We start from the raw sequence: 53711 nt of genomic DNA on the forward strand, positions 1-53711 counted from the left end.
TAGCGATTAACCCGGTGATAAAAATTAAAATCGACAGCACCGCGGCGAAAATCGGCCTGTCGATAAAAAAGCGGGAAAAGTCCATGGGTTGAATTCTCTGATTAGGGATCAGTTGAGGGTGGCGCTGGAGGTCATGGCAACGGTTTTGGCATTCACCGGCATACCCGGCATAAACACTTTTTGTAAGCCGTCGACGATGACGCTATCCCCAGGATTCAGCCCCTTCTGAACGATGCGTAAACCGTCTGCCAGCCGCCCCGGGGTAATATCGCGTCGCTGCGCTTTACCATCTTTATCAACGATATAGACGTATTTACGATCCTGATCGGTCAGTACCGCTTTGTCGTCGATCAGCGTGGCTTTGAACTCGGCGCTGCCCGGCAGACGCACGCGGGCAAACAGCCCCGGCGTGAACAGACGCTGCGAGTTATCCAGCAGCGCGCGCATGCGGATGGTGCCGGTACTCGGCGTTAACTGATTATCGAGAAAATCCACTTTGCCCTGGTGGGGGTAACCTTCCTCGCCAACCAGGCCAATCTCCACCGGGAGCGCCTGATTATCGCTGGACGCCCCTTGCCCGCGACGGGCGAGGTTTTGATAGTGAAGGTAGGTTGACTCGTCGACATCAAAGTAAACGTATACCGTCTTCTGCGAGACCAGAGTGGTGAGCACGCTGGCGGTGTCGCCCGCGGTGACCAGGTTACCGCTGGTGATCAGCGCCCGGCTGGCGCGGCCGTCAATAGGGGCGGTCACTTTGGTGAAGTCGAGGTTAAGCTGCGCGGCATCCACTGCCGCCTGCGCGGCGCGAATATCAGCCTGCGCCTGAACCGCGGCTGACCGGCGCTGCTCCCACTCTTCACGGGAGACAAGATTGGTATGGACTAATTTATCGGTGCGGTTCGCCTCGCTTTGCGCCAGGCTGGCCTGCGTTTTGGCTCTCGCCAGCGTTGCCTGCGCCTGCTCCAGCGCGGCGCGATAGGTTCTGTCATCTATCGTGAACAGCACCTGGCCCTTTTTCACCTCCTGACCGTCGGTGTAATTCACTTTATCAATATATCCCGAGACGCGAGGGCGAAGCTGAACGCTCTCCACCGCTTCAATGCGACCGTTAAAACTATCCCACTGACTGATCGACTTCACCAGCACCTTAGCGGCGCTGACCGCCGGGGCGGGTGGCGCAGCATTCTGCGCGACACTGTCGTCGCAGCCGACGAGCAGAAAGGAGAGCATCATCGCGCCGAGCGCGGTCAGGTGAATGTTTCCCCAGGTTTTTTGCAGGCTCATTATTTTTATTCCGGTAATTGTAGCCGCCGGGCAAGACGCAGCGTGAGAGACCGCGCCACTTCCTTTGTCCGGGCTGGCTTAAGGCCATTTGTGTCGATCATCGCCACAAAACTGTAACAATTTCGAATACACTATCGCGGCGATTGTAGGAAGGCGCTTAACTAAGTGCAAGAATAATTGTTGCACTTTATGTGCGGTCCAGGGGGGAGACAAAAACCGCGATCCTGGCGTGGATTTAAATGTAACAATAAAACTTGCATTTTGTGTAAAAACAGGCCACCTTTAAATGCAACTGACAAAGATGCTTTTAACCGGCCGCGAGGGGGAAATATGATGAACACTGGCGCCATCATTCAGGATCTGATCGACTGGATCGACAACCATCTTGATAGCCGTCTGGATATTGATACCGTTGCCCGGCGAGCCGGCTATTCGAAGTGGCACCTGCAGCGGATCTTCAAAGAACATACCGGGCACCCGCTCGGGGAGTATATCCGGGCGCGAAAGCTGCAAAAGTCGGTCGAACGCTTAGCCCACAGCAACGAGCCGATCCTCAACGTGGCGATCGCCCTCGGCTTTGACTCCCAGCAGTCCTTCAATCGCAGCTTCAAACGTCAGTATGGCCAGGCGCCCGGCGTCTGGCGCCGGAGTGTCAGCCGCTCTGCAGGGCAGGCATCTCATCATTGAGCTGCATGACCGGGGAGGGTTAGTCCTGACCCGGCCCATGATCGAATTTGCTGCCTTTGCCGATGGCATAGAACTGCCCGCCTGCGACATAGTGAACGGTCCGTAGCTCGTCCGGCGCATCATCAAAAATCCAGTGTCCGTTACGGAATACCCGGTCATCGCTCCAGGCGGCGACGATGTCGCCCAGAAACAGATTGTGTTGTTGCTGAACCGGACCACAAGGCGGGTGAGCCTTACCCCGGAAAGGATGCAGTATCTGGCGCGGTGCCGGGACATTTCCGCTCTGATTGAACATAGCGAATCCAGCCTGAGCGAGTCAGTTGCGCGGCCTCAGGTGTGCCTGCGGGTTGAAAGGCCGCAGGGATCGCGCATTTCATCATCATGCCGCATCTGGCTTCGACGGACTTCAGCACGGCGATGATCTTGTGTTAAGTGAATCGGATCTTGCGCATAGCGATCTCCTCAGGGGACATAATCAGTATGTCGGAAGATCTCTAAAAGTGAATGGTTCATTTTGCCGGGATACTTACAGTATTAATATCATCTAGCAGCCAGAGATCTTCTGCCTCGACTTTTTCTCCGGTACGTTTATCACGTGCAGATTCCATTACTTTCTCCTTAACAAAGGGTTTTCGTATAGGCTAGGGCTTATAGCCTTTATTCAAACCGCTGTTCCCGTTCACTATCTTCCCGTTGCTCACGTTCTATTTGGCGTTCGATCCAATGAATTATTTTTTCATGCACTATTCTGGCTGCTTTAGCAATATCTGGGCGTTCATGCTTGCTCAACATACTGAAAGCATCAGCTCTAAGTTGCATGATATTTGACAAACTTCCAGTCCAGGATGATGGGCTAATGCGTTCAGCGAAGGCCTCCAGCACAACCATTGGTTCAGGTGAGGCCTCTAATAGAGCTAAAGCTGCTTCCTGTATGGTGGTTACACTCTTTTCATCATCCTTCACCCAAAGTGTTACACCAGTTGCAATAGCAGGCCAAACATTGGGATCATTTCTGGCGCGGCACCATTGAATTAAAACGTCTACATCAATTTTAGAAAGAGGCAACCGACGTAAGCTTCCGTGACTGATAAAAAATAAACGTCGTTGTCGCTGTTTTTCGTTACCCTCAAAAACATGATCAAGAAATGCTTCTGGCATCAATGCGGCAGTCGTTTCAATGGTTCTTCCAAATGAATTAAAATACCCATAATGCTCATCTAAAACAGAAAAAATCGTGTTCAGCCACTCCTGTTTTTGTGACTCATAACCATCAAATCGCAGAGCAGCGCCAACGACACGTTCCATGCGATAATCTGTAGACCCACCAGAGTCACGGTGATCTCTTTGGACTCTAATGATTGCGGCTCTTAAACCAATCTGCCGCAGGTTAGCACCAAGTGTATCCTCAGCCTTCTCTTGACGAGGTAACCTCATACTTAAAGAATCCAACACTACATCGTCACCATTTATTTTACTCAGGAGACGATGAGCAAGTTCAATAACACGACCTGCAGACAAATTAACATATTGGTCCCGCCACAAAATTGGCCCATATATGTGCGGGCTTATTTCAGGATCATCCAGAACTGACATACAGCGATTTAAATCAGTTTCTGTAAACTCTCGCCGAGGGTGCAAACCAACTATAACCCGCCGAAGTTCTGGGTGTTGTGAACATTGTTCGAGAAATTCTTGAGCTAACGTCGGAGCCACAGCATCTGTTTGTTCGATGAAACCGGCAAAAACTGCAAAATCTTTGTTAATCCTTGGATATAGATCAAGTAGGTTAACAAGCTGCTGCCAGCCAATTTGCAGATCATATTCTCCGTCAGCTAACCCCTTTCCAAATGCAATGCGATAGGGCATCCAATCGGTAGAGAACAAATTTTGGCCCAATTCTTCAAGCTTATGATTTGATGCCGTAAAATCTCGTCCTAATAGGATAGCTTTGGTTTCAAGCCGCTTCTCAGCCGCGCTAAACTTTTCGGTTTCGTCATGCCCCAAATCAGCATCAAGCGCCCAATAGTCTCCCCCTCGGCTAAGTACGTAAGTCATTATTTCCGCTACTAAGTCGCTAGGCTCCAGCTCCTTCTCCAGTGCTGCAAGGCTTTCAGGTATCGGCTCAACCCCCTCGGCATCTGTAGGCCTTGTATAGTCGAAATAAATTATTGAACGGATGGCTTTCCAGCCATCTCCCCAAGGGGAGTAAGCATGCAATTTACGAGCTGCATCGGCGAGTTTTTCCCTCATCGCATCCTGGTCCCAAAGGCCTCGAAATGCGTCAGCCAGGTTTATACGAGCAGAGGCTTCAATTTCAGAATCGCCGGAGGTACCCAGTTGCACAGCAACATCGATGAAAGCACTTCGCCATTCAACAAGCTCATCATAGGAGGGGTCAAATCCATAATCTCTGGGGCGAGCACCAAACTCGTTCACCCCAACGCCTGTCCAGTGTGAGCCTTCCAAAGCAGTAGATAACATTTTGAACCCCAACGCTCTGCGGCTGGTTACGCCTGATGAGAAACATTCATTCATCAGCATGATTCGCTGGTTTAAAGAAGCATGAGTGCCAGACAAATACGCTTGGAAAAATCTCACGATCTTGCCTTGAGCTGAGTCGTGATTGTTACTCTCGTCTTCATAGTCTGCCATATGGATCAGAAGCCTGGCACATCTGTCAAAGGCGTTAGATTCATATGCCAACGATTGCAAGAGATTGAGAATGGCTAGTCGCCGCGGATCATAAGTCGGTTCAATGCCTTTAAAGTCAGGTGCGGTAAGTTCTGCTTCAATCCGATTTAACAAAGTTTCAGGGGCGACTGGACCGATATAATCCAGTATGCGCACCGACTCATCGTCCAAGTCTAAAATTTGCCCAATTAGTCCTTCAGGCTGAAGCCAGGCTTCAACAATTTCTTTTGCAATAGGGTGGTCATGCAACAACCCCAGTCGATGAGTAAATGAAAGTAATAAACGCGCCCTGTCAGGTGCTTCAAAGACAGCCCTGAGTTGATAAACCGGGATACTATCAAGTGCAGATGCAGCCAGTTTGTTAGCAATGGCATGGGGTAAGATTGCTCTCCAATTAGCCCTCTTCTGAACAACGTGACGACTCATTAGCTTCGTAACTGCTCTAAATAATTGTGCTTTGGAGTACCCCGACAGTGAACCTAATATTTCAAGCTCATTAGAATTCATACCAGTCGCAGAGACTGAGAATGAATACACCAGAGACAATATTTCCGCTTGTTCCCGTAAATCACCGTCTGGATGATTACGTTGTTCAAACAAGCGATTAAACAACTGCGCGTCAGAAAGTATGGCCAAACTCTCACCTTCTTCCCCCCTCTCAGCTATAGCCAAAGCAACCCTTGCATTCCCATCTGCGAACTCAGCAATACGACGGGCATTATTCTGACCAATAGAAGGGAAGCGACGGATAAGAAGTTGCTCTGCCACCTCCGGACCATCTGTCTCAATATGGATGACCTCAGTTGTCTGTGGTTTGTCATCCCTAATGTCGTACTCGATAGTGATGAGACTTACTTCTTTTCCTGCGGCTGATACCTTGCTGGCAAGCGAAGCATGGAGTTCTGATGGGCAATTATCAAGGATCATAATTGCTCGTCGGTCCTCAGCGATCAGCTTATCAAGCATTGCTGTAGCCGACGGTACTGGCTCAGAGCCAGTATCAACATAAATAGCTACTGTCCGGTCAAGCGCATCTGTTCCAACAGTTTCATCAAAGAGCGCCTGAACGATCCGAGTCTTCCCGACACCAGACAATCCTGTAATACGAACTGCCTTATTCGTCGAACGGATAAGTGCTCGCATTGGGCTAATTGCTTCATCAATTTTGAGTTTTTGCCCCTTTCCCGACGGTAAAGTAATGGTTACACCTGGGGCTGAGATTAAAGTGTCTGTAACACCTTGGGGCGGATTGCTCCAGGCTCCATAGGGTTGCCAACCGGAATACCCTTGTCCAAGTTTCCCTTTTACCCACAGCATGACTGATGGATGTTGGCGGAGCCATTGAATGAGTTTGGAACGGTCGTAGAAATCGAGATGAAGATTGCTTTTGTTAGGATCATCTTTTACTGCATCCCTCATCGCTTTGAGACGATCCGCCTTTCCTGACGGCGAGCAATCATCACCCAGGCTGACAATGATGTAGCTACCTTGCTTTCTGGCTTGTTCAGAGATTATGGGGGAAAGCGCTTTGCCGATGCCCATTTCCTTCTCAATTGTAGCCTTTGGCATTTTATGTTTCTTTGCCTGAAAGACCGTATTAGGCCTTATAAGAAAGCCTGGTTTCAGTTGATTAACTGGAACCTGCACATGGATATCAATTCCTCCGTCAGGGGCTGTAATTGAGCCAGACCAATTTACACATGCAGGGCTATGACCATGTATTGCCACTTCAGCTTCCGCTAGCCGAGCTATCAGCTCTTCTAGCTGAGTATCGGAGAGCCGAAGTAATTCATCCTTTTCAATGTCAAAAATTGCCACGCCTTCACCTTAGTAAAAAATTTCTGTCATGGTTCAAACACTATGGGTACTTATTAGTCTGTTCATAGATTTTAAGAGCAAGTAGTGTTGTTTGAGTTTTTTCGCATTGCTGGGATGGAACCAGGCGAATAAATGAGCTTGACCCAATGTTTGTGCATAAGGGGCTTTATCGAACGCAATTATTTCGCTCCTTTGAAAGTGCAACGCCGAGCGTAGCTGTATCACGGCATACTCACTACAACGGTGCAAGATAATCCCGAGAATTTATCCCGAGCTGAGTGTGCAATGTACTGTAAAAACACATAAAAGCAGCCATTAAAACGGAGCTTTTGTCACGTATGTTAAAGCCCACGTACGGTGTCACCCTCATCATGCTGACGGCTTAAATTTGGGCATGTAAGAAAACCTGGCCACGGTGCTTTTCCTCCAAACAAATGCTCCATTCGTTTGTTGCTAGGCTTCTGGAAACGGGAATTCAGCTTCGACAAAACAGTAGGCCAGTATTGCTGAAAAATATCTCTGTTATCAGTGTGTTCATACCCGATTGCCAAGAATCTTTCATCGACGACTTGCAAAAATATAACTGAAGCACACCAGAAAGATTCTGCGGAGGGCGCCTGCTGCATCAATTTGAACCAGTGACGCGTCCATAAATGACGCTGATAGGAGTCACTTGCACTTTTTAAGGACTTTTGGAGAAGGCCCGAATAGGTGTTTGCTTTGAGCGTGCCGTCCGAAAGCTCATTCTGACCTAAATACCCCGCCATCATGATGCCCCTAGCTTGGAGCACAGGCCAGGATGAGTTACAACACTTCCGAGTGTATTGCAGTAATTTTTCACTCTGCTGACAGAACAGGGCTGCCCAAACCTCATGGGCAAGCCGATTGTTATTTTCCGCTAGAGCTAATCGACGCCAGCGCAATGCCTCAATCTCAGGGCTGTCGAACGAAGACCAGACCGCAACAGCACACAGATCAAGCTCGGCCTCGGTAAACACAACGCGACAGAAAGGAACAATGTGGTCAAGTCGTTCAAAAAGACGAACTGACACTTCTGGATGCTGAGTCGAGATGGCCTGTGCAAGTGTTAGTCCTATATGTCTGACCTGGTGGAGAACATCCACATTTTTGTTATCAAGGAACAGGTTTGCCCATGCAAGTGAACGCTCAGGTTCAGCCCTCACCAGAGCTGCAATGTCGTCAGGATAATAATGGTTAGTCAGATCAGATAGATTTAGTTTGGTAAGTACATCTTTGATTTCATGGTAATTATGTTGAATGCGTTGCTGTTGCTTTTCGAAGTTATCCATCTCCTGAAGTGCCATTAGTGATCTCATGTCTTCACCATCCTCTCGCTTAGGAACGACAACCTCACTAAGATGGTGAAATGTATAAGCCCTGTCGTCTGTCGACCTCAGAAGCAGTTTAAGCTGCAGGGTCCCCACATCAATTGTCTGCTGAAAGGCATTATTCAAGAGTACGTCAAAATACTGCGCAGCATCTCTAGCGATTTCTCCGTTATAAATGCTTGCCAATTGAGCAATGTGGAAATAGGTTAAGTGCGTTTTCCCTTCTTTCCACCCGATGATGTTTTGATTAATTGCCTTGAGCAGCAAGGCTGAGAAGTGCCACTGCTCGTACTGATCGGATGTTGTGATTGATTCAGACATCACGATCTCGGCACCGCAACGTAACGCAATCGGGTCATTCACGTTTATCAGCATCTTCAGCGTAAGATGTCGGACGCTTTTCGATGCACTACTGAGCAATTGCGGAAGGGCATTTACTAGGCCCGCAGGTAACGGGCCAGTCTTAGGATGAAACAGTAACGATGTTAGCTGCTCATCCGTATCGCCATTAGCTAACGCCGCAAGTACGTTGTTTTCAGTATCCTGCCAGTTCAGTGTTTTTAAGCTGTCACTGAGCGACATAATCAGTTTATCTCCATAGCGGAGTGTCCTTAAAACGGAGATTTGTTCATTAACACTCAATTGATGAAAAGCCAGAATCAATTGGAACTGCTGCATCAGTTCCGATTCCTCGCCCAGAGATGACCATGCTGACCGGTCGTCTTTAGTGCTGCTGGTCACTCGTCTTACGAGTTTTCTTGCAATATCAGGAGTTATTAATGCCCTATGCGGTAAGAGCGCAAAAATACCCTGTCGTAGTGGGAGACCGCTTCGGCACAGAATGTCTTCAGCAAGTTTGAGGTGATTATCGATAGCTACCTGAGGTTGGTAACGGGCAAGAGAGGTGGTTGCCCCCGTAAAGAATCTTTCTTGATAACCGATGCCGAAGGAATTGAAGAGCTTGCTTACGTCCAATTTGCTATGTTTCTCTGCCGTTTGGCTGACATTGCTGGATTCTGGATTAGCCGGATTACAGGGGTCAGCTTCACACCATGATTCATTTATATGCCAACTTTTGATGTCCGAACTATTGTCACGTAACTGGTGTGCAAGCATCTCGGCGAGTTGCGCATCGTCAGAATTACCTGTCGCCATCAAAAGATTAATAGCCGTCCATTTACCTGTACGTGAACTTTTGTTATGTACAAAAAGCGTCCATTGATCCCGCAAGTGGGAACGGACGTTTTGCCAGTCAATTGAGTTAAACGCGATCAAGTCGCGGAATGTCTGCCAGGGAACGCCATAATCCTGGTTTATATTAGAAGCAAAATTCCATTTAACTAACGCATTAATATGCGGCATTAAAGCCTTTCCTGCAAAAAGCTTCATGGCTAGTGAATGAAGTGCCGATAAACTATCTGTGTCTTTTAAGACTAATGTTCTGAAAATTTCTGTTTCTTCAGGCGACAATAGGCCAATTTTATGCTCACGTTCTTTTTGCCGTTTTTCAATTTCAGTCTGTATGTCAGCATCACGCTGACCCCCCCCCACTGACCATAGAGGGGTAAGAGTTGGACTCCATACAAGCCAGTTATTAGCTGCTGTCAGAATTTTTTCCGCGGAGGATGTGTGTCGGGAGGCGTGCAGGAGCGCATCTTCAATCCAGTAATGCTGTGGGAGATTGATATCACGTAGTGCAAGATGTTCACAAGCATTGATGAATATTTCAGGCCGACGTCGCGCTAGAGCCATAAATGCAGGGGTAAGCAGCGCGTCGGGATTTTGCAGTCCGGCAAAACTAACTAGAATGGCAACGCCGCTTGCAACAGGATACTGCCTTTCTAGGCTGGCAATGGTGAGGGCTGCAAAGAGGGTATCCGACGTCTTATCAAGCGCGATGACGGGCTCGACGACGGAGGCCATTACCTCATCAAGATCTTTATGATTTCTGGCTGCTTTATTGACAATATCAAGGATAGCCATCCCCAGAGCCAGGCTAAGTCCTTCAGGATGAATACGATAGCTTGTTGGGTCTTCAGGCAAGGGGATAAAAAAACGCCCATCAATAACGGCTTGCAACCCTCCTTGAAAAATACCGTTAAGTTCTGCATTGAAAATATCAATATCTTCATTGTCTTTGATTTCGATCCGTTCAAGCACTTCCTGTCCGAACGAACGCAGCTTATTACTGAATAGCTCTGCAGAGAGTTCATAACTATCTCGTTGGCTGACTTTAATGTGCTCAAACAACATCAACGATACACTTAGCTCTGCTAAATCATGCAATTGTTCTGCACTAAACAGTTCTAATGCAATTCCAAGCATACGTGGATTAAGCAGGCTGGTTGCAACGCTCTCACTGAGTTTTCTTCCTGCGATGCTGATATAGCATAAAGCGAGTATTGAGTCCCGTTCTTCTGCGGACCATTCCGGGACAGGCCTTTTTATAACGGGTGTTGCCAGTCTGGATTCAACATTTTGAGTAAAATAATGCTTTCTGGACGTCACAATCAGTTTGCCACCCAGACACTGAAGGAATTCGCTCAGCCTGTCGATGAAATGTGCCCAGCGGATCGCTGGACGTTGATTTATACCGTCAAGTATGACAATCAATCCACATGCGGGGCGCTTTTCGCTATCGGACCACGTCCTGAATTGCTCATGCCAGAATTTGGTGTGAAGAGATAGATCTCCCTGACAACTACGACACAGGGCGTTGATGACGACAGCAGCGATATCATTACAAGGTTCCTCTATGTCTTCCGCTCTAATAAACGCTGTTAGTGGCTTTACAGGAACGGACAGCCAGTGTTGTGCTACTAGCCATGATTTACCATTACCCTCTGCTCCCGTTACGACGATTACTCCGCCTTCTGGTAAGGTTGATAGGTCGTCGGAAAATTGCTTTATGAGCGCAGTGCGTGTAAGCACGACCTGAGAGTCACCCGGGCATAGCACTTGCCCAAGTCTTGTTTTTGAGCGGATTTTATTTGACAGTGTTTCTTTCAACCATTGTTCATTAACAGAGCAAAGGTGCTGAACCGAGAACATTTGTTCTGGAAAAAGCCGTCGATTTAATTCTTCGAAACGTTCATGCATTGTTTGAGAATGAATTCTCATTAAGATGCCCAACTCTGGATCTTTAAGGCCGCTAAGAGTACCTTCGGTAATGGCATTAACCGATTGATATATAATGTCTTTTGCCCTGTGTTCAGTTTCCCCTGTTTTAGCTACGTAGATTTCAATTAATACCTGCTCACTCTCAAAGGGATTTATGCTGCCGGTTAATTTTTGTACTGCTAGGTTTTTGAGGTGTTCCTGAACCTCAGCGACATTAAGCCACTCCTTAACGTGAGGCATTGCAAATGTTTCCGTGCCAACAATCTTACTCTCTAGCAGTAAAACCCAACGCTTCCAGGTTGGCTGCAATGCCGATGGTTCTACGCCAAGATGCACTAACGTTTTTTCCATAACACTAGAGAGTGAATGTTTTTCTTGTTCAGGGTGCGTCAGAGCCTTCCGTTCTGCTAACGGTCGTTTAATCTGGGCCCAGATGCCTTTGCCCATTGACAAAAAGGGGCGAATTAAAACAGAAAACTCCACGTACTTATGCTCCTTAGATGAAAAAAATTCACCGAACAGATGGCGATACTGGATATTAAAGCGTATCGAATCTGTCTGGGTAAATGTGCACTTAATGACGCTTAAGCTGACGCGCCGTCCTGCCATTGCTATGTTGAACTTCTGAGTCTGACATCGGTTGTCGCAAAATCACATAAGACTTTAAACAAAAAATACATTAGCAAATGGGGCGTTGCACTATGCAGCGTTCATTCTTTTAATTACTCCTGCTTTTTAGGGTAACATTCGCTCCTGACTATTACCGGATGGAAATATAAAGTTTTACTTTATCAGCCCAAAAGCTTGAACTGATCTCAGTTTAATTAAGTCACACGACTAACCGCATTCCTTTTGTCCCACTATAAATGATACTTCCGCGATCAGAAGCATAACGAAGTCAGCCCACCACTGCATCATTGGCCGTCGCTGCTCAAGATAATCGCTGCGGTTATAAGCACGCCGAACCTCATTCTTATCCACGTGGGCTAGTACTGCCTCGATAACATCAGGCGGAAAGCCTTGTTCATTAAGGGCTGTACTGGCGATAGATCGCAGACCGTGTGAAACGAGCACCCCACCAAAACCTGCGCGTTTTAGCGAAGCGTTTACGGTCTGACTGTTCATCGGCTGGGTTGGTTTGATGCGGCTGGGAAAGATAAATCTCGATTTCAACTTAAAGGCTTCATCATCTCCAGTATTGCAATTGCTTCATCTGACAATGGAACAGTATGGTCGCGGTTCATTTTCATGCGTGCTGCAGGAATCTTCCACTCCCGCGCTTCTATGTCTACTTCTTCCCAGCGAGCTTCAGCCGCTTCGGCAGGGCGGGTAATAGTAAGAAGTTGCCACATGAACAGGCAGCGTGTGGAAAGGCTAATGCTGGCTGTTCGCATTGTCTGCATCAGTTGAGGTAGCTCATCCGGTCGAATGCTGGGCATGTTCTTTTTCTGAGGCTTCTCGAAGGCTTTACCGATATTAACGCTGGGAACAGCATCAATCAGCCCTGTGTTTTGTGCATAGATCATGACCTCATTAATGCGTTGGCACAGGCGACGAACGGTTTCCAGTGCTCCTCTGGCCTGAACCGGTTGGACGGCCCGAACCAGCGTGTGAGCTTTAATATCTGTAACGCTAACGTCGCCAATTGCAGGAAAGACATCTCTTTCAAGAGAGCGCCAGATATCGTCGGCATAGTCCTCTGTCACACTGGCTTTCTTCACATTCCACCAACGTTCAGCTACGAGTTGGAAAGTATTGGTTTTAGCTTCCAGTGAGCTGCGTAGTTGTTCTTGCTGATGTTCCTGAGGGTCGATTTGTTTCGCCAGAAGAGAACGAGACTCTGCGCGATAGTTTCTGGCATCGGCAAGCGTAACTGACGGGTAGGGGCCAATGCTCTTTTTCGCTCGTTTCTTGGTGACGGGGCGAATGTAGCGGAATTGCCAGATTTTACTCCCGCTGGATTTGATCAGTAGCTCAAGGCCATCGCCATCATAGAGAACGTAGTCCGCTTCCTTGGGTTTAGCAGATTCGATTTCTTTAACGGATAGGGGTTTGGTTTGTCTTGCCATTGCCGGGTTTCCATAGTCTTAGGCACCTCAAAAACAATAAAGCTTTATAAGGTGCCTAACAAGGTGCCTAAAAGGTTCGGATTTAATTAGTTGGCATCAGACCTCGCGGGACAAATTCAAGGCACAAAAAAGCCCGCAGGGCTTGCGCCGTGCGGGCTCTTAGGACTTCATCGGATGACTCTGGTAATCACCGATGGAGAATTTTGGTGGAGCTGGCGGGAGTTGAACCCGCGTCCGAAATTCCTACATCCTCGGCACTACATGCTTAGTCAGTCTTTACATTCGCTTGCCAGCTGCGGACAGACACGCCACTAACAAACTAGCCTGATTAGATTTAACGCTTCAACCCCAGGCAGGGCATCCACGCGATCTCTTTTGGGTTTGACCTCTCTTTGATCCCCGTCTTAAGAGCGGAAGCTAGGGAGAGAGGGCTCAGAGCAGGTTATTAAGCTGCTAAAGCGTAGTTTTCGTCGTTTGCGACTATTTTTTGCGGCTTTTTACGAGGCCAACCGCCCCTCGGCATGCACCTTGGGTTTCGCAAATCCCGTCGAATCCAGAATCAGCCCCAATGTGTAGGTCAAGTATAACAGATTTGTGAATGTCGTTACCAGCCCCATTACGCAGGATTGTTTCAACGGGGTGGACGAAAAAGCAGCATCAACAAGGATATAGCGTAAGGGCCAGCGAGAGCTGGCCCTCAGGGGAGGGGGTTAACGTCCGGCGTGCTTCATAATACGCGCCTTGTCCAGCGCCCATTCACGATCTTTCAGGTCGGTACGCTTGTCGTGCTGTTTCTTACCTTTGGCGACGCCGATTTTCACTTTGCACCAGGCGTTCTTCCAGTACAGCGACAGGGCGACGACGGTGTAACCTTCGCGGTTAATGCGGCCGTACAGCGTGTCGAGTTCGCGCTGGTTGAGCAGCAGCTTACGGGTACGCGTCGGGTCGCAGACATAGTGGGTGGAAGCCACGGCCATGGGCGTAAAGTTGGCGCCGAACAGGAAGGCTTCGCCATCCTTCAGGATGACATAGCTATCGCCGATGTTGGCTTTGCCTGCACGCAGGGATTTGACTTCCCAGCCCTGCAGGGCGAGACCAGCCTCGTATTCATCTTCGATAAAGTATTCGTGACGGGCGCGTTTATTCAGCGCAATGGTGGCTGATCCAGGTTTGTGGGCTTTTTTCTTAGTCATAATGTCCTGAAGTCATCGTCTTATACACAGTTACCTCGATCGCATCCTGCGAGGTGTACTGCGCATCTTAGCACGAGTTGCGGCACAGCGTTTTTTTTAGCAGCAGATAAATGATATTATTTGCACTGTGTTTAAATGTGGAACCTGCTATGCCTCAGATTAGCCGTACTGCGCTGGTGCCTTTCAGCGCGGAACAGATGTATCAACTGGTAAACGATGTGAAGTCCTATCCTGATTTTCTGCCAGGCTGCACCGGTAGCCGCGTGCTGGAATTCGGGCCGACGCAAATGACGGCGGCGGTTGATGTGTCCAAAGCCGGCATCAGTAAGACCTTCACGACCCGCAATACACTGACCAGCAACCAGAGCATTTTAATGAGCCTGGTGGATGGCCCGTTCAAGAAGCTGATTGGCGGCTGGAAGTTTATCCCGCTGAGCCCCGAGGCCTGCAAAATCGAATTCCATCTCGATTTTGAGTTTACCAATAAATTGATTGAGATGGCTTTTGGCCGGATCTTCAAAGAGCTGGCCGCTAACATGGTGCAAGCGTTCACTTCGCGCGCCAAAGAGGTTTACAGTGCCGGCTAATATTCGTGTTGAAGTCGCCTACGCGCTGCCTGAAAAGCAGTACCTGCAGCGGGTCACCCTGGACGAGGGGGCGACGGTCGAGCAGGCGATTATCGCCAGCGGTCTGCTGGCGCTGCGTGATGATATCGATCTGGCGAAGAACAAGCTGGGTATTTACAGCCGTCCGGTAAAACTGCATGACGAAGTTCACGACGGCGACCGGGTGGAAATCTATCGTCCGCTGATTGCTGACCCAAAAGAGCTGCGTCGCCAGCGGGCAGAGAAAAGCGCTGCGAAGTAACCTGCAGTAGCAGACCAGTTATCAGCCATAAAAAAAGCGCTCACCGAGCGCTTTTTGCTTTTCCGGGCCTTACTGACTGGTCAGCGCGGGCTTGTTATCAATGTTAGTCAACACACCGCCGCTATTGAAGGTCAGGGTCAGGGTCTGCTGAGTCACTTTCTGGTGGCCCGGCTCCTGACGGAATACATAGAACCAGGTATTGGTGCCGAACGGATCCGTCATCATTGGCGTCCCCAGAGCATAAGCAACCTGCTGTTGCGTCATACCGACACGAATTTTCGCTACATCGTTTGGTGCCAGATAGTTACCCTGGTTGATGTCAGGACGGTAAACCACTCGTTCCAGAGTGGAACAGCCTGCGGTCAACATAAGAAGAACCGCTGCGGCAGCAGTCAGCGTTTTACAGCGCATAGTGATTTGATTCCTTTTTGGGCCCGAGCAGTACGTGGCTCATCTGTAATATGCCGATAATAATAGACCTTCGCCCCGTTGGAAACCTCCGGCTGCAGGTCAGCAGGCAATTTGCTGTTCACTATGACCCTGTGAAAATCAAAAAGTTTACGCCGCAAGCAACTCTTTCGCGTTCGCCAGGGTGTTGCGCGTGACCTCGCTGCCGCCCAGCAGACGGGCCAGCTCCTGCAAGCGAGCACGTTTATCCAGCGGCTGCATATGGGTTTCGGTCATCTCGCCATCGGTCTCTTTGCAGACAAAGAAATGATGGTGGCCGCAGCCTGCGACCTGCGGCAGGTGGGTCACGCACATCACCTGCGTGGACTCGCCCAGCTGGCGCAGCAGCTTGCCGACCACGGCGGCAGTCGGGCCGCTGATGCCGACGTCCACTTCGTCGAAGATGAGCGCCGGGGTTTCCATTTTACGCGCGGTGATCACCTGAATCGCCAGCGCAATGCGCGACAGTTCTCCACCGGAGGCGACTTTGGCGATCGGCTGCAGCGGCTGACCCGGGTTAGTGGTGACACGGAACTCAATATGGTCGGCGCCGTCGGCGGTCAGATGGCGTTCATCGAATGCGACCTCAATCGCGAAGACCCCGTGCGGCATCGAAAGTGAGTGCATACTCTCGGTGATGAGCTGGGTCAGCTCGTCGGCGCTGGCCTGGCGCAGGGCGTGCAGCTGGCGCGCGGTCTCCAGCGCCAGCTGATGATGTTCAACCACCTGCTGGCTGAGGGATTCCAGCGAGCCGGCGCTGCCGTCCAGCAGGCGCTGCTCTTCCAGCATCGCCTGGTAAACTGCCGGCAGCTCTTCCGGCATCACCTGATGCTTACGCGCCAGCGCGATTTGCCGGGAAATCCGCTGCTCAAGTTCGAACAGACGGTTCGGATCGAGGTCCAGACGGTCGTGATAGTGGCGCAGCTCGTCGCTGGCCTCGCTGAGCTGTATGGTCGCTTCTTCCAGCATATCCAGAACGCCGGAAAGCTTGCTGTCCATACCCACCAGCTCGCTGACCAGCTGCTTCGCGGTATAAAGCTGGCTCTGCAGATTGGCCTCTTCGCCGTCGGCAAGCAATGTCAGGGCGTGCTGGCAGGTGCTGAGCAGCTGCCCGCTGTTGGCCAGGCGCTTGTACTCTTCGTCAATCTGCTCGAACTCTCCTGGCAACGGGTTAAATTCGTTCAGCTCTTTAAGCTGATACTGCAGCAGATCGGCACGGGCAGCGCGCTCCTGGCTTTGCTGCTGATGCTGGGCCAGCTCGCGGCAGCTTTGGTGCCACTGGCGATAGTGCTCGGCCATGCGCTGAGTGAGCACATACTCACCGGTATAGCCGTCGAGCAGGGTTTTCTGGTGTTCGGGTTTGGTCAGCAACTGGTGGGCATGCTGGCCATGGATCTGGATCAGCAGCTGGCCCAGCTCGCGCAGCTGCGAGAGCGGGACGGCGGTGCCGTTGATAAAGCCGCGCGAGCGGCCGTCGGCGCTGATCACGCGACGAAGTAAACACTCACGCCCGCTCTCCAGCTGGTTCTCTTCCAGCCAGCGCTGGGCGGCTGGGGTGTCTTTCAGCGCGAAGCGCGCGCACAGGTCGGCACGGGTGGCGCCGCGACGCACCATGTCGGCTTCTGCTCTGCCGCCGAGGCACAGCCCCAGCGCGTCGATGGCAATAGATTTCCCGGCGCCGGTTTCCCCGGTGATGGCGGTCATACCGCTGTGGAAATCAATTTCCAGTTCACGAACGATAGCAAAATTACTGATGGTGAGTTGCGCCAACATAGCTGCCTTCCTGTATGAAAAACCAATACTGTGTTTTCGTACAGTATAGACTGGTTTTTTATCCAGTAAAGAGGCAGCAATGAAAATCAGAATAATTTTTTCGACCAACCGAGCTTGGTGCTTAATGTATTGAAATAGCTGTAATCTTTAGGATGAATCAGATTGAGGTGATAATCGCAGCGGCGAATGAGGACGTCTTCGCCATCCTGGATCGGCAGAGCAATCTGGCTGTCGCAGCTGATCTCCAGATCGCTGCAGCGATGAGAGAAGCGCAGGCGAATGGTGCTGTCACCGTTGATCACCAGCGGTCGCGCTGAAAGGGTGTGCGGGAACATTGGTACCAGAGTGATAGCGTCCAGCGACGGCGTAAGGATCGGGCCGCCGGCCGACAGCGAATAGGCGGTGGAACCGGTCGGGGTGGAGATAATCAGGCCATCAGAGCGCTGAGAGAACGCGAAGACTTCATCGATATAGACTTCGAATTCAATCATATGCGCCACTTTGCCGGGGTGCAGCACCACTTCGTTGATGGCGGTGCTGATGCGTTTCTGGCAATCCTGCTGGCATACCTGGGCTTCCAGTAGAAAGCGTTTCTCGGCGATGTAGTGGCCTTCCAGCACGTCGGCGAGCTGCTGCAGGGCGTTGTCCGGGTCCAGGTCGGTGAGAAAGCCGAGGTTGCCGCGGTTAATGCCGATGACGTTAATGTCGTAACGGGCCAGGGTCCGCGCCGCGCCGAGCATATTGCCGTCGCCGCCCACCACCACCGCGAGGTCGGCCTGTTGGCCAATCTCCGCCAGCGTGCCGGTTTTCACGTTGCTGAGCTGAAGTTCATGGGCGATCTGCTGTTCAACCAGCACTTCATACCCTTTGCTGCACAGCCAGCGCCAGAGCATTTCATGTGTGGTCAGGGCGGTGGGGTGACGAGGATGTCCCACAATGCCGATACACTTGAAATGGTTCTTCATGATCTGGATGTCCTTGCGTTAAATGAAATAGTGACAATCTGTCCGCTTCCCTTGAAACCCGGAAACTGATCCCCATAATAAGCGAAGTTAGCGAGATGAATGCGAAAAAAAACGCGGAGAAATTCATGAGTAGTAAAGAACAGAAAACGCCTGAGGGGCAAGCCCCGGAAGAAATTATCACGGAGCAGCACGACGACGTTGAGGCGGTAGAGCCTGAAGTTTCGGCTGAGCAGGTGGATCCGCGCGATGAAAAAATTGCGAATCTGGAAGCCCAGCTGGCTGAAGCGCAGAAACGTGAACGTGAAGTGATGCTGCGTGCCAAAGCCGACGAAGATAACCTGCGTCGTCGTACCGAGCAGGATATCGAGAAAGCGCACAAGTTTGCGCTGGAAAAATTCGTCAATGAACTGCTGCCGGTAATCGACAGCCTGGACCGCGCGCTGGAAGTGGCCGACAAGGCTAACCCGGACCTGGCGCCGATGGTGGAAGGGATCGAACTGACCCTGAAATCCATGCTGGACGTGGTGCGTAAGTTCGGCGTGGAAGTGATCGCCGACACCAACGTTCCGCTGGATCCGAACGTCCACCAGGCCATTGCGATGGTCGAGTCTGAAGACGTGGCGGCGGGCAACGTGCTGGCCGTGATGCAGAAAGGTTATACCCTGAACGGCCGTACTATTCGCGCTGCGATGGTGACAGTAGCGAAAGCGAAATAACGCCTGCTGCTTTGCTGAACGGCTGCCCGCGGGCGGCCGTTTTTTATGCCACCGCTCCCGGCGCGAGATAAAAAAACGGCGGGCCGCAGCCCACCGTGATGTTAATTCCTTCGCTCGCGCTACTCCGCGACGCTCTCGCGTAATGATTTCACCGGCATCACTTTCACCTGTTTGATCATGTTGTCCTGCACGTCGAGGATATCAATATCATATTGCTCAATGCGCACGCGGGTGCCCGGGACCGGGATCTCTTCCAGCGCCTCGAGAATGATACCGTTGACGGTGCGCGCCTCATCTTCCGGCAGGTGCCAGTTAAAGGCTTTATTGATCTCGCGAACGTTGGCGCTGCCGTCGATAATCACCGTGCCGTCGTTGAGCGGGGTTACTTCCTCCGCCAGGGTGGGGGACATGGAGGTGGTGAAGTCGCCGACAATCTCTTCAAGAATATCTTCTACGGTGACCAGCCCCTGAATATCGCCGTATTCATCGACCACCAGACCGACTTTCTTTTTATTGCGCTGAAATTTCACCAGCTGGGTGCTGAGCGGCGTCCCTTCCGGAACAAAGTAGATCTCATCTGCCGCCCGCAGCATGATCTCTTTTGTGAACTCTTTCTTCTCCGTCATCAGGCGATAGGCTTCGCGGACGCGCAGCATGCTGATGGCATCGTCCAGCGAATCGCGGTAGAGCACGATGCGGCCGTGCGGGGAGTGGGTCAGCTGGCGGACGATCGATTTCCAGTCATCGTTGATGTCGATGCCGACAATCTCATTGCGCGGCACCATGATGTCGTTAACGCTGACCTTCTCCAGATCCAGCACCGACAGCAGCATATCCTGGTTGCGCCGTGAGATTTGTGAACGGGATTCATTCACAATCGTGCGCAGTTCATCTTTGCTCAAAGCGCTGCTGATGACGGTATCGGTGCGGATACCCATCATGCGCATCAACATGCGGGTGATGGTATTCAGCAGCCACACCAGCGGCATCATCAGCACCTGCAGCGGCGCCAGCAGGAAGCTGCTGGGGTAGGCGACCTTTTCCGGATAGAGCGCGGCGATGGTCTTCGGCAGCACCTCGGCAAATACCAGCACCACAAAGGTGAGCACGCCGGTGGCGATCGCGACGCCGGCGTCGCCGTAGAGACGCATACCGACGATAGTGCCCAGCGCCGAGGCGAGAATGTTGACGAGGTTGTTGCCGATGAGCACGAGGCTAATCAGGCGGTCCGGCTTGCGCAGCAGCTTCTCCACGCGCTTGGCGGGGCGGTTGCCTTGTTTCGCCATATGACGCAGCCGATAGCGGTTCAGCGTCATCATGCCGGTTTCGGAGCCGGAGAAATAGGCAGAGATAATCACCATGACGATCAGCGTTATGATCAGCGTGGTGGTGGAGATATGTTCCACGTAGGATTCCTTAAAAGACTTAGCTCACGAACTGCTGCAGCACACGGCTACCAAAATAGGCCAGCGTCAGCAGACCGGCGCCAGCGACGCTGAACCATACCACACGACGTCCGCGCCACCCTTCATGATAGTGGCCCCACAGCAGAACGATATAGACGAACCACGCAATAATCGACAGCACCGCTTTATCAATGTTTTCGCTGCTGAACAGATTGTGCATATAGAACAGGCCGCTGCACAGCGTCAGGGTCAGCAGCACCACGCCGACCTGGGTGATGTGGAACATTTTGCGCTCAATGCTCATCAGCGGCGGCATTTCGCTGCTGAAGGCCAGTTTTTTATTCTTGAGCTGGTAGTCGATCCACGCCAGCTGCAGCGCGTACAGCGCGGCAATGATCAGCGTGGCGTACGAGAAGAGCGACAGGCCGATATGCACCAGCATCCCCGGGGTGGTTTCCAGGTGGGTGATATATTCGTTAGGCACGAAAGTGGCGAAGGCCAGATTGATCAGCGCAAAGGCATAGACGATAGGCAACAGCAGCCAGCCGCGATTGCGCGAGGCCACGATGGTCATCACCGTGCAGATCATCAGGCTGACCAGCGACCCGACGTTCAGTAAGCTGAGGTTTTGCCCGCTCTCGCCGCCGGGGAATATCCGTGCTTCCAGTGCAAAAGCATGGCAGATCAACGCGATAGTCGCAGATAAAATCGCCATTCGCCGCCAGCTGCTGTTTTTTTGCAGCAAGCCGGGGATAATCAGCGCGAGACTGACGGAGTAGGCGACAAGGGCGAGTAGAGCAAAAACAGGCATAGGTGTCGGCTGTTGGCTAAATAAGAAAGAGAAGCAGTATAACGTCAGCAGGCCTCTGCTCCAACCGTTGCAGCACATTCAGATTGATGTCGTGTTATACTCCGCCACATTCGTTTTGTGTGTCGCTGCGGCGACCGACCGTTTCCACCTCAGGCGAGAGACAATGTTTGATAATTTAACCGATCGTTTGTCGCGTACGCTGCGCAACATTAGCGGCCGCGGACGCCTTACAGAAGACAATATTAAAGACACCCTGCGCGAAGTGCGCATGGCGCTGCTGGAAGCGGACGTTGCGCTTCCGGTGGTCCGTGATTTCATCAGCCGCGTCAAAGAGAGCGCGGTCGGCCATGAAGTCAATAAAAGCCTGACCCCGGGTCAGGAGTTCGTCAAAATCGTCCGCAACGAACTGGTGGCGGCGATGGGCGAAGAGAACCAGACCCTCGACCTGGCGGCGCAGCCGCCGGCGGTGGTGCTGATGGCGGGCCTGCAGGGTGCCGGTAAAACCACCAGCGTCGGTAAGCTGGGGAAATTCCTGCGCGAGAAGCACAAGAAAAAAGTGCTGGTCGTTTCCGCGGACGTTTACCGCCCGGCGGCGATCAAACAGCTGGAGACTCTGGCCGAGCAGGTTGGTGTCGATTTCTTCCCGTCTGACGTCGGCCAGAAGCCGGTTGATATCGTCAACGCGGCGCTGAAAGAAGCGAAGCTCAAATTCTACGACGTGCTGCTGGTGGATACCGCCGGTCGTCTGCACGTTGATGAAGCGATGATGGACGAAATTAAGCACGTCCACGCCGCCATTAACCCGGTTGAAACTCTGTTCGTCGTCGATGCGATGACCGGTCAGGATGCGGCGAATACCGCAAAGGCCTTTAACGAAGCGCTGCCGCTGACCGGCGTGGTACTGACCAAAGTGGACGGCGACGCCCGCGGCGGTGCGGCGCTGTCAATTCGTCATATTACCGGCAAGCCGATTAAATTCCTCGGCGTCGGTGAGAAAACCGAAGCGCTGGAGCCGTTCCATCCGGACCGTGTCGCTTCCCGCATTCTTGGCATGGGCGACGTGCTGTCGCTGATCGAAGATATCGAGAGCAAAGTTGACCGCGCGCAGGCCGAGAAGCTGGCCTCCAAACTGAAAAAAGGCGACGGTTTCGATCTCACCGACTTCCTTGAACAGCTGCGCCAGATGAAAAATATGGGCGGCATGGCCAGCCTGATGGGCAAGCTGCCGGGTATGGGCCAGATCCCGGACAACGTGAAAGCGCAGATGGACGACAAAGTGCTGGTGCGTATGGAAGCCATCATCAACTCGATGACCCTGAAAGAGCGCGCCAAGCCGGAAATCATCAAAGGTTCGCGTAAGCGCCGTATCGCCGCCGGCTGCGGGATGCAGGTGCAGGACGTGAACCGTCTGCTCAAGCAGTTCGACGACATGCAGCGCATGATGAAGAAGATGAAGTCGAAAGGCGGCATGATGAAAATGATGCGTGGGATGAAAGGGATGATGCCGCCTGGATTCCCTGGCCGCTAATACGCGTCATAATTCAAGCCGCAGGTGCGTTGGCTGCGTTCGTTCACCCCGGTCACGTACTTGTGTACGCTCCCGGGGATTTACTCATTTGCCGCGTGATTCGGCCATTCGGCCTCACCCCTTCGGGGCCAGCGCAAGCGCTGTTCAAAACGCTTTCGCGTTTTGTCCTGCAACTCGAATTATTTAGCGTATGTAGTTTTGAATTGATTTTTGCACAGAAATCAGTAAAATTTTCGGGCTTTTAATATGACACCGGGCTCCGTTCCTCGATGGGGCCCGGTTGTTTTATTCACACAAGAGGATGTTATGGTAACTATTCGTTTAGCACGTCACGGCGCTAAAAAGCGTCCGTTCTACCAGGTTGTTGTCACCGACAGCCGTAATGCACGCAACGGTCGCTTCATCGAGCGCGTTGGTTTCTTCAACCCGATCGCTAACGGCGCGGAAGAAGAAACTCGCCTGGATCTGGATCGTATCGCTCACTGGGTTGGCCAGGGCGCTACTGTTTCCGATCGCGTTGCCGCGCTGATCAAAGCCGCTAACAAAGCAGCTTAATCTGTCACGGTGGTCATGATGAGCAAGCAACACACCGCACAAGCACCTGTTGATCCGATCGTATTGGGGAAAATGGGTTCTTCCTACGGTATCCGTGGTTGGCTCAGAGTGTTTTCCTCCACCGAAGACGCCGAAAGCATTTTTGACTATCAGCCCTGGTTAATCCAGAAGGCGGGTCAGTGGCAGGTCGTTGAGCTGGAAAGCTGGCGCCACCACAATCAGGACATCATCATCAAGCTGAAAGGCGTTGACGATCGTGATGCCGCGAATCTACTGACTAATTGCGAAATTATTGTGGATTCATCGCAGTTGCCGGAGCTGGAAGAGGGTGACTACTACTGGAAAGACCTGATGGGCTGCCAGGTAGTGACAACGGAAGGCTATAGCCTCGGTAAAGTCATCGACATGATGGAAACCGGGTCTAATGACGTGCTCGTCATCAAGGCAAACCTGAAAGATGCATTTGGTATCAAGGAGCGGTTGGTTCCGTTCCTCGATGGGCAGGTTATCAAGAAAGTCGATCTCACTACGCGTACTATCGAAGTAGATTGGGATCCTGGTTTTTAAATTCTCCGGATAAACGGTAAAAGACGGCGCTATGTGGATTGGCATAATTAGCCTGTTTCCTGAAATGTTCCGCGCAATTACCGATTACGGGGTAACTGGCCGGGCAGTAAAAAATGGCCTGCTGAGCATCGAAAGCTGGAGTCCTCGCGACTTCACGCATGACCGGCACCGTACCGTGGACGATCGTCCTTACGGCGGCGGACCGGGGATGCTAATGATGGTGCAACCCTTACGGGATGCCATTCATGCAGCAAAAGCCGCGGCAGGTGAAGGCGCGAAGGTGATTTATCTGTCACCTCAGGGACGCAAGCTTGATCAAGCGGGCGTCAGCGAACTGGCAACGAATCAGAAACTGATTTTGGTGTGCGGTCGCTACGAAGGGATAGACGAGCGCGTAATCCAAACCGAAATTGACGAAGAATGGTCAATCGGCGATTACGTTCTCAGCGGCGGTGAGTTACCGGCAATGACGCTGATTGACTCCGTTTCCCGGTTCATTCCGGGAGTACTGGGCCATGAAGCTTCGGCAACGGAAGATTCCTTTGCTGATGGGTTGCTGGATTGCCCGCACTATACCCGTCCTGAAGTGTTAGAAGAGATGGAAGTACCGCCAGTATTGCTGTCGGGAAACCATGCTGAGATACGTCGCTGGCGTCTGAAGCAGTCGCTGGGCCGCACCTGGCTTAGAAGACCTGAACTTCTGGAAAACCTGGCTCTGACTGAAGAGCAAGCAAAGTTGCTGGCGGAGTTCAAAACTGAACACGCAAAACAGCAGCATAAACATGATGGGCAGGCGTGAGCCCCCAATATCAGTTTACCCAGGATAAGAGATTAAATTATGAGCAACATTATTAAGCAACTTGAACAAGAACAGATGAAGCAGGACGTACCTTCCTTCCGTCCGGGTGATACCGTGGAAGTGAAAGTATGGGTTGTTGAAGGTTCCAAAAAACGTCTGCAGGCATTCGAGGGCGTGGTTATCGCTATTCGTAACCGCGGTCTGCACTCTGCATTCACTGTTCGCAAAATTTCCAACGGCGAAGGCGTTGAGCGTGTCTTCCAGACTCACTCTCCGGTAGTTGACAGCATTGCTGTTAAACGTCGTGGTGCTGTACGTAAAGCTAAACTGTACTACCTGCGTGAGCGCACTGGTAAGTCTGCTCGTATCAAAGAGCGTCTTAACTGATAACGCATTCGCGCTACATCCAAAGCGTGTTATAAAACAAGGGGTTAGCTATTTGCTAGCCCCTTTTTTATTGGTGATGGCGGCAAATTGGCGACAGAGATTGGCACGATGGCGGCAGATATAAAAAAACCTGCCGAAGCAGGTTAAAGCCAAAGTTGCTGTTGCTGGTTTCTGACGGGATGAGGAGGGGCAGGGTCAACAGCGCCCGGCTTCACAATGAATCTAGATAGCGTCTCAAAAGTTATAAATGTACATCCGCAATTGATGTTTTGGCACTGGTGATAACGTTCTTTCGTTTCGGTGCTAAGGTACCGGCTAGTGCGAGCATGCGCGGCGTTTTGGCATAACGGGCAGTGCATCATAATTATTCCCCCTGCTGGCGTATCTGAGGGAATGATAAACCCTTAAATTGCATTTGCAAATCACGATTTGCTTTTTCAATTCTCACTTTCCTCTGAGCTGTACTCTACATCAGAGAGTTTAACCTCAAGCTCTAAGCCCGTCGTGAAGCCGCTATTATTCAGATTGTGAGTCACCTTACTGATTAACCAAGATTGCTCGTCTATGACGCGCTTAAAGCCCGACACGCGCACCGGTACCTCAGGGAATAAATCAGCCCTACCAAGCGCCAGCGTAATTGAAAACTCCGCAACGCCTCGCTGCAGCTTATCCCACTTAGCCTGAGCGGCGCGCATTGCCTGCGCCTTGGAAGCGTAGACAGTCGTCAGCGCCAGCACGTTATCGGCCTCACCGGCCATATACTCACCCTCGCGCGCCTCCGGCTCTTTTTTGGCCTTTGTCTTTTTGCTAACCGGCTTTGCTTTCGGGTGCTCCAGTGCGCGCAGGTGCTTCTCTTTTGGCTTACGTTTCAGTGTTACTTTCTGCTTTTGCGGCTTCGGGTCTTTGGTGTGCAACCATTTTGCAGTTACGCCGGTATAAGCCCCACGGTCAGCAATGGCGAACTGATGACGGTCGCCATCGCTGCGGGTCAGGGTCATTTGCGGGACGGGCTTGCCGCTGGCGGTCATTGCACTACCTGCTTTCAGAAACAGGAGCTTACCCGCTTTCACTGACACCGCCGCCCCGTTGCGGTCAGCCAGCCTGGTCAGAAATACGGCGTCGGACTCCTGCGACTGGTCGATATGCGGTACCGGTATTTTTTTCAGTGAATCCGCGACACTGGCCGTCAGTTTATTGCGCTTTGCAATGGTGCTGACCAGCTCACCGAGGGTGGTGTCGTGCCACGATTCTTCACGCCGTGAATTGAGCGTTCCCCGAAAGTCTGCACTACGCGCCCGGATGGTCAGGGTATCAGGCGCTCCCCGATGCTCAATCTCATCGACCGTGAAATCGCCCTTATTCAGAAGCGCGGAACCCTGCCACCCAAGCCACAGCGTCAGCACCGCCCCGCGCAGGGGTAACTCGACTTTGCCGTCGGTGTCGTCGAGCTCAATGTCGAGCTGGTCAGCCTCAAAACCCCGGTTGTCGGTCATGGTAAGAGAAATCAACCGGTCACTAAAATTGCTGGTAATGTCCTGGCTGTTCAGCGTCAGCATAAATGCCGGTGCAAGACTGGCACCGGCGTCAATGGTCATGCCCGTAATCATGCGGTCAGCCCCCCGAGCGCGCCCTGCAGTTTATCGGTCAGATTACCGGCAGAGCCGAGAAGCTCGCTGGCCTGTTTATTCAGGTCGCCAAACATTGCCGTCAGTGATTCGTCGACCCGTTTCAGCGAAAGGGTAAAATCAATCTTTCTGGCCGCGCCGTCACTGAAAAACTCGGTATGCGTGGTCGACACCGTCTCGACGATATACATCCCGAAGATATTGCCGGTTCCCTCAATCAGCGGCCAAGCTCTGCCCTCGTCGGCCATCAGCTCGACAGCCAGCAGGGATATACGACCGCCAGTAATGGCAGGGTAAAGCGTGCCGGCAAGCTGGATCGCGTTTTCGCCCTCGCCGAGAAACTGATACGCAGGCGGTTTGCCGACCCGGTCATTAGACGCCCAGCGGTAATTCTTCGAGTGCTGCATCGACTGATAAGGCAGGGTGCGACGTTCAAACACAAACATTCCAAGAGCAAGCATCATCATCAGCCTCCTTAATCGTGCATCATGCTAGCGCGGGCTTTGGCTCGCTTGTCGCGTTCATATTTTTCTAACGCATCCTGCAATTGGTTACCCAATTGACCACCCGGCGCGCCACCACCCGGCAGGTTGATTTGGTAGGTCGGGCTGCTCTGGTCAATATAGGTACGACCGGCGGGAGCCGTGACAGGCTGATAAGCCTGATACCCACCAAGCGAGCTGGTTGTCGGAATATACCCTCCACCCTGACCAACCGGCGGCGTTTTTGCCGTTTCCGTATCAATACTGCTCGATTCCTTTTTAACAAGGCCGAGCTTTTCGAGAATTACATCGAGACCACCACGCAGCTTATTGAAAATATTCAGAGGCAACATCAGCGCATCGGCCAGTGCCTGACCAAATATGACACCGACATTTTTGCAGCTATCAAGCGTCTCCTGCGTGGCCTTGACCGGTGCAATCAGGTCTTTAAACCATTGCCAGACGCCGCGCAGTTTCTCACCGAGTCCGTCAAAAATGGGTGCCAGTGGAGCGAACATTTCCCCGACTGGTGCAAAGGCGCTCATGATGCCCTCAATCACCCCCGAGAAAAACGCGCTGATGGGCTCCCAATATTTGCGGATGAGAAGTGCCCCGGCCACAATCGCCGCACCGACGGCCACAATCGGCCAGGTAATCGCACCGAGCGCGGTCACAATGGCGCTACCAGCGACAGTAAAGACCGTACCCAACACGCCAGCAGCGGCGATAATGGCGTTAATCCCCATGACAACCGGCCACGCAACGAGACCAATGCCGCCGATGATACCAATCAGCGCCAGCGCGCCACCGGCAATGATGCCGATAGTTTCTGCCAACTCCTTGTTATCTTTGATCCAGTTGTCGAGTTTTAAAACATACTGCGTGGCGGTTTGGGTAAGTTTGCGCAATGAACTATCTTGCTGGTCATAGAGGTCAGTGCCGACCGCCTCATACGCTGACTGGAACTCCTTGAAGTCGCCGCCGAGGTTATCCTGCATAACCTTAACCAGTTCCTCGGTTTTACCGTCCGAGGCTTTTATCGTCGCGGTGAGTTTATCTAGTTTTCCGCTGGCCGCCGCCGCCATCAGCACACTTGCGGATTTCATAGCCTCCTCGCCGAATATGGTTTTCACATATTCAGCTTTCTGACCAGTGCCGAGCTTGTTGCGCTCAAAACTGGCCTGCATTTCTTTCAGGATGGTAAATAATGGGCGCGTATTGCCTTTTCTGTCCGAGGTTTTAACCCCCAACTCTTTGAGGGCATCATATGCTTTGCCTGTTGGTGCCTGTAGTCTCGTTATAACAGCCGCGCCGCCCGTCCCAGCCATTGACCCCCTAATGTTATTATCGTGAAGTGTGCCGGTTATCGCCGCCGCTTGTTCAAGACTCACCCCGGCATTTTTCGCAACAGGGGCAAGGTAGCTTAATGAGTCGCTTAGCCCCTGAAAATCAGCGGTGGTTTTGTTCATCGTTGTTGAAAGAACATCACCGATATGTGCGGCCGCGTCATTAGAAAGCTGAAAGGCGGCTTTTGTCCCCATCAATAGTTGCGCGTTTTCCTCCATTGTTTTTCTGTTCGCAAGTGACAGGTTGAGAGTCACAGGCGTCATGGCCGCAATAGCTTCAGCATCACCACCACCTTTTGCGATAATAATTTGCGCGCTGGCAGCGTCATCGGCAGAGGCGGCAGTATTGTCGCCGAGCTGGCGCGCCTGTTTGCGTAGCGCCTGCATTTCTGGCGACTGCTTATCGACCCCGAGCACGGCCTGCAGCTCGGAATTTTTCTGCGCAAAGTCATAACCGGGCATCAGTAATTTAACCCCAGCCATCGTTCCCGCTGTCGCGATACCGACCCCGGCAGCACCTGCAGCGGCCATGTTACCGGCAAGCTCCTTGCCTGATTTATATCGCTCTTTCACCCGGCCTAATTTCGCCTGCTGCGCACTGACGCGCGCCAGTGCCTCACGCTGGCGGTTAAGCTGCGCCGTCGTTTCGCTGATGGAGGTTTTGAGCCGACGCTCATCAGCAGACAGGGTGCGGGTATTAATACCGGCCTGCATCAGCTCGGAGCGCTGACGCTGTACCGACGTTCTCAGGCTGTTGTATTTCGTCTGCAGCTCAGAGGCGGCACGCTTTGCAGCGTCGAGTGCCTGCGCCTGCGCCCGGGTCGGACTGGTGGTGTTTTTAAACTGCACGGCCAGTTCACCGGCTTCGCGTTTCGCTTTCTCAAGCGACTGACTTGTCACGGCCAGTTGAGCGCTTGCCTTGCGAAAGCCGTCGATTTTCGATGCCTGACCGTTCAGGTCACGCAGCCCTTTTTGTGTGTCGCGAATATCACCCGAGAGGGTTTTACTCGCGGCCTGGATGGATTTAAGCGGTCGGGTCGCCTGGTCGACCGCTTTCAGCAATACCTCAAGCCTCAGGTTATTACTCATTGTGGTTTCCGCTACGCTGTAGCGCCTTTTCGCGCCATGTGATGAGCTCGGTCAGGCTCAGGGAATAGAGCTCTGATGGCGACCAGTGGAATATCACTGCAATATCCGCCATCAGGTCATCGGTCGACAGGTCAGGCGGGAAATCTATTCCGCCGAAGCCGGTGACAAAAAACCAATCACCTTAGCGGCCAGCGACAGCATATCGGGCAGGTTCATCGCGGTTAGCTCCTGCGTGGTGAGCGCGGGATAGGTCATGCGGGGCAGCACTTTAATCAGCGCATCGACCTCGGACTGCGCCACCGCCGCCAGACTGACGCCGCGCAGGGTACCGGCGTTCGGCTCAATCAGGGTGACTTTATCAATCGTCTGACCGGCGCGCTTAATCGGCTTGTCGAGGGTCACGATGTTCGGGTTTACGGTATCAATTTCATTGCCATCCGTATCAACAAATTCAGCGGTTTTACGTGGTGCTTTAGCCATGATTTTTTCTCTGCTCTGAAAGGGGATTAATAACCGGCCAGCCATTCTGACCGGTCAGGGAATTACAGCCCGATTGCGCGGCGGTGCTGTTCCAGACGGTCGACGCCGTTCACCTTCTCGACCATGTTGACGGTGTCGATTTCGATGACGTCGCTACCATCAATCGTCAGGCGGTAATAGGTGCAAACGGTCGACAGTTTGGTCGAGGTGTTTTCACCCTGCTTATTTTCGCCGCCGTCGATTTCTTTATGACGGCCACGCATGACGACCTCGACCGCGATGATTTCGCCGGTGTCGTCGCGCTGGTAGGATCCAGCAAAACGCAGCGGCACAGCGTCAGCACCCGGCGCGGCGTACTGCGCCCACAGAGCCACATCAGGCAGGCCACCGACAGACCACTCGACGGTGAGCGCATCATCGTCGAGACCGAGGTCAATCGCCGCCGCCCCATTCATACCGCCGCCGCGATAGTTTTCGAGCTTGCGGGTCAGCTTCGGCAGCGTCACGGATTCAACAACGCCCATGTAGCTCAGACCGTCGTTGAACATATTCAGATATTTGAGTTTGCGGGGTAGTGCCATGTTATTTCAGGCTCCTTAGCTGTTGACCGATTCGGCCAGATTCACCAGATATTTATCGGTGATACGCTGGCGCAGGGTCAGGCTTTCCAGTGGTGGAACCGGCGTATAGTCGTAGTCGATATACAGTTTCCCGGCCTTGAGGGTTTCCTTATCGTTCGATTCCTCGTCGAACCAGCATTCACCGTCCACGATGTAGCCATTTGATTTCAGCTCGCGGAATTTGGCATTAATGCCGTCGACAATGTCACGGATGAGCGATGCGGTAATGGGCTTATCGACCGCCCACATGTGAGCCTCGGCCATCGTGTCGGCCAGCACCTGCGCGGAGCGGGTGTAGTTCTCAAACAGGAAAAGTGGGTCATCAGAACAGGTGCGGTTACCCCAAAAGCGGAAACCATCTTTACGCACCAGCGTCGTGACCCCGGCCTCGTTGAGCAGGTCAGCATCGGTGCCGGATGCCTGCAAATCCCAAAAGACTGACGCACTGATGCCGGTGACACCCTGCACGCCGACGTTAGACAGGGTTTTATGCCAGCCGACAGTCTGGTCGATGTAGGCGCGCAGGCCGAGTGCGCGCGCGGTGGCGTAGGCTGTTGCGGTGGCGTTCGTGGTGGTGTCCCATGCGAGGAAGTCAGGCCAGATGACCATCAGCTCGCGCTGACTGAAATTCTCGCGATAGGCCATCGCCTCGGAAATGGTTTTACAACCCCATGCGCTGATATAGCCAAAGGCGCGCAGGCTGATACAGACCGAAGCAAGTGCGACTGCGACCTCTTTGGTATCGAGACCCGGCACGCCGAGAATGCGCGGCTTAACGCCGGTGACCGCTTCGGCAGTCAATAGCGCCTTAATGCCGGTGTATTTACCGTTCTCATCCGTGCCGCCGATGATGTTAGAAATGGTCTGCGCCTGAGCTGCATCCGGGTCATCGTCGACACCTTCGGCAACGCGCACAACAACGGTGACGGGTTTTGACTGGTCGGCGATAGCCTGCAGGGAGGCAGACAACGTGCCTTTTTTACCGGCTTTCGCAATGGCGCTCTGCACATTGGTAATCAGTACCGGCTCGTTGAGGGGGAATGTCTCGGCATCCGCATCGCTGGCCGTGCAGACCATGCCGACGATTGCGGTTGCAACAGTGGAAATGACGCGGGTGCCGTCGTTAATCTCAAGCACCTGCACGCCGTGGTGAAAATCACTCATCCGGTTAACTCCGTGGTTAGTGGGCGAGTGTTATTGTCCTGACTGGTCTGGTGAGGGGCTATTTATCGGCGATGGATAGCCGATGGCACATAAACAATTCATAAAAAAGACGGGCATCAGCCCGCCATTCTTTCAAAGGTTGGTTTGGGAGATGCGAGCGGATACGTTGGTAGGCTGCTAAAAATACAGGTATTCACTGCCAGCGGGACAGTGACAAAAACGCCAGGCGCAAAAAAATGGCGAATTAAATGTCTCGGTGGGGGGGGCGGCAGTTCAGCTGCACCGGCAACGGGTAGTAACGAGGTTTCCGTGAGTAACGGGGGCGGCGCAGGGGCATATGCTGAGGGCATTTATGACGTATCGTCAATAACAACGGCGTCAGTCGTCATCGGTTCAGGCGGTGCAGGAGGAACGGCGGATTCAATATACGGCGCTGACGGCGGAGCTAGCTCAGTTGGTTCGTTTATTTCATCGCCCGGCGGGAAAGTTGGATTACCCGCCGGCCCGGCAAACCCACCATTTCAGCCCGTGGCCAATACTAACAGCGATGGCCCGACTGGGTGGAATATTGTCGGCTCATCTGGAGCAGGGGCAGAACCAGCCGTAGCTGTTACATATAGCTATGCCGCTGGCTCGCGTGGTTCAAATAGTATATTTGGGGTAGGCGGATCGATTCCTGCAATTAATGACCCGGCAAATCCCGGTGGGGGCTATGGTTCTGGAGCATCCGGCTGTTCGAATGGCTCATCCCAACCAGCTAAATCAGGCGCAGCGGGACGCCCGGGAATCGTAATCATTGAGGAGCTGGCATAATGAGTAATTATGCGCTAGTTAAAAATGGCGTCGTTGAAAATGTTGTTGTATGGGATGGCACTGGAGACATTTTCGATGATTATATTACTGTGAATATTGACGACATATCGGCTGGTATCGACTGGACATATGACGGAGAGGCATTTGCCCCTCCGCCAGAAATTACTCCGCAGGAGGCGTAGGCCATTCAATATCTGGCGCACCGGAAGTATCGACCAGCTCCAGTGCGTCCAGATAATCCAGCCACAAATTATATTGCACCAGTTCCTCACCTTTCAGGCGACCAATCGCCGCTTTACCAGGCCATTGCTTACTGTTTATGTATTCGTTGACCTGATTAATCAATTGCTGCTTTTTCAGTTCGGCTGCGGCAATTTGTTCCTCATGAGTTGGCGGTGGAATATCAATCCATGCAGGCATTCCGTCGATGACACCTCTGTATTTTCCTTCTGGTGCTTCCTTCATAAATTCGGCAGCAACAGTGTCGTCAATTTCGATTCCATCATCGGGCCATTCGCCGGATTCCTGATAAGCGATTTTAAGCTCCACAGGGAAAAACGCATTTTTATCGGCACTGAAAATATATTTCTGCATTTCTACCGTCCTATCGAAATATAACTGAATCTGTATTGCTGTGAGATATCACTGGTTGCCACACGCCACGCTGAATTACTGATATGTTCAAAATTTACAGACAAAACCTGCGGGGCAGGAATCGACGGGTCTGACTGAACGGCATCAGACATAACACTGACTGAAACCATCGGCTGATTAGGGAATGGTATAGGGAAGTGTCCACTGATAAAGCGGGTCGTGTTTCCTGCAAAAGTGCCAAACTGAACAATATATCCACCTGGTAGCCTGAACCATCCCGAACCAGAAGCGAATGCTCCCATATCCGGTATCTGATTATCTCCTGTGCCCACATCCCTTTTCGCCGCTTCTCCCAAACCAAGGTATTTGAGAATAGCGGCGACATCTTTCCCTGACAGGTCTGTTAGCGTCTTATCCAGCGGCTGCTTATTCGCCAGTTCCCCGGATACAAGGGCGGCAATAACCGCCTGCACAAACCCCGCTGTAGCAACTTGTGTATCATTTGCTACGACCGGCGGCGTGGGTGCTTTTGGCTTGCCGGTAAATGTCGGGCTGTCCTTTGTCGCATATTGTGAATGCGGGTCAGCCGCCGCAAGGTGTTTAGATATCAAGTCATCGACATACAGTTTCAGCTCAATTGCCTTGTCATCGGCATATTTTCGGGTTGCCAGCACAACCGACTGGTCAATTTTCAGAGTAATAGACGACGTGCTTGACACAATCAGAATCATGCGAATGGTCTGCGTGCGTCCGCTTCCCTCCTGCAGTTGCGGCTTGTAGGTCTCAGGGCAGTTCGCCACGGCAATAAGAATGCCGTCGTCATCGTAGAGACCAATCTCGCGAATCCAGAAACCACCCTCATTCTCGGGAATAATCTGTTCCGCAATAATCTGGCTGGTATTGGCCGGGTCAACGGTCAGCAGGTTCAGCGGTGCGATGCGTTTCTGGTTAATGAGCTTCGTCTGCGCCGGGTCAGGGGTCGGCAACGTACCATTCGCATCACCGACGGCCATCTGCGTCAGGTTGAGTTTGGTACCGAGTGCCGCCGCGTTCGCCAGCCGCGCCGCGCCCTGATTGGTCAGAATGGCAAAATATTTTGCGGTCATGCGTTCACTCTCAGATTATCAATCAAATGGATGGCCGAGGCCGGGTAATATTCACCGCCGACGACAATCTCCTCGGGGGTGTAGGGGTAAACAGTCAGCGCGTCGCCGTGATAGCATCCCGCGCCGACATACAGTTCGCCGGTCGAGCTCAGACTGATAGCCAGCCCGGTCAGGTGGCGACTTGCCGGTTTGGCGTCTTCAATCAGTCGCTCAAGCTCCTGATACATTTCGTCAGTGATGCCGCTGTCGAGGACGCCAACAACGAGGCGGAATGTGCCTGGCTCCTCGTCGAGTTGCCACCACTCGCGCACCTCAATCAGAAAGCCGAGCGGCTCGACGACCCGACGCAATGCGCTGATGGTACCTTTGTGCTGATGGACGAAAAACGAGGACGCGCAGACGCTGCGCTTTGTCGCCTCCGGCCATTTCTCATCCCACCTGTCGACCGACAGCGCCCACGCCAGATACGGCAGCAGCTTTACCGGGCAGGTGCGCCAGTTCCACAGGGTGCGCAGCGGTACCGGCACGCGCTGAATCTCAGAGAGTGCAGCAGCGGCGGCAACTTCCAGCGGCGACGAGCCAACGGGTAACAGCCTGTCACTCATCCGAGCCCCCGATAGTTATCTGGTACTCGGTGCAGTTCGACGCCTGCGACTTACTCAGCACAATATCGGTCTGAGGTGATGCCAGCTCGACACGCTGCACCCCCTCAACATGCAGCGCCGCGTAAATGGCCGACAGACGGATATCACGCCCGAGGCGGTGCTGCGCGCTGATGTAGCTCTGCAGCTTCTGCTCTGATGCCAGCCTGATGGGTTCAGATTCGGGGCCGGGGTAAACGTAGAGCGTCGCGTCAATCTGGTACGGCACAATCTCGGCTGACTGGACGGTAACCCGGTCGGCCACCGGGCGCACATCTTCGGCATTCAGCGCTTTATCAACAATCGCCAGTAGTTCAGGACTAGCAGTGCCGTCACCCTCGCGCGATAGCACGGTAATCGTCACGCAGGCTGGCGACGGACTTGCGACCGAGACGTCAGCGACCCGCCCGTCGGCGCTGCGACCGTGATACTCATATGCCCCGACCGGACCCGCCACGCTCAATCCCTCAAACGCCTGTTGCGTGCGCAGTCGCAGGTCAGTATCGGATTCCATAACGGCAGGTGTCGGCGGAATGGTGGTGTCATCCGCCGGGGCGATGGTCAGGCGTTCGGTATTGTTGTTCCCTGCCACGACGTCGAGGTCGTTACCGGCGGAATAGGCCAGCGTCACCGCCTGCGCGGCTTCATTCACCCGCTGACGCCAAATAACTTCACGGTAGGCGTTTTCCTGCAGCAGCTTAACAATCGGCTCTGACTCAAGCGCGAGCGTCCGGGCAATGGACTCCTGCTGGTCTTCGGGATAGAGCGAAATCAGCGTCGCAATGCGTTCCGCAAGGATGGTTTCATAGTCCAGTTCCTCAACCACGTCGGGAACGGGTAACTGACTCAGGTCAACGGTTGCCATAGTGATTTAACTCAGTGAAACAGTGGTTGAAACTGACGCACCGGTATCGGTACGCATCCCGGTAATATCGACATACATTTCGCCAGCGTCGCCGGTCTCAAAGCTGATGGCGGTAAGCCGGATGCGCGGCTCCCACTTCTGGATAGCCGAATAGCACGCCACCATAATTTGCAGCCTGAGCGCCGGGTTTTGCGGCATATCAATCAGCGCCGACAGAAGCGAGCCATATTCACGGCGCATCACCCGCGAGCCGACCGGCGTCAGCAGTATGTCGCGCATGCTCTGACTGATGTGCTCAGTGTCGCTGATGCCGAGGCCGGTATTTCGGTTCATCCCCTGATAGCGCGCCGTCATAACGGAGCCCCCGTTTGCCCGCCGCTGTCGCCCGGGTGTTTATGGGTGTGGAGCACCTTGCCATTAGACGACAGTGACCCGCCGGAATGTTCGATATTGCCGCTCATCTTGCCGCCTTTCTGCACCTCAAGCGTCGCCGTCGTCAGCTTATTGGTGCAAATCACCTCCGGGGTGTCGAGGGTGATACTGGTCGAGGCTTTCACCAGTACCAGCGGCACGGTTGCGGTGATGGACTCCGATGCCGTCACGTCGGCCGTTTTTATGCCGCTGACCGTCAGCGCGCCGGTTTCGGGCTCGTACTCAATGACCGCACCATCAGGGAAAGCCACATGCCACGCATCCGCCGAGGCCGACGGAGCGGGGTTATCGTCGGAGAAAATACCCGGCAGCACGAAAGCGGTATCAAGCTCACCACCGATTGCCAGCAGCAGAACCTGCTCACCGACCGAGGGAGCCCACCACGTCCGCGAACGACCGGCGCGGGTGGTCAGCCAGTTCAGCCATGTTGTCTGGATCCCGCCGCTTTGTACGCGGCACAGCCCCTGCACGGTATCAACCTCAGTCACCACACCTGAGCGGATGAGGTTGCGAATCGCGCGTGCGAGCTCCTGTATCGTGGATAACGTATTCATAGTGCAAGGATGCCTCTGGTCTGGAGTCGCGCCAATTCGCGCGGCTCCGGTGGTGGTTCACACAATATTTATTTGCCGAGGTGCCTGATAATGACGTCTTCAATCATCTGCTCATCGTCGCGGGTGAAACCGAGCAACGGGCGGGCATCGTACTGCACATCCCGGCTGTTGCGGTTTGGCCGGTCTTTGAGCCCGTACTGATGCACCCGCGCCATGCGCTGCACCTTGCCGGTAAACTCCACCACCGCCGCACTGTCGCTGCCTTTAGCTTTCATAAAGCGACTGGTGCGCAGTTTGGCGAACATTTCACGTTTAATCCGACCTTTCTTGCTCCGCACCGGCTGGCGCTTACGCGCGGCATACGGGGTGCCGTCGGGTGCCTGCTGGCGCTTGATGCGCTGTTGCTGACTGGTACGCAACTTTTTCGCAATCTCAGCCGCCATTTGCCGACGCGCCGCCGGTGACAGGCTGGCAATCAGACCGGCAAGACGTTCCTGCAGCGCGGTTAACTCACTCATTCCACTTACTCACCAGTTCGCCGTTAACGTACAGCTCGACCGGGCGCGTCACCGGCTCAGGCAGTGGCGGCTCAGGGGCATAGCTGACGTGCAGCGCGCCGTCGACCTCTTTGACGAGCGTGCGCTCGGTGAGCCTCAGGCTGATACTGATATCAAGCGAATCGTCGTTATTGATATCAATAATCCAGGTGAATCCTTTTTCCCGGCCGTCGTCGGTGGTCATAATGTCCGGCTGATGTTCACGCAGCCACGCCTGCACCGGCACGAATATCAAATCGAGGTCGCCGGTGAAGTCGGTCACCACCACGTTAAGCACGTACACTTTTTCAAACGACAGCGAGCTCGCCAGTCGGGAATCGGTATGTCCGTTGTCGGCAAACAGGCGCAGCATATCGGGGTTGTTTCGGAGCTGCGGCACGGCGTTAATCAGCGCTTTGCGCAGGCTTTTGTGCTTCTGCATCGAGTTCATCCTGACAGTGTTTGACGGTTTTAACCTGCAGCGCGCAGGCGGTCAGCGCGCCCTCAAGGCGGCGGATATCCGCGCTCAGGTCGCCATTGGTTTTCGGGTCACTTCCCGGCATCGGGCAAAGGCTCACCCTCGGGCATCCGTTTACCACAATCACCGGCGCTGGCGCAGGCGGTGCGGATGTGCAGCCGACGCACAACGTCAGGCAGAGCAGCGTTATACCAGCGGCGAAAGGCTTCATTTTCATTAAGTAACCTCGTTATCGTCTGCTCACGGCGGCTGGCTTCCTCGCTGGCCTTTGCGAGCTGTTCGCGCAGTTCCACCTGCGCGGATTCATTACGTCGGGCGAGCGTACCGGCAACACTGAGCTGATTTTTCAGCATGCCAATCGTCGTCTTTTGCTCGCTCGCGACGCGATTTGCCGTCTCAAAGGAGCGGGTTAAATTGCCGTTCTCATGGCGCAACCACAGCAGCCCGAGCACAGCCAGCACCAGCGCAGAGGCCAGAAACATCACAATGACTCTGGACACAGACCAGCCCCCTCAATGCGCTGGCGGTAAGTCTCGCGAACGGCCTTAAAGGTCAGCACGCAAATCAGGTAAATCAGAGCCGTAAGGATCCAGCCAGCCCCAAGCAGACAGCCCGTGGTAGCAGAAAAAATAATGAGAGACCATGCGTGGCGCGCCTGCGAGGGTTCGCGACAAAAGACGATGCGGAATACATTCATTAGCTCGGGATTGACGGGAATACTTTTGCCCGTATTTCGCAGCCAGTGCTCATAGGCGACCACACCGGCGAGGCTCGCCGTAATGCAGACAAAACAGCCGAATAGCGCCCATGCGGCCACAAAATTAATGGCTGCGCTTTGCGGCGATACCAGCCCCCAAAGCAGGACCAGTGCCAGCAGGGCATCGAACATCAGGGAACGTAAATATTTTTTCATTGAGATACTCCTTTCATGCAATACGCCAGTTCCCGCGCGCGGCGGTTTTCCAGCCCTTTGTTTTTAGTGCCATTGACGTACACCCAGCGGGTAAGCTGGTCGCATGCCTGCCACCACTGATGACGCTTGATGTAATAGACCAGCGTCGAGCGACAGGCTGCGCCGGTGCCGACGTTAAAAGAGAAACTGACCAGCGCGTCGTAAACAGGTTGCGGCATGGTGACCGGCACGCAGACCGCGAGACGGCGCTCGGTATTCAGCACGTCGGCGACCAGGTTTGCCGCCGCTTCGCGCTCGGTGATATCGCGTTTCGGTACCACCCCGGCAGTGTGGCCGATGCCTGACGTCCACACGCCCGCGCTACACTGGTAAGGTGTCAGGCGACACCCTTCGAGGTCGGCAATCAGCGCCAGACCATCAGGCGAGGTATTCAGCAGACGAAAATCAGGCATCAGTGCCGCCAGCGCCAGCACTGCGGCCACACTGCAACGTTTAACGATTGAGCTCACGGGTCACCCCTTTGTCGATTCCCATTTCGGTCAGGTAACGAAAGGTTTTGCGCCGGTACCAGAAATTCACCGCCGCCGTAAAAATGGCGCACAGACTACCCACATACAGCGCCAGCTTTTCGGGCGACATTGCCCCGAAATACGCCAGACCCACGGCCAGCCAGTAGGCGATAAACGTGGTGATTTTTTCCATACTCAGTCCCATAGGTTCAGGGTCTCCGCCGTGGGTGATGTTTCAACGTCTGGCAGGTCAATCGCCGTGCCATGCGGCAGAATGACGCCCAGCTCAGACAGGCCGGGATTAGCCTGCAGCACCGTCTCGACCACGCCCTCAGTGCGCCCGTAATACCGGACGCAAAGCGCGTCGAGGGTATCGCCCTGCATCGCGTAGACTTTCATCAGAGCTGGCCCACGATGCAGCGCGGCTTATCCTGCAGGCGCGAGACCGACCAGCGCATATCCCGCCACAGGTCATCAATCGTGGTTTCGACGCTGTCGGCTTTTTTGTCACCCTTGCCGGTGGCCTCAACCCCGCGATAACGCTCATACAGGGTGGCTGTCGCCATCGCCGTCACGGCGCTCAGGTAGTGGAAAACACGCACATTCTCGCCGTCGATTTCCTCGGCGTCAGGCACGTCGGCCAGTGTCTTAAACCCGGCGGCAATCTGGCGCAGCCGGTAGTCGTAAAGCTCTGCATTGGTTTCCGCCATGCCGGTCTTGATGGCGTTGCGCAGGCGCGCATCGGAAACCGTCTGCTCAAGGCGCATCAGCTCGCGCACCCGCTTCGGATCCACATCAGGGAAAAAGAACGTGTTTTTAATCACTGCGTCGCCCGTCTCCGGTGCGGGAATCACCACGCCCGGTACGTCCTGCGGTTCGTCGGGCTGATTCAGTATTACTGTCGTCATGACAACCTCATTAGGTTGGGCGGTGGACGCCGGTCGCCGTCAGGGGCAAAACCCGCTTTGACCGGCGTGCCGCCCGGCTCGGGGAGCGTTCAGTTAACCGGCGGTTTTTACCGCCTTTGGTGGACGCCCGCGCTTTGCCGCCGGTCTGGTGGCAGGTTTGCGCGCGCGCGGTTTAGTCGTTTTACGGGGCGCGGCATCGGGCTTAGGCTTCAATGCCCGCTCCAGTCGCTCAATCTCTTTGCGCACACCGGCATTGCGGTCGAGCTGCATTGCTCGCTGAAACTGCGCCAGCGCGTCGGCGTCCTGACCGGCATCGCGCAGGGTCAGGCCAGTCACCTTATGCAGACGAGCGCGCACCATATCGGGAACGTCAGCACCGTCGGTCAGGCTGAGGGTGGTCAGCAGTAATGCGAGGTCGACAGGCTCACCGGCATCGCGCAGGCGCAGCGCGGCAAGCGCAACCTCCTCAACCAGCATGTAAGGCGTGGTGCGGCGATGGTCAGAGGTGAGGCCGTATTTCAGCGCGTAGGGCGCAATCTCCAGCGCGCCAGCAACGTCACCGGCATCGAGTCGCCACAGCATGACGGTCATCAGAATGTCATCCTGTGCGCCACGGCCATCAGCCAGCACACCGGCGACCCACGGCGCGTAGAACGGCAGCAGCTCGCGCTTTTTCGCGGCTTTCAGTTCGTTTGAACGGATGGTTTTTAACGTGCGACGGTCATCGGCCAGCTTTACCAGCATCTGCTCGTAGGCGGTTGCATGGCGCAGCGGGGCTTGTTCCCGCTGCGCGGCTTGAGAGGCCGAGACCCGCATCATGTGACGCTGTGCGGGGCTCGTCATGGTTTAGGCTCCGCTTTCCGGTGCTGCAGGTGCGGTGAAATCGCCCAGGGTGATGTTTTCCAGCAGGCACCCGGCGGCATACGCCTCGACCACATAGTCGATGTTCATCGACTCGTAGTTTTCCACGCGGTCTTTTTTCGGGTTCTCATCAATGCTGCGGCGGTGGCTCTCATCCATGAAGTAGATAGAGAGGTTTTCCAGCGTGGTCACGAATACCGCATTCGCCGGGAAGTACGGCACGCGCACGGCTGGCAGGTTGCCGATGCGCTTCTGGCTGATGATGATATCCGCCGCGAGCGACTCGGTGTTTTCCTGCTGTTTGTTGACCAGCGGGAAATATTTGTCGGCCAGCAGCTTACGGCCAACGATGGCAACGAGTTTCGGGTCATCCTGATAAATCTCGTCAATCAGGGTGTTGGTACCGTCCATCACCAGCGCGTCGAGGTTCTCATAGTCGCCGTTCTTACCGACACGAATCACCGCCGAAATTACCTTACCGTCAGCGTCGGTGATGTTGCTCATCACGCGGGCAGGAGCTTCGTTGCGGTACTTCTGCAGCCAGCCGACGGCCACATCCTGCAGCATCGGGTTTTTGCTGCGGTCTGAGGTATCAGCGCGGGTGGTACCGTTGAAACCGGCCATGATGAAATCCAGTGCCTGACGCTGGACAATGGCGTCGCGGATGCGGCGCTGGAAGTCCTGAAAACGCGCCCACAGGTCGAGGCGTTTATAGGTCAGGTGGAAGTCAAAGTTAATCTGATTGCACTCGTACTTGTTGGACTCAAGCGCGGTGAAATCTGCGGTCTGGCGCTCTTTGTCACCCGAGGTGTCGGTCGTGCTGGCGATGGTGCCGGTCACACCGACGCCAATTTTCTCGCCCTTCATTTCTGCGACCGGCAGAATGTTAATCGTCTGCAAGAATGCGGATGACGCCTGCACGGTGTTCATCAGCGTTTGCGTGACGGACGGCTCGACGGTGAATTTTTTGCTGACGTCATCAACGCTGATGCCGTTCAGTTTGGCGAGCTGGGTCAGATAGGCATTGAACTTAAAACGGGTTTCCTGACGCATAGTATTTCCTGTTTGAATTAATCGGTTAGTCACAGCATCGGGCGGGGTTACCGCCCGGTTTCGGTCTGCGGTTTATCAGCAGTCGGTCAGCAGCTCGTCGCCACCACCGCCACTGGCTTTTGTACGTCGCGGCTGGCTGAAACTTTCAGTTTTGTCGAGGGTGTTTTTCAGGGCGGAAAATGCCTGGCTGGTTTCTTCGACCTTGCCGGTCAGCTCCTGTTTGAAGGTGGCAAACGCGGTTTCCATAGCGGAAAGGCGCTCGTCTTGCTTGGTCAGGTTGGTCTGCACATGTTCGCTGACGGTGGTCACCGCCTCATGCACATCATTCAGGCGCGCATCGTCGCTGACCTGCTTACGACTGAAAATGGCTTTCACCTTATCGGCCAGGCTGTTGAGCACCGTGTCGGGAACGTCTTCAAATTCCAGCTCGGCCAGCGTGGCAACGGAAAAGACGTTTTCAGGGTTGGCCTTAAAGCGCTGCAGCGGGTTGTGCTTCGCGTTGCGGCAGAATTCGAGGTACTCGGTACCGAGGCTCGCCGGGTCATCGGTGACCGCAAGGCCGACGAGGTAGCATTTGCCGGTATTGGCAAAATTCGGCTGAATTTCCATTGAGGTGTAGACCTTCTGCGCGGCTTTATTCATCGCGATAAGGTCATCGGTCGGGGTGATTTTAGCGAACAACGCCCATTTGCCGTTAAGCGCAGAATCGTCGTCAATCTTCTCGGCTTTCAGCTCGGCCACATCGCCATAACGTTTGAATACGCCATCGGGCAGCAGGCCGCGCAGGTGTTCAAGGTTGATACGGCAACCGTAGACGCGCGGGTCGTAGGTTTCGGCCATTTCCTGAATATCGCTGGCGCTGATAATGCGCCCGTCGCAGGTATCACCCTCGACGCCGATGCGAAAGAACTTTGAGACTTTTTTTGCCATTGTCAGGAGTCCTGAGGTTGGGGTTACTGGTCACCGCCAGTTTCCAGACTCAGGACACGCCAGACCACCAATGACGACTGGACAACCGCCCACACAACAGCACCTTAGCGAATCACTGACGGCCATTAAGTAGCCTTGCCCTGAATCCACTACGGCGAGGCATCAATGACCATTTCCACCGATACAACCTTGTTGCATGACCCGCGACGGCAGGCATCGCTGCTTTACTGGCAGGGGTTTTCCGTGCCACAGATTGCCGAAATGCTGCAGGTCAAGCGCCCGACCGTGCAGAGCTGGAAGCAGCGCGACGGCTGGGACGGCATCGCACCGATTTCCCGCGTCGAAAGCAGCCTTGAGGCGCGCCTGATTCAGCTCATCGCCAAGCCGCAAAAGTCAGGCGGCGACTTCAAAGAGATTGACCTGCTCGGGCGGCAGATTGAGCGACTGGCGCGCGTTAACCGCTACAGTCAGACCGGCAACGAGGTCGACCTTAACCCCAATGTCGCCAACCGCAACAAGGGCGAGCGTAAGAAGCCGAAAAAGAACTTTTTCAGCGACGAGGCTATCGAGAAACTGGAGGAGCTATTTTTCGACCAGTCTTTCGAGTACCAGTTGCAGTGGTACCGCGCAGGGCTGGCGCACCGTATTCGCGATATTCTCAAATCCCGCCAGATTGGCGCGACGTTCTATTTCTCCCGCGAGGCGCTGCTGCGCGCACTCAAGACCGGCCACAACCAGATATTTCTGTCGGCCAGTAAAACTCAGGCTTACGTGTTCCGCGAGTACATCATCCAGTTTGCGCGGCTGGTCGACGTCGACCTGACCGGCGACCCGATTGTCATCGGCAACAACGGCGCAAAGCTGATTTTTCTCGGTACCAATTCCAACACCGCGCAGAGCCATAACGGCGACCTGTATGTTGATGAAATTTTCTGGATCCCGAATTTTCAGAAGCTGCGCAAAGTCGCCTCGGGCATGGCATCACAGAAGCACCTGCGCTCAACCTACTTTTCGACACCTTCCACGCTGGCGCACGGAGCTTACCCCTTCTGGTCTGGCGAGCTGTTCAACAAGGGGCGCAGCCGTATTGCTGACCGCATCGAAATCGACATCAGTCACGGCGCGCTCGCCGGTGGTCAGCTCTGCGACGATGGCCAGTGGCGGCAGATTGTCACCATTGAGGATGCCCTTGCCGGTGGCTGCACCCTGTTTGACCTCGACCAGCTCAAACGCGAAAACAGTGATGAGGACTTTAAGAACCTGTTTATGTGCGAGTTTGTCGACGATAAAGCATCGGTATTCCCGTTCGAGGAGCTGCAGCGCTGCATGGTCGACGTGATGGAAGAATGGGAGGATTTTACCCCGTTCGCCGACCATCCGTTCGGCTCGCGCCCGGTCTGGATTGGCTACGACCCGTCACACACCGGCGACAGTGCCGGGTGCGTTGTGCTCGCGCCGCCGGTGGTCTCGGGTGGCAAGTTCCGCATGCTGGAGCGCCACCAGTGGAAAGGAATGGACTTTGCCGCTCAGGCCGAGGGCATCCGCGGGCTTACCGAGAAATACAACGTCGAATACATCGGCATTGACGCAACCGGCCTCGGCCTCGGCGTGTTCCAGTTGGTGCGCTCATTCTACCCGGCGGCACGCGGCATCCGTTACACACCCGAAATGAAAACCGCGATGGTGCTCAAGGCAAAAGACACCATTCGCCGTGGCTGTCTGGAGTACGACGCCGGGGCGACCGACGTCACGCAGTCGTTTATGTCCATCCGCAAAACCATGACCAGCAGCGGGCGCAGCGCCACCTACGAGGCCAGCCGCACCGAGGAAGCCAGTCACGCCGATATCGCATGGGCGACCATGCACGCCCTGTTAAACGAACCGCTTTCCGCCGGTAGCGGCATGCAGCCTAAATCTATTCTGGAGTTTAATTAATGAAAAATAACGTTTTCTCACAAAGCCAGATTCAGGCAATGGCCGATATTCTGCACAATGACAGCTTTGACTATCAGGCAACATGGTTGCGTGTCGGGAAACTCAATATCGACCGCAGCATCACCAAATCGCGCCAGATTGGCGCAACGCAGTTCTTTAGTCGCGAGGCGCTGCTCGATGCGCTGACAGCGGGCGATAATCAGGTCTGGTTTGCTCACACCATTGAACATGCGCGCGTGGCGCTGATGTACATGAACAACCTTTCGGCGCGCGTCGGCGTCCGCCTGACGAGTAACGGCCACAGCCTGCAGCTCGACGGCGGGGCGGTTATCAGCTTTGTCGGCGAGGAATCCCACTGCGCCGCGCTGGCGGGTAATGTCTACCTTGATGAGTTCGGTTGGTTCAGTAACCCGCTAAGAGCCGCAAAAGTCGCGGCGGCTATCGCCTGCCATAAACGCCACAATCTGACGATGTTCACCACACCATCAGACAACTACGCAGCATTCAGGGTGTGGAACGGCACAACCCGCAAGCGCCGACCGTCACCGCTAATCAATACCGGCGACAGCGTATTTTGCACAGATGGTGTCTGGCGTCAGTCGGTCACTCTGGATGCAGCATGCCAGCGCGGGTGCAATCTCTTTGCGCCTGAGGAAATTAAACGCGAATACAGCGACGATGATTATCGTCTGCTGTTTGGCTGCGACTGGTCTTTCGCTGTTGCAGCGGGTGAGGTGGCAGCATGAGCAAGCGCAAGCCACGCAAAGCAGTCACCACGACCGCCAGCGCCCCGCAAAAAATGGAGGCGTTCACCTTCGGCGAGCCGGTGCCGGTACTCGATAAGCGCGACATTCTGGATTACGTCGAGTGTATCAGTAACGGCAAATGGTACGAGCCGCCGGTCAGCTTCTCCGGGCTGGCAAAGAGCCTGCGCTCTGCTGTACATCACAGCTCACCGATTTACGTTAAGCGCAACGTGCTCGCGAGCACCTACATTCCGCACCCGCTGCTGTCCCGTCAGGATTTCAGCCGCTTTGCGCTCGACTATCTGGTATTCGGCAACGCCTTTCTTGAGCAGCGCCACAGCGTCACCGGCCAGTTAATCAAGCTACTGGCTTCACCGGCCAAATACACCCGGCGCGGGGTCGACGATTCGATTTTCTGGTTTGTGGAAAACTTCACTCTACCGCATGAGTTCGCGCCTGATACCGTGTTTCACCTGCTGGAGCCCGATATTAATCAGGAAATTTACGGCCTGCCCGAATACCTCAGCGCGCTTAATTCCGCCTGGCTGAATGAATCCGCGACGCTGTTCCGCCGCAAGTATTATCAGAACGGCGCGCACGCGGGTTACATCATGTATGTGACCGACCCGGCGCAGAGCGCGACCGACGTCGAATCGCTGCGCGAGGCGATGCGCAACTCGAAAGGGCCCGGCAACTTTAAGAACCTGTTTTTCTACGCTCCCGGCGGAAAACCGGACGGCATAAAAATCGTGCCACTGAGCGAGGTCGCCACAAAGGATGACTTTTTCAACATCAAGAAAGCCAGCGCCGCCGACCTGATGGATGCGCACCGAGTACCGTTCCAGCTTATGGGCGGCAAGCCCGAGAATATCGGCTCACTCGGTGACGTTGAGAAGGTGGCAAAGGTATTCGTCCGTAACGAGCTGTCGCCTCTACAGGACAGGTTCAGGGAGGTAAACGACTGGCTCGGCATGGAGGTCATCAGGTTCAAAGAGTACACCCTCGACAACCCGGAATAATTCCCCCTCAAGCCGCCAGCATGGCGGCTTTTTCACACCCCGCCACCATCACGCCTCAGACGCGCCACGCGCGCACGACCACACCAGAGCACCAACGAACCGACAGCAACCACGACAGCGCCATCACGACGCGCTCAGACGATAATTTTTATTATTACGCACCACCGCTGGCGCGCAATGCTTTCCCCGCCACGCCTGCCCGCTTTATGGGCCGGTTTTAATGCAGTTGCATGACCACTCTGGATCCGCGCCAGCTCTGGCGGCGCACGGCCAGAACGGGCAACCACGACGCATGCAAAACCATGCACCTATTGCATGCACGGCTAAAAAGCGGGGAAATCGCGGAAAAATGGCATAAAAAAACCGGCTTTAATCGTGCCGGTTGGGGCGGTCTCTACGGGGCAGGCTAACGCCTCGCGGGGCTCGTTGTTCAACCCCGCCAGCACTGAAAACAAGTTTCAGCACCGGCGGCGTTTGTTAATGCAACCAGCTATCGTCCTCCCATACCTGCTGCATGATTTCCATTACTCGTTTTTTATCTTCGTCCAGTTTCAAACCACTTAGCTCAACGCCATTTGCGGAGCCTTTGCGAATGCGGATAGCGGTTTTTGGGTAAATAGGTTGAAGATTACGGTACAGCTCAGCCTCAAGCGCATCCAACGTTGCCTGACTAATTTTTTGCTCTTTATCCAACGTGATATTGATTCTCATAATCTAATCAGCCTTATAAAAAATATCATCTTCGGTTTCGTTATTTTCGCTGTTTGCTAGGTCTGCAATGAGAGTGAGCGCGAGCTTTAAGTCTGATGGCTTGCAGTTTGCAATCAGAGATACCTCGGCAATAAATTGCACACAAGCCCACTTTTGCTGCGTTCGGCTGAAATGTTCGCCAACCATGAAATCCCTCCCATAGGGTTACTGTATATTTATACAGTAGCACGTATTGGCAAAAGATGGGAAGAAAAAAAACGAATAGGGCGATTGCCGTATGTACATGATATGGATATGAATTACTCATGTATTGGTTTTGATGCTTCAGCCATCGCAGCAACACGATTAAGGATTTTCCTGGCTTTTGCCTCATACGATGGCGCTGTGGAAAAAATTTCTCCTTTGGCTGTTCCGCGTAGCCATTTGCCATCAAAACAACTTTTACCACCGGCCATCAGGTGCAGGGCTTCGCCCCGGCTGATATTAATGCCGGTTGTCAGATGTATCTCGTCGATAGTTTTCGCTATAGCTGCGTTTTGCTCATCCGTTCCGTGGATGAATTTTCGCCGTGTTGCTGGCTTTTGCTTCCTGAGTCGGTTGGTCAATTCTCGTCTTTCACGCCGACTCAGAGGTTTTGTTAAATCCAGTATCGGTGGATCGCTTTCGCTTCCCGTACAGTTATTGACAGAACTCCGAGAGGGCGCAGGAGCGCCCTTAACGTCAACGGCCAAATCAACGGCACGCTTCGGCACAATTTTCCACTGCGTTAGCCGGGTTAAAATCGGGGTACCAGCACCGACAGCAGAATCGTACACGCCACGGATGCAGACGGTTTCCTCACCATACTGGTTAAACTCGGCGCGCGGTTCATACAGCGTGCGCACCTGCAAATCATCGCGACGGACAAACGGGCCACCCTGTGCATTAACGTAACCAGCCCAGTCACCGGCGTCAGCGGCATCATGGACGGCGGCAAATTCAACGCTCAGACCGTGCGCGGTCTCGGTATCGGCGAGACGACGCAATTCACGGTAGACCGTCACCGGCGCGCCGCCTATAAACTGGAATTGACGGATGTGCCAGCGCGCCGCCCATGCTGATACAGCGGGGGCTGTCTCTTTCAGCAGCTCACCGCTTTCGTCATCGGTTTCACCATCAAGAGCATAGCCGTCGATATTTTTCGAAATGTATTTAGCAACATAGCCGGTAGCGCTGCCTTTTTCCGGGTCAATGGCCTCGGCATGAAAGCGCGCTTTTTTGGCTTTATCGCTTCTCAGTTCGTGGCGGTCTTCCTCCCACGCATAATCACGGATGATGAGGCGCACGCGCTCGACGTCTTCCGGCAACATGAACATAAGCATGTGCCAGTGTGGCGTTCCGTCGTGATGAGGTTCGGCAACACGGATGCCGAAAATGCGGATTTCTTCCCGATGTAACTTGGCACGAATGCGCGCCCAAAGGCCGGTGAGATAACTCTGCGTGTCCGACGGGCTGGCTCCTTTCCATTTGGTGTTACGGTAACCCGCCTTAGTTGTAGCGTGATATTTTGACGGCGCGGTCAGGGTATAAAACTCACCGACATAACCGAGCTCATTGCAGATATTTTCAAACCCACGGATGCGGGTCATCAGCTCGCAGCGACGTATCGCAGGGTTAGCGACCGAGCCATCGTATTTTTCAATCAGGCTGATGCGGTTGCCGTCTTCGTCTTCGAGATCCAGCCCCTTGAGAAATTCACGCGTGCGGCGCTTCTGCTCGCGCCAGTCGGTCACGCAGTTTTTACTCGCGTATGCGTGTCGTTTTTTGCTGACATTACCGACTGCGATTTGCAGATGTTCGCGCCATGCAGCCGCAATGCGTCGCAAGCGGCCACGCCACCAAACATCATTAAACATGCGGGTGATAGCAGGGGCGATTTCATCCTCACCGACATATTTCTTTGTCACCCGCTCCCAATGCGGCGGGGTAACGTTGAATTGCAGGGAAATAAAACCAGCCCGCATGTACCAGGTGTACAGCGTTTTGAGCTCGCTAAATCCGGTGTCATCAATGTCAGCCAGTTCAGCACGAATGAAATTAGCAATATCAGCGGCCAACATGTCAATATCGGCGCGCGACATATCCGGGAGGCGGTTATATCTGGCGACCATATTAACCATGCGTGACGCCAGATATTGCATAAGCTGGGTATCAAAATGACCACCGAAAACAGCGGCTGATACATTGCTGTTGATACCCGCGCACTCGTATTTTTTTGCGACCAGTTCAAGACGTGGTAATGCCTTTTTGCAGAAGCTGATTAAAAAGGCATTGGCTCGTTGACTGCCCTGATTTTGCTCCAGCACCGCAGCGGTGCGATAAACATCAAAGCGCACGCACTCGGGCTGGAGAGAAAGCACTTTTCTCGCATGCAGCAAAGCCGCGAACATACGGTCGCGGCGATACTGTTGGTCATAGGTAAGGTATGGGCTGGCTATTGCCGACCGTGGAGCGTTCCACGGGTAAGCATAATTAACGCTTACCCGCATAGCTCCTCCACTTGCCTACGCTGTATGCTTAGCATCACATAGCCAGGAGCCCACTCGTTAAGGTCAGTTACATGAGTCACTAGCACGTAGACAAAAGCGCCAGTAAAACCGACCTTTTGCGGGTCATACTCGCAGGGGCCATACTCGTTTAAGCAAAGTAAATCCCCTGCAGCAAAAGCGCGGTCAGCTAGACGAAACTCAGCTTTTTTCGTTCCATTGATTACAGCTTGAAAAAACTCAGGCCGAATTTTTAGTTGATGTGTTTTTCTCATGCCGCCGCCTTGATAGAGGAGGCGCACATTTCTCCGATACGCTCAATTTCAGATGCCATTGCGTCAAGCGTGGTAATTGATGACTGCTGAATATGATGATGAATCAGCCCGGAAATAAGCTGGTTAATCTTCGGGTAATAACCGATGGTGTCGAGCCATTCCTCACCAGCTTTTTTACCTGACTTAACGACTTTCTTTTCATTCAGGATGAATTGATATTGGTCGCTGGTAATAACCCATTTGTCGCCAACTTCGATACGAATACTCATTTAAACGCCCCTGTAATGTTTAGATTTGAGCTCTGCTATTTGCTGACAGGTCACGCAAAAGGCCACGCCCGGTATCGCAATGCGGCGAGCTTCCGGGATTGGTGCGTCGCATTCTTCGCAGAGGAAACGAGAAGGCGCAGCGATACGGCTGCGCGCGTTGTTGATGTGGCGCTCGCGGTCTTCCTGCTCACGCTGTTGTGCTAAATCCATTGCGTCGGCCATTAGTGCAGCTCCTGTGATTCATTCTCAAAGCGGGTGGCTTCACGGCGCAGCAGTTCGGCCGCTTCGGTGCCGCTCATTCCCTCTTTGGTGATATGGATAGCCAGCGCCTCAAGGCGGATTGATACTGCGAGCGCACGGTCTTTACGTTCTTCTTTTTTGGCATCTGTCAGTAGTACAGCCAGCGCATCACTATCAGTGCTAAAACTACGGGATTCGGTATTACGCATAATTAACTCTCCTAATTTCGGGCAATAAGAAGCCCGGCGGGTTTACGCCATTAAATTTCTGTTTGGATTAATTCGGCATCGTTAGCCGTTTGGGAAATAAGCTCACTACTGCACGAAAATGATTCATCGCTGTAATAAGCGCTTTTTTCTCGTCAGTAGTCAGCTCACTTAATTCGAGCTCATGACGAGCCGCCGGTATTTTTGCCAGAAAGAAAATAGCGGCCAGCGCCCGATTATTTTCTTCAAATTGTGGGTCACGTTTATCGCGCATATCATCGACAAAACGTTCAACCTCTTTCCAGCTATCGCCCCAATATCTCGCGCGCAATTCAGCCACATGATTAAGACCGGCCAGACGTTCACCCGCTTTTAGCGGAACAGTCGCGGAAACAGCTTCGATAGCCATGATTCCCCCTGTTTTTTGGTGGACAGGTCAGCCAGTAAATCAGCCTGCGAGCGGCTCGGGTGCCAGCGCTTGCCGTCCTTACCTGCAATCCAGCCATGGCCGAAGTGCATGCCGGGACTTTGCTTAACGAGCAGAGATGCGAATGACGGTTCATTTTTCAGCATGAGCACCTCAAATCAGACCGAATGACGCGCCAATACCGCTCATGGTATCGACCACACTCGTCATTGCTGGATTAGTCTGCAAACGTGCATGCAGCGCCAGTGCCGACAAAGACAACATGCGAATACCAGAGTTAACGCTTTCAATCATGGTGTGCTTACGGGCAGAGGTCAGTCGCTCATCAGAGACCGCGCCGCTCGCCAGTTCGCCCAGCTCACGCATAGCACGCATGACGTAAGACTGCAGTTTGTCTTTTGCCAGTTCATTGACCGGCACACATGGCAGACAATGAATCTGCGCCAGAAAACCATCAACAAGGGTTGAGTCTTCGGTCAGGTCAGTCAGTAGCCACAATTCAGGCGGTGTAAACTGGTGAGGCTGTTCCGGGTTGAGCTTGTTACGTAACGTCTGAACATTCATACCCGCACGCTCTGCCAGCTTCGCCATGTTGTGATGCTGCGCAAAAGCCCGGCATGCTTCGTCATAGTGGGGATGTTTGGAAATCTGAAAATCAAACATGGTTAAGTTCCCTCTAACTTGCATAATCAAATTCAGTTAAGAGCGGTGCGCTGGTCGATGTAGCGACAGTCAATCGCTTGTTGAGTCAGTTTGTCGCGCCAAGCTTTTACGTTTACGAGGGTGCGGCTTCGTTTACCGGCTTCCTCTTTATTGGAAAAGTCTTTGGTCGGAGCTTTAAGAAGAATGCCCTCATCAAGCCATTGCCAGACCAGACGCTCGCTAACGCCGCGGGTGGCGGCAAAGTCTTTCACTGTCATGGTGTCGGACATAGCAGAGCGAATCATTGTCTGCAGGGCTGGCAGCATTGCTGTAACGATGGCATCAAACTGCGTTGGATCTAACAGCACAGTTTGATTTTGTGAGTTTTGCGAGTCGTGCGTCGAGATTGATTTTGCATCTGACATATCGCATTATCTCCTGTTGTTTGAAATGTAGTGCAGTGGTGTGCATCTTGGTCGATGAATGCCACTTTAAATCGAAAATGAGTTCCTGTAAATCGATTTTGAGTGATTGATAAATGAATGATGAAGATTTGAATACGCAAGATGTGATTGAGCGGATAAGTTCGGCGTATGGTGTCAGCACGCAAAAGGCTTTGGCGGAAGTGCTTGGCGTCCCGTCAAACAGCGTCAGCACTTGGGTTCAGCGAAACAGTTTTCCAGGCAAAGCCATCATTCAGTGCTCATTAGATACTGGTGCTGATTTAAACTGGCTGCTGACTGGTCAAATTTCCAATTTGAATTTGCAAGATTCGTCACCGTTGAAAGGAAAAGCACTTTATGACGAGATTTTGGCGAGTGGTGGAAAACCTGTTTTAAGGCGCATCCTTGACGCCTATGGTTTTACAATGCAAAAGGAGCTTGGGGATTTGTTGGATATCTCCTCAGGCACTATCAGCACTTGGGTAAGACGAGATTTCTTCCCCGGTGATGTGGTTGTGACATGCGCGCTTGATACTGGTGTATCGCTGGAATGGTTAGCGACCGGAAAGGGGAAAATGCGAGAAAGTAAGGAGGCTAGCTTTTCGGACATTTTAACGATAAAAAAATCCCGCCTTGAATCTGGTGAGCTAAAAGACGCTGGACGTTGGCAACCTGACCCATCAATGATTCCTGCTAACTCTGATGATTTGGTTTTTGTAGATGGCGTTAGCTCATCTTGGCTTGTCGATAATTCAGCATGCAAAATCGGCAATGGCCGTTGGCTCATCGGGATAGATGGCGCGTTCGACGTTTTCGACGTTGTGCGACTGCCGGGTAATAAAGTCAGGTTATCAAATAAGTCTGTTGATTTTGAATGCAACCTATCAGAAATCACACCATCTGGTGCTGTTGTATTTACTCTGGAAAAACATATCTAAGGATGATGCAATAATGAAACGTTCTATTTTTGCTCTGGCTTTACTCGCTTCTTTTACAGTAGCAGCTCAACCCTCTAACTTATCTGTACTGAAGAAATCCTTTAACGAAATGCAACCACTGTCGATAAAAGATAGTAATGGCGTGATTACAGTTGTTTTGGATGCCGCAAGTATTACGCCTGAAATTTATGATACCGCTGTTTATAGCGTTTGTTCCCCTGCATGGCTACATAAGGAAAACACTGCGTATCTGAAAAACACTACATCTGTTCGAATTCTCAATAAATTTAGTGCTATGGGTTAT

The 53711-nt window shown here is 53.3% G+C and carries 65 protein-coding genes, 1 other RNA gene and 3 pseudogenes (2 of these 69 only partly in view); 19 read left to right on the top strand and 50 right to left on the bottom strand.

What is annotated here, in order from left to right; all coding sequences use genetic code 11:
* Positions 1–85 carry the start of a multidrug efflux RND transporter permease subunit OqxB gene (oqxB, locus tag B8P98_RS06380; protein WP_080924746.1) on the bottom strand. Its footprint begins 3068 nt before the window's first position, so the window shows 85 of its 3153 coding nt (coding positions 1–85); the start codon lies at positions 83–85; its stop codon lies off the left edge, out of view.
* A gap of 23 nt (positions 86–108) precedes the next feature.
* Positions 109–1284, bottom strand: a complete 1176-nt coding sequence (oqxA, locus tag B8P98_RS06385; protein ID WP_025712647.1) for a multidrug efflux RND transporter periplasmic adaptor subunit OqxA — start codon at positions 1282–1284, stop codon at positions 109–111.
* A 333-nt stretch (positions 1285–1617) separates the two neighbouring features.
* On the opposite strand from oqxA, the gene B8P98_RS06390 reads away from it, so the two are divergent.
* Complete coding sequence (locus B8P98_RS06390) at positions 1618–1971, top strand: helix-turn-helix domain-containing protein (protein WP_095033613.1); 354 nt, start codon at positions 1618–1620, stop codon at positions 1969–1971.
* Between the two features lie 19 nt (positions 1972–1990).
* Here the strand turns inward: B8P98_RS06390 and B8P98_RS06395 are convergent.
* Positions 1991–2194: pseudogene (locus tag B8P98_RS06395) on the bottom strand (flavin reductase); the annotation flags it as partial.
* On the opposite strand from B8P98_RS06395, the pseudogene B8P98_RS06400 reads away from it, so the two are divergent.
* Positions 2168–2364 (top strand): annotated as a pseudogene (locus tag B8P98_RS06400) (LysR family transcriptional regulator); the annotation flags it as partial. The pseudogenes B8P98_RS06395 and B8P98_RS06400 sit on opposite strands and share 27 nt — an antisense overlap.
* A gap of 264 nt (positions 2365–2628) precedes the next feature.
* Here the strand turns inward: B8P98_RS06400 and B8P98_RS06405 are convergent.
* The 5 genes and pseudogenes from B8P98_RS06405 to smpB all read right to left on the bottom strand — a co-directional run bounded on the left by B8P98_RS06405 (position 2629) and on the right by smpB (position 14211).
* Positions 2629–6480 carry a hypothetical protein gene (locus B8P98_RS06405; RefSeq protein WP_095032827.1) on the bottom strand — a complete coding sequence of 1284 codons (3852 nt, stop codon included), beginning with the start codon at positions 6478–6480 and terminating at the stop codon, positions 2629–2631.
* Between the two features lie 341 nt (positions 6481–6821).
* Positions 6822–11432 carry an AAA family ATPase gene (locus B8P98_RS06410; protein WP_157738356.1) on the bottom strand — a complete coding sequence of 1537 codons (4611 nt, stop codon included), beginning with the start codon at positions 11430–11432 and terminating at the stop codon, positions 6822–6824.
* 346 nt (positions 11433–11778) lie between these two features.
* Positions 11779–13018: pseudogene (locus B8P98_RS06420) on the bottom strand (integrase domain-containing protein).
* 204 nt (positions 13019–13222) lie between these two features.
* Positions 13223–13585, bottom strand: a transfer-messenger RNA (tmRNA) gene (ssrA, locus tag B8P98_RS06425).
* Positions 13586–13728: 143 nt separating this feature from the next.
* Complete coding sequence (gene smpB, locus B8P98_RS06430; protein WP_002914164.1) at positions 13729–14211, bottom strand: SsrA-binding protein SmpB; 483 nt, start codon at positions 14209–14211, stop codon at positions 13729–13731.
* A 149-nt stretch (positions 14212–14360) separates the two neighbouring features.
* On the opposite strand from smpB, the gene B8P98_RS06435 reads away from it, so the two are divergent.
* Together B8P98_RS06435 and B8P98_RS06440 are read left to right on the top strand one after the other, a co-directional pair.
* Positions 14361–14798, top strand: coding sequence for a type II toxin-antitoxin system RatA family toxin (locus tag B8P98_RS06435; protein ID WP_004145683.1), 438 nt, complete (start codon positions 14361–14363; stop codon positions 14796–14798).
* On the top strand, positions 14788–15078 hold the full coding sequence (locus B8P98_RS06440; protein WP_004145682.1) for an RnfH family protein: 291 nt from the start codon (positions 14788–14790) through the stop codon (positions 15076–15078). The genes B8P98_RS06435 and B8P98_RS06440 overlap by 11 nt, the downstream gene beginning before the upstream one ends.
* Positions 15079–15147: 69 nt before the next feature.
* Here the strand turns inward: B8P98_RS06440 and bamE are convergent, their stop codons facing one another.
* From bamE to nadK, 3 genes are all read right to left on the bottom strand, one after another.
* On the bottom strand, positions 15148–15489 hold the full coding sequence (gene bamE, locus B8P98_RS06445) for an outer membrane protein assembly factor BamE (RefSeq protein ID WP_002914160.1): 342 nt from the start codon (positions 15487–15489) through the stop codon (positions 15148–15150).
* 147 nt (positions 15490–15636) lie between these two features.
* Positions 15637–17298, bottom strand: coding sequence for a DNA repair protein RecN (recN, locus tag B8P98_RS06450; RefSeq protein WP_080897730.1), 1662 nt, complete (start codon positions 17296–17298; stop codon positions 15637–15639).
* 86 nt (positions 17299–17384) lie between these two features.
* Positions 17385–18263, bottom strand: coding sequence for an NAD(+) kinase (nadK, locus tag B8P98_RS06455; RefSeq protein WP_002914158.1), 879 nt, complete (start codon positions 18261–18263; stop codon positions 17385–17387).
* A 125-nt stretch (positions 18264–18388) separates the two neighbouring features.
* On the opposite strand from nadK, the gene grpE reads away from it, so the two are divergent.
* A complete protein-coding gene (gene grpE, locus B8P98_RS06465; RefSeq protein ID WP_008806096.1) occupies positions 18389–18979 on the top strand; it encodes a nucleotide exchange factor GrpE in 591 nt (196 codons plus the stop codon).
* 119 nt (positions 18980–19098) lie between these two features.
* Here the strand turns inward: grpE and B8P98_RS06470 are convergent, their stop codons facing one another.
* Both B8P98_RS06470 and B8P98_RS06475 read right to left on the bottom strand, forming a co-directional pair.
* On the bottom strand, positions 19099–20385 hold the full coding sequence (locus B8P98_RS06470; RefSeq protein WP_012540838.1) for an HlyC/CorC family transporter: 1287 nt from the start codon (positions 20383–20385) through the stop codon (positions 19099–19101).
* Between the two features lie 19 nt (positions 20386–20404).
* Entirely contained in the window at positions 20405–21196 is a 792-nt protein-coding gene (locus tag B8P98_RS06475; protein WP_002914153.1) for a cytochrome C assembly family protein, read from the bottom strand.
* A gap of 163 nt (positions 21197–21359) precedes the next feature.
* On the opposite strand from B8P98_RS06475, the gene ffh reads away from it, so the two are divergent.
* The 5 genes from ffh (at position 21360) to rplS (ending at position 25032) form a co-directional block, all read left to right on the top strand.
* Positions 21360–22724, top strand: coding sequence for a signal recognition particle protein (ffh, locus tag B8P98_RS06480; RefSeq protein WP_002914152.1), 1365 nt, complete (start codon positions 21360–21362; stop codon positions 22722–22724).
* A 306-nt stretch (positions 22725–23030) separates the two neighbouring features.
* Positions 23031–23279: a 30S ribosomal protein S16 gene (rpsP, locus tag B8P98_RS06490; RefSeq protein WP_002914149.1), complete on the top strand. Its 249-nt coding sequence runs from the start codon at positions 23031–23033 to the stop codon at positions 23277–23279.
* A gap of 18 nt (positions 23280–23297) precedes the next feature.
* Positions 23298–23846, top strand: a complete 549-nt coding sequence (gene rimM, locus B8P98_RS06495) for a ribosome maturation factor RimM (protein WP_004150977.1) — start codon at positions 23298–23300, stop codon at positions 23844–23846.
* 31 nt (positions 23847–23877) lie between these two features.
* A complete protein-coding gene (gene trmD / locus B8P98_RS06500) occupies positions 23878–24645 on the top strand; it encodes a tRNA (guanosine(37)-N1)-methyltransferase TrmD (RefSeq protein ID WP_025712654.1) in 768 nt (255 codons plus the stop codon).
* 39 nt (positions 24646–24684) lie between these two features.
* Positions 24685–25032, top strand: coding sequence for a 50S ribosomal protein L19 (rplS, locus tag B8P98_RS06505; protein WP_002914145.1), 348 nt, complete (start codon positions 24685–24687; stop codon positions 25030–25032).
* Between the two features lie 143 nt (positions 25033–25175).
* Here the strand turns inward: rplS and B8P98_RS06510 are convergent, their stop codons facing one another.
* From B8P98_RS06510 to B8P98_RS06545, 8 genes are all read right to left on the bottom strand, one after another.
* The gene (locus B8P98_RS06510; RefSeq protein ID WP_000972009.1) at positions 25176–25394 is read right to left on the bottom strand and encodes a DNA-binding transcriptional regulator; all 219 of its coding nucleotides are present in this window, start codon (positions 25392–25394) and stop codon (positions 25176–25178) included.
* 75 nt (positions 25395–25469) lie between these two features.
* Positions 25470–26639 (bottom strand): phage late control D family protein, encoded by a 1170-nt coding sequence (locus B8P98_RS06515; protein ID WP_095032832.1) that lies wholly within the window; start codon positions 26637–26639, stop codon positions 25470–25472.
* On the bottom strand, positions 26636–27121 hold the full coding sequence (locus B8P98_RS06520) for a phage tail protein (RefSeq protein WP_000978868.1): 486 nt from the start codon (positions 27119–27121) through the stop codon (positions 26636–26638). The genes B8P98_RS06515 and B8P98_RS06520 overlap by 4 nt, the downstream gene beginning before the upstream one ends.
* Positions 27122–27132: 11 nt before the next feature.
* Positions 27133–29574: a phage tail tape measure protein gene (locus B8P98_RS06525; protein WP_095032833.1), complete on the bottom strand. Its 2442-nt coding sequence runs from the start codon at positions 29572–29574 to the stop codon at positions 27133–27135.
* Positions 29567–29686, bottom strand: a complete 120-nt coding sequence (locus tag B8P98_RS06530) for a GpE family phage tail protein (protein WP_001630833.1) — start codon at positions 29684–29686, stop codon at positions 29567–29569. Before B8P98_RS06530 ends, B8P98_RS06525 begins: the two co-directional genes overlap by 8 nt.
* A 32-nt stretch (positions 29687–29718) precedes the next feature.
* Positions 29719–30054, bottom strand: coding sequence for a phage tail assembly protein (locus B8P98_RS06535; protein WP_016243407.1), 336 nt, complete (start codon positions 30052–30054; stop codon positions 29719–29721).
* A 62-nt stretch (positions 30055–30116) separates the two neighbouring features.
* The gene (locus tag B8P98_RS06540) at positions 30117–30635 is read right to left on the bottom strand and encodes a phage major tail tube protein (RefSeq protein ID WP_001207674.1); all 519 of its coding nucleotides are present in this window, start codon (positions 30633–30635) and stop codon (positions 30117–30119) included.
* A gap of 15 nt (positions 30636–30650) precedes the next feature.
* Positions 30651–31838: a phage tail sheath protein gene (locus tag B8P98_RS06545; RefSeq protein ID WP_095032834.1), complete on the bottom strand. Its 1188-nt coding sequence runs from the start codon at positions 31836–31838 to the stop codon at positions 30651–30653.
* Between the two features lie 210 nt (positions 31839–32048).
* On the opposite strand from B8P98_RS06545, the gene B8P98_RS32115 reads away from it, so the two are divergent.
* Together B8P98_RS32115 and B8P98_RS06550 are read left to right on the top strand one after the other, a co-directional pair.
* Complete coding sequence (locus B8P98_RS32115) at positions 32049–32651, top strand: glycine-rich domain-containing protein (RefSeq protein ID WP_458645812.1); 603 nt, start codon at positions 32049–32051, stop codon at positions 32649–32651.
* Positions 32651–32833 carry a hypothetical protein gene (locus tag B8P98_RS06550; protein WP_050485498.1) on the top strand — a complete coding sequence of 61 codons (183 nt, stop codon included), beginning with the start codon at positions 32651–32653 and terminating at the stop codon, positions 32831–32833. The genes B8P98_RS32115 and B8P98_RS06550 overlap by 1 nt, the downstream gene beginning before the upstream one ends.
* Here B8P98_RS06550 and B8P98_RS06555 read toward each other — a convergent pair.
* The 18 genes from B8P98_RS06555 to B8P98_RS06640 all read right to left on the bottom strand — a co-directional run bounded on the left by B8P98_RS06555 (position 32814) and on the right by B8P98_RS06640 (position 43031).
* Complete coding sequence (locus B8P98_RS06555; protein ID WP_032195635.1) at positions 32814–33245, bottom strand: tail fiber assembly protein; 432 nt, start codon at positions 33243–33245, stop codon at positions 32814–32816. The two genes, B8P98_RS06550 and B8P98_RS06555, sit on opposite strands and share 20 nt — an antisense overlap.
* Positions 33246–33247: 2 nt before the next feature.
* Positions 33248–34351: a phage tail protein gene (locus B8P98_RS06560; protein WP_095032835.1), complete on the bottom strand. Its 1104-nt coding sequence runs from the start codon at positions 34349–34351 to the stop codon at positions 33248–33250.
* Positions 34348–34956, bottom strand: a complete 609-nt coding sequence (locus tag B8P98_RS06565) for a phage tail protein I (RefSeq protein ID WP_080789242.1) — start codon at positions 34954–34956, stop codon at positions 34348–34350. The genes B8P98_RS06560 and B8P98_RS06565 overlap by 4 nt, the downstream gene beginning before the upstream one ends.
* Complete coding sequence (locus tag B8P98_RS06570; RefSeq protein WP_095032836.1) at positions 34949–35857, bottom strand: baseplate assembly protein; 909 nt, start codon at positions 35855–35857, stop codon at positions 34949–34951. The genes B8P98_RS06565 and B8P98_RS06570 overlap by 8 nt, the downstream gene beginning before the upstream one ends.
* Positions 35858–35863: 6 nt before the next feature.
* On the bottom strand, positions 35864–36211 hold the full coding sequence (locus B8P98_RS06575) for a GPW/gp25 family protein (protein WP_000127178.1): 348 nt from the start codon (positions 36209–36211) through the stop codon (positions 35864–35866).
* On the bottom strand, positions 36208–36843 hold the full coding sequence (locus B8P98_RS06580; protein WP_001094751.1) for a phage baseplate assembly protein V: 636 nt from the start codon (positions 36841–36843) through the stop codon (positions 36208–36210). The genes B8P98_RS06575 and B8P98_RS06580 overlap by 4 nt, the downstream gene beginning before the upstream one ends.
* Before the next feature lie 68 nt (positions 36844–36911).
* On the bottom strand, positions 36912–37361 hold the full coding sequence (locus B8P98_RS06585) for a phage virion morphogenesis protein (protein WP_047027870.1): 450 nt from the start codon (positions 37359–37361) through the stop codon (positions 36912–36914).
* Positions 37354–37821, bottom strand: a complete 468-nt coding sequence (locus tag B8P98_RS06590; protein ID WP_095032837.1) for a phage tail protein — start codon at positions 37819–37821, stop codon at positions 37354–37356. The genes B8P98_RS06585 and B8P98_RS06590 overlap by 8 nt, the downstream gene beginning before the upstream one ends.
* On the bottom strand, positions 37784–38026 hold the full coding sequence (gene lysC, locus B8P98_RS31485; RefSeq protein WP_242461240.1) for an Rz1-like lysis system protein LysC: 243 nt from the start codon (positions 38024–38026) through the stop codon (positions 37784–37786). The genes B8P98_RS06590 and lysC overlap by 38 nt, the downstream gene beginning before the upstream one ends.
* Positions 37929–38339 carry an Rz-like lysis system protein LysB gene (gene lysB / locus B8P98_RS31560; RefSeq protein WP_095032838.1) on the bottom strand — a complete coding sequence of 137 codons (411 nt, stop codon included), beginning with the start codon at positions 38337–38339 and terminating at the stop codon, positions 37929–37931. The genes lysC and lysB overlap by 98 nt, the downstream gene beginning before the upstream one ends.
* On the bottom strand, positions 38339–38770 hold the full coding sequence (locus tag B8P98_RS06605) for a DNZ54_00345 family protein (RefSeq protein ID WP_095032839.1): 432 nt from the start codon (positions 38768–38770) through the stop codon (positions 38339–38341). Before B8P98_RS06605 ends, lysB begins: the two co-directional genes overlap by 1 nt.
* Positions 38767–39279, bottom strand: coding sequence for a lysozyme (locus B8P98_RS06610; protein ID WP_095032840.1), 513 nt, complete (start codon positions 39277–39279; stop codon positions 38767–38769). Before B8P98_RS06610 ends, B8P98_RS06605 begins: the two co-directional genes overlap by 4 nt.
* Entirely contained in the window at positions 39263–39484 is a 222-nt protein-coding gene (locus B8P98_RS06615; RefSeq protein WP_001437784.1) for a phage holin family protein, read from the bottom strand. Before B8P98_RS06615 ends, B8P98_RS06610 begins: the two co-directional genes overlap by 17 nt.
* A complete protein-coding gene (locus B8P98_RS06620; RefSeq protein ID WP_000870101.1) occupies positions 39475–39678 on the bottom strand; it encodes a tail protein X in 204 nt (67 codons plus the stop codon). Before B8P98_RS06620 ends, B8P98_RS06615 begins: the two co-directional genes overlap by 10 nt.
* Entirely contained in the window at positions 39678–40187 is a 510-nt protein-coding gene (locus tag B8P98_RS06625; RefSeq protein WP_000214252.1) for a head completion/stabilization protein, read from the bottom strand. Before B8P98_RS06625 ends, B8P98_RS06620 begins: the two co-directional genes overlap by 1 nt.
* A gap of 93 nt (positions 40188–40280) precedes the next feature.
* A complete protein-coding gene (locus B8P98_RS06630) occupies positions 40281–41030 on the bottom strand; it encodes a phage terminase small subunit (protein ID WP_095032841.1) in 750 nt (249 codons plus the stop codon).
* A gap of 3 nt (positions 41031–41033) precedes the next feature.
* Entirely contained in the window at positions 41034–42101 is a 1068-nt protein-coding gene (locus B8P98_RS06635; protein ID WP_047721260.1) for a phage major capsid protein, P2 family, read from the bottom strand.
* Positions 42102–42176: 75 nt separating this feature from the next.
* Positions 42177–43031 (bottom strand): GPO family capsid scaffolding protein, encoded by an 855-nt coding sequence (locus tag B8P98_RS06640; RefSeq protein ID WP_095032842.1) that lies wholly within the window; start codon positions 43029–43031, stop codon positions 42177–42179.
* Positions 43032–43196: 165 nt separating this feature from the next.
* Here B8P98_RS06640 and B8P98_RS06645 point away from each other — a divergent pair, with 165 nt between their 5' ends.
* From B8P98_RS06645 to B8P98_RS30380, 5 genes are read left to right on the top strand one after another with little or no spacing between them, the layout of a single operon-like run.
* On the top strand, positions 43197–44966 hold the full coding sequence (locus tag B8P98_RS06645; RefSeq protein ID WP_095032843.1) for a terminase ATPase subunit family protein: 1770 nt from the start codon (positions 43197–43199) through the stop codon (positions 44964–44966).
* Positions 44966–45712: a terminase large subunit domain-containing protein gene (locus B8P98_RS06650; protein ID WP_095032844.1), complete on the top strand. Its 747-nt coding sequence runs from the start codon at positions 44966–44968 to the stop codon at positions 45710–45712. The genes B8P98_RS06645 and B8P98_RS06650 overlap by 1 nt, the downstream gene beginning before the upstream one ends.
* Positions 45709–46731: a phage portal protein gene (locus B8P98_RS06655; protein ID WP_095032845.1), complete on the top strand. Its 1023-nt coding sequence runs from the start codon at positions 45709–45711 to the stop codon at positions 46729–46731. The genes B8P98_RS06650 and B8P98_RS06655 overlap by 4 nt, the downstream gene beginning before the upstream one ends.
* Positions 46732–46751: 20 nt before the next feature.
* Positions 46752–46952, top strand: coding sequence for a hypothetical protein (locus B8P98_RS06660; protein WP_095032846.1), 201 nt, complete (start codon positions 46752–46754; stop codon positions 46950–46952).
* Positions 46953–46961: 9 nt separating this feature from the next.
* Positions 46962–47141 carry a hypothetical protein gene (locus B8P98_RS30380; protein ID WP_052946309.1) on the top strand — a complete coding sequence of 60 codons (180 nt, stop codon included), beginning with the start codon at positions 46962–46964 and terminating at the stop codon, positions 47139–47141.
* A 67-nt stretch (positions 47142–47208) separates the two neighbouring features.
* Here the strand turns inward: B8P98_RS30380 and B8P98_RS06670 are convergent, their stop codons facing one another.
* The 11 genes from B8P98_RS06670 to B8P98_RS06720 all read right to left on the bottom strand — a co-directional run bounded on the left by B8P98_RS06670 (position 47209) and on the right by B8P98_RS06720 (position 52451).
* Positions 47209–47442: a DinI family protein gene (locus B8P98_RS06670; RefSeq protein WP_001222154.1), complete on the bottom strand. Its 234-nt coding sequence runs from the start codon at positions 47440–47442 to the stop codon at positions 47209–47211.
* 3 nt (positions 47443–47445) lie between these two features.
* Complete coding sequence (locus tag B8P98_RS06675; RefSeq protein ID WP_000232650.1) at positions 47446–47628, bottom strand: hypothetical protein; 183 nt, start codon at positions 47626–47628, stop codon at positions 47446–47448.
* Positions 47629–47741: 113 nt separating this feature from the next.
* A complete protein-coding gene (locus B8P98_RS06680; RefSeq protein WP_167382688.1) occupies positions 47742–49817 on the bottom strand; it encodes a replication endonuclease in 2076 nt (691 codons plus the stop codon).
* A 143-nt stretch (positions 49818–49960) separates the two neighbouring features.
* Complete coding sequence (locus B8P98_RS06685; protein WP_095032848.1) at positions 49961–50242, bottom strand: DUF3850 domain-containing protein; 282 nt, start codon at positions 50240–50242, stop codon at positions 49961–49963.
* On the bottom strand, positions 50239–50511 hold the full coding sequence (locus tag B8P98_RS06690) for a DUF5405 family protein (RefSeq protein ID WP_095032849.1): 273 nt from the start codon (positions 50509–50511) through the stop codon (positions 50239–50241). The genes B8P98_RS06685 and B8P98_RS06690 overlap by 4 nt, the downstream gene beginning before the upstream one ends.
* Complete coding sequence (locus tag B8P98_RS06695) at positions 50512–50733, bottom strand: TraR/DksA family transcriptional regulator (protein WP_001630873.1); 222 nt, start codon at positions 50731–50733, stop codon at positions 50512–50514.
* The gene (locus B8P98_RS06700; protein ID WP_094963280.1) at positions 50733–50960 is read right to left on the bottom strand and encodes a DUF2732 domain-containing protein; all 228 of its coding nucleotides are present in this window, start codon (positions 50958–50960) and stop codon (positions 50733–50735) included. The genes B8P98_RS06695 and B8P98_RS06700 overlap by 1 nt, the downstream gene beginning before the upstream one ends.
* A 67-nt stretch (positions 50961–51027) precedes the next feature.
* Positions 51028–51366 carry a DUF5347 domain-containing protein gene (locus B8P98_RS06705; protein ID WP_000963463.1) on the bottom strand — a complete coding sequence of 113 codons (339 nt, stop codon included), beginning with the start codon at positions 51364–51366 and terminating at the stop codon, positions 51028–51030.
* Positions 51330–51530: a phage filamentation protein Fil family protein gene (locus B8P98_RS06710; protein WP_095033614.1), complete on the bottom strand. Its 201-nt coding sequence runs from the start codon at positions 51528–51530 to the stop codon at positions 51330–51332. The genes B8P98_RS06705 and B8P98_RS06710 overlap by 37 nt, the downstream gene beginning before the upstream one ends.
* A 7-nt stretch (positions 51531–51537) precedes the next feature.
* Positions 51538–52047: a phage regulatory CII family protein gene (locus B8P98_RS06715; protein WP_095032850.1), complete on the bottom strand. Its 510-nt coding sequence runs from the start codon at positions 52045–52047 to the stop codon at positions 51538–51540.
* A 32-nt stretch (positions 52048–52079) separates the two neighbouring features.
* On the bottom strand, positions 52080–52451 hold the full coding sequence (locus B8P98_RS06720; RefSeq protein WP_023333086.1) for a hypothetical protein: 372 nt from the start codon (positions 52449–52451) through the stop codon (positions 52080–52082).
* A gap of 113 nt (positions 52452–52564) precedes the next feature.
* On the opposite strand from B8P98_RS06720, the gene B8P98_RS06725 reads away from it, so the two are divergent.
* Positions 52565–53407, top strand: coding sequence for a phage repressor protein CI (locus tag B8P98_RS06725; protein WP_000997319.1), 843 nt, complete (start codon positions 52565–52567; stop codon positions 53405–53407).
* Positions 53408–53420: 13 nt separating this feature from the next.
* Positions 53421–53711, top strand: partial view of a hypothetical protein gene (locus B8P98_RS06730; RefSeq protein WP_095032851.1) — the 5' portion only. It continues 114 nt past the right edge of the window; only the first 291 of its 405 coding nucleotides appear in the window; its start codon is at positions 53421–53423; its stop codon lies beyond the right edge, outside the window.

Origin of the sequence: Klebsiella quasivariicola, from assembly GCF_002269255.1 — a bacterium.
GTDB lineage: Bacteria > Pseudomonadota > Gammaproteobacteria > Enterobacterales > Enterobacteriaceae > Klebsiella > Klebsiella quasivariicola.

What these genes read in the sequence shown, in the direction of transcription:
- B8P98_RS06655 (WP_095032845.1), top strand. Translation starts at nt 45,709, where the DNA reads ATGAGCAAGCGCAAGCCACGCAAAGCAGTCACCACGACCGCCAGCGCC.
- B8P98_RS06650 (WP_095032844.1), top strand. Translation starts at nt 44,966, where the DNA reads ATGAAAAATAACGTTTTCTCACAAAGCCAGATTCAGGCAATGGCCGAT.
- B8P98_RS06660 (WP_095032846.1), top strand. Translation starts at nt 46,752, where the DNA reads ATGGCGGCTTTTTCACACCCCGCCACCATCACGCCTCAGACGCGCCAC.
- B8P98_RS06580 (WP_001094751.1), bottom strand. Translation starts at nt 36,843, where the DNA reads ATGAATACGTTATCCACGATACAGGAGCTCGCACGCGCGATTCGCAAC.
- B8P98_RS06540 (WP_001207674.1), bottom strand. Translation starts at nt 30,635, where the DNA reads ATGGCACTACCCCGCAAACTCAAATATCTGAATATGTTCAACGACGGT.
- ffh (WP_002914152.1), top strand. Translation starts at nt 21,360, where the DNA reads ATGTTTGATAATTTAACCGATCGTTTGTCGCGTACGCTGCGCAACATT.
- B8P98_RS06560 (WP_095032835.1), bottom strand. Translation starts at nt 34,351, where the DNA reads ATGACCGCAAAATATTTTGCCATTCTGACCAATCAGGGCGCGGCGCGG.
- B8P98_RS06605 (WP_095032839.1), bottom strand. Translation starts at nt 38,770, where the DNA reads ATGAAAAAATATTTACGTTCCCTGATGTTCGATGCCCTGCTGGCACTG.
- B8P98_RS06575 (WP_000127178.1), bottom strand. Translation starts at nt 36,211, where the DNA reads ATGACGGCGCGCTATCAGGGGATGAACCGAAATACCGGCCTCGGCATC.
- B8P98_RS06435 (WP_004145683.1), top strand. Translation starts at nt 14,361, where the DNA reads ATGCCTCAGATTAGCCGTACTGCGCTGGTGCCTTTCAGCGCGGAACAG.
- rplS (WP_002914145.1), top strand. Translation starts at nt 24,685, where the DNA reads ATGAGCAACATTATTAAGCAACTTGAACAAGAACAGATGAAGCAGGAC.
- B8P98_RS06475 (WP_002914153.1), bottom strand. Translation starts at nt 21,196, where the DNA reads ATGCCTGTTTTTGCTCTACTCGCCCTTGTCGCCTACTCCGTCAGTCTC.
- B8P98_RS06615 (WP_001437784.1), bottom strand. Translation starts at nt 39,484, where the DNA reads ATGGGACTGAGTATGGAAAAAATCACCACGTTTATCGCCTACTGGCTG.
- lysB (WP_095032838.1), bottom strand. Translation starts at nt 38,339, where the DNA reads ATGTTTCTGGCCTCTGCGCTGGTGCTGGCTGTGCTCGGGCTGCTGTGG.
- rpsP (WP_002914149.1), top strand. Translation starts at nt 23,031, where the DNA reads ATGGTAACTATTCGTTTAGCACGTCACGGCGCTAAAAAGCGTCCGTTC.
- B8P98_RS06725 (WP_000997319.1), top strand. Translation starts at nt 52,565, where the DNA reads ATGAATGATGAAGATTTGAATACGCAAGATGTGATTGAGCGGATAAGT.
- B8P98_RS06550 (WP_050485498.1), top strand. Translation starts at nt 32,651, where the DNA reads ATGAGTAATTATGCGCTAGTTAAAAATGGCGTCGTTGAAAATGTTGTT.
- smpB (WP_002914164.1), bottom strand. Translation starts at nt 14,211, where the DNA reads ATGACTAAGAAAAAAGCCCACAAACCTGGATCAGCCACCATTGCGCTG.
- B8P98_RS06720 (WP_023333086.1), bottom strand. Translation starts at nt 52,451, where the DNA reads ATGTCAGATGCAAAATCAATCTCGACGCACGACTCGCAAAACTCACAA.
- nadK (WP_002914158.1), bottom strand. Translation starts at nt 18,263, where the DNA reads ATGAAGAACCATTTCAAGTGTATCGGCATTGTGGGACATCCTCGTCAC.
- B8P98_RS06630 (WP_095032841.1), bottom strand. Translation starts at nt 41,030, where the DNA reads ATGACGAGCCCCGCACAGCGTCACATGATGCGGGTCTCGGCCTCTCAA.
- B8P98_RS06690 (WP_095032849.1), bottom strand. Translation starts at nt 50,511, where the DNA reads ATGAGTATTCGTATCGAAGTTGGCGACAAATGGGTTATTACCAGCGAC.
- B8P98_RS30380 (WP_052946309.1), top strand. Translation starts at nt 46,962, where the DNA reads ATGACCACTCTGGATCCGCGCCAGCTCTGGCGGCGCACGGCCAGAACG.
- B8P98_RS06675 (WP_000232650.1), bottom strand. Translation starts at nt 47,628, where the DNA reads ATGGTTGGCGAACATTTCAGCCGAACGCAGCAAAAGTGGGCTTGTGTG.
- oqxA (WP_025712647.1), bottom strand. Translation starts at nt 1,284, where the DNA reads ATGAGCCTGCAAAAAACCTGGGGAAACATTCACCTGACCGCGCTCGGC.
- B8P98_RS06620 (WP_000870101.1), bottom strand. Translation starts at nt 39,678, where the DNA reads ATGAAAGTCTACGCGATGCAGGGCGATACCCTCGACGCGCTTTGCGTC.
- B8P98_RS06510 (WP_000972009.1), bottom strand. Translation starts at nt 25,394, where the DNA reads ATGATGCACTGCCCGTTATGCCAAAACGCCGCGCATGCTCGCACTAGC.
- B8P98_RS06555 (WP_032195635.1), bottom strand. Translation starts at nt 33,245, where the DNA reads ATGCAGAAATATATTTTCAGTGCCGATAAAAATGCGTTTTTCCCTGTG.
- B8P98_RS06625 (WP_000214252.1), bottom strand. Translation starts at nt 40,187, where the DNA reads ATGACGACAGTAATACTGAATCAGCCCGACGAACCGCAGGACGTACCG.
- B8P98_RS06530 (WP_001630833.1), bottom strand. Translation starts at nt 29,686, where the DNA reads ATGGCGGATATTGCAGTGATATTCCACTGGTCGCCATCAGAGCTCTAT.
- B8P98_RS06640 (WP_095032842.1), bottom strand. Translation starts at nt 43,031, where the DNA reads ATGGCAAAAAAAGTCTCAAAGTTCTTTCGCATCGGCGTCGAGGGTGAT.
- B8P98_RS06525 (WP_095032833.1), bottom strand. Translation starts at nt 29,574, where the DNA reads ATGAGTAATAACCTGAGGCTTGAGGTATTGCTGAAAGCGGTCGACCAG.
- trmD (WP_025712654.1), top strand. Translation starts at nt 23,878, where the DNA reads ATGTGGATTGGCATAATTAGCCTGTTTCCTGAAATGTTCCGCGCAATT.
- B8P98_RS06670 (WP_001222154.1), bottom strand. Translation starts at nt 47,442, where the DNA reads ATGAGAATCAATATCACGTTGGATAAAGAGCAAAAAATTAGTCAGGCA.
- bamE (WP_002914160.1), bottom strand. Translation starts at nt 15,489, where the DNA reads ATGCGCTGTAAAACGCTGACTGCTGCCGCAGCGGTTCTTCTTATGTTG.
- B8P98_RS06700 (WP_094963280.1), bottom strand. Translation starts at nt 50,960, where the DNA reads ATGCGTAATACCGAATCCCGTAGTTTTAGCACTGATAGTGATGCGCTG.
- rimM (WP_004150977.1), top strand. Translation starts at nt 23,298, where the DNA reads ATGAGCAAGCAACACACCGCACAAGCACCTGTTGATCCGATCGTATTG.
- B8P98_RS06645 (WP_095032843.1), top strand. Translation starts at nt 43,197, where the DNA reads ATGACCATTTCCACCGATACAACCTTGTTGCATGACCCGCGACGGCAG.
- B8P98_RS06520 (WP_000978868.1), bottom strand. Translation starts at nt 27,121, where the DNA reads ATGATGCTTGCTCTTGGAATGTTTGTGTTTGAACGTCGCACCCTGCCT.
- B8P98_RS06635 (WP_047721260.1), bottom strand. Translation starts at nt 42,101, where the DNA reads ATGCGTCAGGAAACCCGTTTTAAGTTCAATGCCTATCTGACCCAGCTC.
- grpE (WP_008806096.1), top strand. Translation starts at nt 18,389, where the DNA reads ATGAGTAGTAAAGAACAGAAAACGCCTGAGGGGCAAGCCCCGGAAGAA.
- recN (WP_080897730.1), bottom strand. Translation starts at nt 17,298, where the DNA reads ATGTTGGCGCAACTCACCATCAGTAATTTTGCTATCGTTCGTGAACTG.
- B8P98_RS06705 (WP_000963463.1), bottom strand. Translation starts at nt 51,366, where the DNA reads ATGGCTATCGAAGCTGTTTCCGCGACTGTTCCGCTAAAAGCGGGTGAA.
- B8P98_RS06715 (WP_095032850.1), bottom strand. Translation starts at nt 52,047, where the DNA reads ATGTTTGATTTTCAGATTTCCAAACATCCCCACTATGACGAAGCATGC.
- B8P98_RS06565 (WP_080789242.1), bottom strand. Translation starts at nt 34,956, where the DNA reads ATGAGTGACAGGCTGTTACCCGTTGGCTCGTCGCCGCTGGAAGTTGCC.
- B8P98_RS06535 (WP_016243407.1), bottom strand. Translation starts at nt 30,054, where the DNA reads ATGGCTAAAGCACCACGTAAAACCGCTGAATTTGTTGATACGGATGGC.
- B8P98_RS06685 (WP_095032848.1), bottom strand. Translation starts at nt 50,242, where the DNA reads ATGAGAAAAACACATCAACTAAAAATTCGGCCTGAGTTTTTTCAAGCT.
- B8P98_RS06515 (WP_095032832.1), bottom strand. Translation starts at nt 26,639, where the DNA reads ATGATTACGGGCATGACCATTGACGCCGGTGCCAGTCTTGCACCGGCA.
- B8P98_RS06590 (WP_095032837.1), bottom strand. Translation starts at nt 37,821, where the DNA reads ATGCAGAAGCACAAAAGCCTGCGCAAAGCGCTGATTAACGCCGTGCCG.
- B8P98_RS06570 (WP_095032836.1), bottom strand. Translation starts at nt 35,857, where the DNA reads ATGGCAACCGTTGACCTGAGTCAGTTACCCGTTCCCGACGTGGTTGAG.
- B8P98_RS06695 (WP_001630873.1), bottom strand. Translation starts at nt 50,733, where the DNA reads ATGGCCGACGCAATGGATTTAGCACAACAGCGTGAGCAGGAAGACCGC.
- B8P98_RS06585 (WP_047027870.1), bottom strand. Translation starts at nt 37,361, where the DNA reads ATGAGTGAGTTAACCGCGCTGCAGGAACGTCTTGCCGGTCTGATTGCC.
- B8P98_RS06710 (WP_095033614.1), bottom strand. Translation starts at nt 51,530, where the DNA reads ATGCTGAAAAATGAACCGTCATTCGCATCTCTGCTCGTTAAGCAAAGT.
- B8P98_RS06390 (WP_095033613.1), top strand. Translation starts at nt 1,618, where the DNA reads ATGAACACTGGCGCCATCATTCAGGATCTGATCGACTGGATCGACAAC.
- B8P98_RS06545 (WP_095032834.1), bottom strand. Translation starts at nt 31,838, where the DNA reads ATGAGTGATTTTCACCACGGCGTGCAGGTGCTTGAGATTAACGACGGC.